This window comes from Vibrio coralliilyticus ATCC BAA-450, assembly GCF_000176135.1.
In the GTDB taxonomy this organism is placed as follows: Bacteria; Pseudomonadota; Gammaproteobacteria; order Enterobacterales; family Vibrionaceae; genus Vibrio; species Vibrio coralliilyticus.
The window spans coordinates 1-57,671 of sequence record NZ_ACZN01000012.1 but is presented as its reverse complement, the minus strand read 5'-3'; the positions used below and the strand labels follow the sequence as shown (position 1 = coordinate 57,671).

The 57,671-nt window shown below is 46.5% G+C and carries 45 protein-coding genes, 2 tRNA genes, 3 rRNA genes and 1 other annotated feature (1 of these 51 running past the window's edge); of the genes, 29 read left to right on the top strand and 21 right to left on the bottom strand.

Features of this window, described 5'->3' with window-relative positions:
• Window positions 1-428, bottom strand: the 5' end (the start) of a protein-coding gene (locus VIC_RS03020; RefSeq protein WP_006957740.1) for an NADP(H)-dependent aldo-keto reductase. The gene continues 607 nt to the left of window position 1, outside the view; 428 of the gene's 1,035 nt are visible here — the first part of the coding sequence; the start codon lies at window positions 426-428; its stop codon lies off the left edge, out of view.
• A gap of 128 nt (window positions 429-556) precedes the next feature.
• Between VIC_RS03020 and VIC_RS03015 the strand changes: the two genes are divergently transcribed.
• A complete protein-coding gene (locus VIC_RS03015) occupies window positions 557-868 on the top strand; it encodes a DUF6482 family protein (RefSeq protein WP_006957738.1) in 312 nt (103 codons plus the stop codon).
• Window position 869: 1 nt separating this feature from the next.
• Here the strand turns inward: VIC_RS03015 and mutH are convergent, their stop codons facing one another.
• Complete coding sequence (gene mutH / locus VIC_RS03010) at window positions 870-1,535, bottom strand: DNA mismatch repair endonuclease MutH (protein ID WP_006957736.1); 666 nt, start codon at window positions 1,533-1,535, stop codon at window positions 870-872.
• Between the two features lie 621 nt (window positions 1,536-2,156).
• On the opposite strand from mutH, the gene rppH reads away from it, so the two are divergent.
• The 5 genes from rppH to VIC_RS02985 are packed head-to-tail and all read left to right on the top strand — an operon-like array spanning window position 2,157 to window position 7,452.
• Window positions 2,157-2,675 (top strand): RNA pyrophosphohydrolase, encoded by a 519-nt coding sequence (rppH, locus tag VIC_RS03005; RefSeq protein WP_006957734.1) that lies wholly within the window; start codon window positions 2,157-2,159, stop codon window positions 2,673-2,675.
• Between the two features lie 2 nt (window positions 2,676-2,677).
• Window positions 2,678-4,924 (top strand): phosphoenolpyruvate--protein phosphotransferase, encoded by a 2,247-nt coding sequence (ptsP, locus tag VIC_RS03000; RefSeq protein WP_006957732.1) that lies wholly within the window; start codon window positions 2,678-2,680, stop codon window positions 4,922-4,924.
• An 8-nt stretch (window positions 4,925-4,932) separates the two neighbouring features.
• Complete coding sequence (locus VIC_RS02995) at window positions 4,933-5,724, top strand: sulfite exporter TauE/SafE family protein (protein WP_006957730.1); 792 nt, start codon at window positions 4,933-4,935, stop codon at window positions 5,722-5,724.
• Window positions 5,725-5,769: 45 nt separating this feature from the next.
• On the top strand, window positions 5,770-6,591 hold the full coding sequence (gene lgt, locus VIC_RS02990) for a prolipoprotein diacylglyceryl transferase (protein WP_006957728.1): 822 nt from the start codon (window positions 5,770-5,772) through the stop codon (window positions 6,589-6,591).
• Window positions 6,592-6,600: 9 nt separating this feature from the next.
• Entirely contained in the window at window positions 6,601-7,452 is an 852-nt protein-coding gene (locus VIC_RS02985; RefSeq protein WP_006957726.1) for a thymidylate synthase, read from the top strand.
• A 268-nt stretch (window positions 7,453-7,720) separates the two neighbouring features.
• Here the strand turns inward: VIC_RS02985 and VIC_RS02980 are convergent, their stop codons facing one another.
• Window positions 7,721-8,866 carry a Na/Pi symporter gene (locus tag VIC_RS02980; RefSeq protein WP_006957724.1) on the bottom strand — a complete coding sequence of 382 codons (1,146 nt, stop codon included), beginning with the start codon at window positions 8,864-8,866 and terminating at the stop codon, window positions 7,721-7,723.
• 408 nt (window positions 8,867-9,274) lie between these two features.
• Between VIC_RS02980 and nhaR the strand changes: the two genes are divergently transcribed.
• Both nhaR and VIC_RS02965 read left to right on the top strand, forming a co-directional pair.
• On the top strand, window positions 9,275-10,165 hold the full coding sequence (gene nhaR, locus VIC_RS02970; RefSeq protein ID WP_019275515.1) for a transcriptional activator NhaR: 891 nt from the start codon (window positions 9,275-9,277) through the stop codon (window positions 10,163-10,165).
• Window positions 10,166-10,292: 127 nt separating this feature from the next.
• Window positions 10,293-10,598, top strand: a complete 306-nt coding sequence (locus VIC_RS02965; protein ID WP_006957719.1) for an ArsR/SmtB family transcription factor — start codon at window positions 10,293-10,295, stop codon at window positions 10,596-10,598.
• A gap of 95 nt (window positions 10,599-10,693) precedes the next feature.
• On the opposite strand, the gene rpsT is transcribed toward VIC_RS02965, so the two are convergent.
• The gene (gene rpsT / locus VIC_RS02960; RefSeq protein ID WP_006957718.1) at window positions 10,694-10,954 is read right to left on the bottom strand and encodes a 30S ribosomal protein S20; all 261 of its coding nucleotides are present in this window, start codon (window positions 10,952-10,954) and stop codon (window positions 10,694-10,696) included.
• Between the two features lie 260 nt (window positions 10,955-11,214).
• Between rpsT and murJ the strand changes: the two genes are divergently transcribed.
• From murJ to ispH, 6 genes are all read left to right on the top strand, one after another.
• A complete protein-coding gene (gene murJ, locus VIC_RS02955) occupies window positions 11,215-12,777 on the top strand; it encodes a murein biosynthesis integral membrane protein MurJ (protein WP_006957715.1) in 1,563 nt (520 codons plus the stop codon).
• A gap of 72 nt (window positions 12,778-12,849) precedes the next feature.
• Window positions 12,850-13,785, top strand: coding sequence for a bifunctional riboflavin kinase/FAD synthetase (gene ribF / locus VIC_RS02950; protein WP_006957714.1), 936 nt, complete (start codon window positions 12,850-12,852; stop codon window positions 13,783-13,785).
• 64 nt (window positions 13,786-13,849) lie between these two features.
• On the top strand, window positions 13,850-16,678 hold the full coding sequence (gene ileS, locus VIC_RS02945; RefSeq protein WP_006957712.1) for an isoleucine--tRNA ligase: 2,829 nt from the start codon (window positions 13,850-13,852) through the stop codon (window positions 16,676-16,678).
• 76 nt (window positions 16,679-16,754) lie between these two features.
• Window positions 16,755-17,267, top strand: a complete 513-nt coding sequence (gene lspA, locus VIC_RS02940; protein WP_006957711.1) for a signal peptidase II — start codon at window positions 16,755-16,757, stop codon at window positions 17,265-17,267.
• Between the two features lie 116 nt (window positions 17,268-17,383).
• A complete protein-coding gene (gene fkpB / locus VIC_RS02935; protein WP_006957709.1) occupies window positions 17,384-17,815 on the top strand; it encodes an FKBP-type peptidyl-prolyl cis-trans isomerase in 432 nt (143 codons plus the stop codon).
• Between the two features lie 26 nt (window positions 17,816-17,841).
• Window positions 17,842-18,807 (top strand): 4-hydroxy-3-methylbut-2-enyl diphosphate reductase, encoded by a 966-nt coding sequence (gene ispH / locus VIC_RS02930; RefSeq protein WP_006957707.1) that lies wholly within the window; start codon window positions 17,842-17,844, stop codon window positions 18,805-18,807.
• Between the two features lie 184 nt (window positions 18,808-18,991).
• Here ispH and VIC_RS02925 read toward each other — a convergent pair whose 3' ends face one another.
• Window positions 18,992-20,476 carry a carbon starvation CstA family protein gene (locus VIC_RS02925; protein ID WP_006957705.1) on the bottom strand — a complete coding sequence of 495 codons (1,485 nt, stop codon included), beginning with the start codon at window positions 20,474-20,476 and terminating at the stop codon, window positions 18,992-18,994.
• A gap of 207 nt (window positions 20,477-20,683) precedes the next feature.
• Here VIC_RS02925 and VIC_RS02920 point away from each other — a divergent pair, with 207 nt between their 5' ends.
• Window positions 20,684-21,034 (top strand): DUF2799 domain-containing protein, encoded by a 351-nt coding sequence (locus VIC_RS02920; protein WP_006957703.1) that lies wholly within the window; start codon window positions 20,684-20,686, stop codon window positions 21,032-21,034.
• Window positions 21,035-21,069: 35 nt separating this feature from the next.
• On the opposite strand, the gene murQ is transcribed toward VIC_RS02920, so the two are convergent.
• The 4 genes from murQ to VIC_RS02900 are packed head-to-tail and all read right to left on the bottom strand — an operon-like array spanning window position 21,070 to window position 25,575.
• Window positions 21,070-21,993: an N-acetylmuramic acid 6-phosphate etherase gene (gene murQ, locus VIC_RS02915; protein WP_006957700.1), complete on the bottom strand. Its 924-nt coding sequence runs from the start codon at window positions 21,991-21,993 to the stop codon at window positions 21,070-21,072.
• Window positions 21,994-22,005: 12 nt separating this feature from the next.
• Window positions 22,006-23,115: an anhydro-N-acetylmuramic acid kinase gene (locus VIC_RS02910; RefSeq protein ID WP_006957698.1), complete on the bottom strand. Its 1,110-nt coding sequence runs from the start codon at window positions 23,113-23,115 to the stop codon at window positions 22,006-22,008.
• Window positions 23,108-23,986, bottom strand: a complete 879-nt coding sequence (locus tag VIC_RS02905; RefSeq protein ID WP_006957696.1) for a glucosamine kinase nucleotide-binding domain-containing protein — start codon at window positions 23,984-23,986, stop codon at window positions 23,108-23,110. Before VIC_RS02905 ends, VIC_RS02910 begins: the two co-directional genes overlap by 8 nt.
• The gene (locus tag VIC_RS02900) at window positions 23,983-25,575 is read right to left on the bottom strand and encodes a sodium:solute symporter (protein ID WP_039951229.1); all 1,593 of its coding nucleotides are present in this window, start codon (window positions 25,573-25,575) and stop codon (window positions 23,983-23,985) included. The genes VIC_RS02905 and VIC_RS02900 overlap by 4 nt, the downstream gene beginning before the upstream one ends.
• Window positions 25,576-25,809: 234 nt before the next feature.
• On the opposite strand from VIC_RS02900, the gene VIC_RS02895 reads away from it, so the two are divergent.
• Window positions 25,810-26,658, top strand: a complete 849-nt coding sequence (locus VIC_RS02895) for a MurR/RpiR family transcriptional regulator (RefSeq protein WP_006957693.1) — start codon at window positions 25,810-25,812, stop codon at window positions 26,656-26,658.
• Between the two features lie 9 nt (window positions 26,659-26,667).
• A complete protein-coding gene (nagZ, locus tag VIC_RS02890) occupies window positions 26,668-27,651 on the top strand; it encodes a beta-N-acetylhexosaminidase (protein WP_006957691.1) in 984 nt (327 codons plus the stop codon).
• A gap of 43 nt (window positions 27,652-27,694) precedes the next feature.
• Here the strand turns inward: nagZ and btsR are convergent, their stop codons facing one another.
• Window positions 27,695-28,417 (bottom strand): two-component system response regulator BtsR, encoded by a 723-nt coding sequence (btsR, locus tag VIC_RS02885; protein WP_006957689.1) that lies wholly within the window; start codon window positions 28,415-28,417, stop codon window positions 27,695-27,697.
• A 9-nt stretch (window positions 28,418-28,426) separates the two neighbouring features.
• Window positions 28,427-30,103: a sensor histidine kinase gene (locus tag VIC_RS02880; protein WP_006957687.1), complete on the bottom strand. Its 1,677-nt coding sequence runs from the start codon at window positions 30,101-30,103 to the stop codon at window positions 28,427-28,429.
• A gap of 239 nt (window positions 30,104-30,342) precedes the next feature.
• Here VIC_RS02880 and VIC_RS02875 point away from each other — a divergent pair, with 239 nt between their 5' ends.
• Complete coding sequence (locus VIC_RS02875; protein ID WP_006957686.1) at window positions 30,343-31,416, top strand: 3-deoxy-7-phosphoheptulonate synthase; 1,074 nt, start codon at window positions 30,343-30,345, stop codon at window positions 31,414-31,416.
• A 22-nt stretch (window positions 31,417-31,438) separates the two neighbouring features.
• Window positions 31,439-32,566 carry a bifunctional chorismate mutase/prephenate dehydrogenase gene (tyrA, locus tag VIC_RS02870; protein WP_006957684.1) on the top strand — a complete coding sequence of 376 codons (1,128 nt, stop codon included), beginning with the start codon at window positions 31,439-31,441 and terminating at the stop codon, window positions 32,564-32,566.
• 50 nt (window positions 32,567-32,616) lie between these two features.
• Here tyrA and VIC_RS02865 read toward each other — a convergent pair whose 3' ends face one another.
• The 3 genes from VIC_RS02865 to ettA all read right to left on the bottom strand — a co-directional run bounded on the left by VIC_RS02865 (window position 32,617) and on the right by ettA (window position 35,823).
• On the bottom strand, window positions 32,617-33,606 hold the full coding sequence (locus VIC_RS02865; RefSeq protein ID WP_006957681.1) for a M23 family metallopeptidase: 990 nt from the start codon (window positions 33,604-33,606) through the stop codon (window positions 32,617-32,619).
• Between the two features lie 9 nt (window positions 33,607-33,615).
• Window positions 33,616-33,987 (bottom strand): PilZ domain-containing protein, encoded by a 372-nt coding sequence (locus tag VIC_RS02860; RefSeq protein WP_006957680.1) that lies wholly within the window; start codon window positions 33,985-33,987, stop codon window positions 33,616-33,618.
• A 168-nt stretch (window positions 33,988-34,155) separates the two neighbouring features.
• Entirely contained in the window at window positions 34,156-35,823 is a 1,668-nt protein-coding gene (gene ettA, locus VIC_RS02855; protein WP_006957678.1) for an energy-dependent translational throttle protein EttA, read from the bottom strand.
• A gap of 259 nt (window positions 35,824-36,082) precedes the next feature.
• Here ettA and sltY point away from each other — a divergent pair, with 259 nt between their 5' ends.
• Window positions 36,083-38,038 carry a murein transglycosylase gene (sltY, locus tag VIC_RS02850; RefSeq protein WP_006957676.1) on the top strand — a complete coding sequence of 652 codons (1,956 nt, stop codon included), beginning with the start codon at window positions 36,083-36,085 and terminating at the stop codon, window positions 38,036-38,038.
• Window positions 38,039-38,067: 29 nt separating this feature from the next.
• A complete protein-coding gene (gene trpR, locus VIC_RS02845) occupies window positions 38,068-38,364 on the top strand; it encodes a trp operon repressor (RefSeq protein WP_006957674.1) in 297 nt (98 codons plus the stop codon).
• 292 nt (window positions 38,365-38,656) lie between these two features.
• Here the strand turns inward: trpR and yjjX are convergent, their stop codons facing one another.
• The 7 genes from yjjX to VIC_RS02810 all read right to left on the bottom strand — a co-directional run bounded on the left by yjjX (window position 38,657) and on the right by VIC_RS02810 (window position 47,090).
• Window positions 38,657-39,190, bottom strand: coding sequence for an inosine/xanthosine triphosphatase (gene yjjX, locus VIC_RS02840; RefSeq protein ID WP_006957672.1), 534 nt, complete (start codon window positions 39,188-39,190; stop codon window positions 38,657-38,659).
• Window positions 39,156-41,501: a putative bifunctional diguanylate cyclase/phosphodiesterase gene (locus tag VIC_RS02835; protein WP_039951227.1), complete on the bottom strand. Its 2,346-nt coding sequence runs from the start codon at window positions 41,499-41,501 to the stop codon at window positions 39,156-39,158. The genes yjjX and VIC_RS02835 overlap by 35 nt, the downstream gene beginning before the upstream one ends.
• Window positions 41,485-42,528 (bottom strand): polyamine ABC transporter substrate-binding protein, encoded by a 1,044-nt coding sequence (locus VIC_RS02830; protein WP_006957668.1) that lies wholly within the window; start codon window positions 42,526-42,528, stop codon window positions 41,485-41,487. Before VIC_RS02830 ends, VIC_RS02835 begins: the two co-directional genes overlap by 17 nt.
• A 166-nt stretch (window positions 42,529-42,694) precedes the next feature.
• On the bottom strand, window positions 42,695-43,873 hold the full coding sequence (gene pheA / locus VIC_RS02825) for a prephenate dehydratase (protein WP_006957666.1): 1,179 nt from the start codon (window positions 43,871-43,873) through the stop codon (window positions 42,695-42,697).
• A gap of 13 nt (window positions 43,874-43,886) precedes the next feature.
• Window positions 43,887-44,008, bottom strand: a sequence feature (Phe leader region).
• 129 nt (window positions 44,009-44,137) lie between these two features.
• Entirely contained in the window at window positions 44,138-44,467 is a 330-nt protein-coding gene (hpf, locus tag VIC_RS02820) for a ribosome hibernation-promoting factor, HPF/YfiA family (RefSeq protein ID WP_006957664.1), read from the bottom strand.
• Window positions 44,468-44,808: 341 nt separating this feature from the next.
• A complete protein-coding gene (locus VIC_RS02815; protein ID WP_006957662.1) occupies window positions 44,809-46,251 on the bottom strand; it encodes an MltF family protein in 1,443 nt (480 codons plus the stop codon).
• 113 nt (window positions 46,252-46,364) lie between these two features.
• The gene (locus tag VIC_RS02810) at window positions 46,365-47,090 is read right to left on the bottom strand and encodes an outer membrane protein assembly factor BamD (RefSeq protein ID WP_006957661.1); all 726 of its coding nucleotides are present in this window, start codon (window positions 47,088-47,090) and stop codon (window positions 46,365-46,367) included.
• Between the two features lie 130 nt (window positions 47,091-47,220).
• On the opposite strand from VIC_RS02810, the gene rluD reads away from it, so the two are divergent.
• The 8 genes from rluD (at window position 47,221) to rrf (ending at window position 57,369) form a co-directional block, all read left to right on the top strand.
• Entirely contained in the window at window positions 47,221-48,198 is a 978-nt protein-coding gene (rluD, locus tag VIC_RS02805) for a 23S rRNA pseudouridine(1911/1915/1917) synthase RluD (RefSeq protein WP_006957659.1), read from the top strand.
• Between the two features lies 1 nt (window position 48,199).
• Entirely contained in the window at window positions 48,200-48,928 is a 729-nt protein-coding gene (gene pgeF, locus VIC_RS02800) for a peptidoglycan editing factor PgeF (protein WP_006957657.1), read from the top strand.
• A gap of 112 nt (window positions 48,929-49,040) precedes the next feature.
• Window positions 49,041-51,614, top strand: a complete 2,574-nt coding sequence (clpB, locus tag VIC_RS02795; RefSeq protein WP_006957654.1) for an ATP-dependent chaperone ClpB — start codon at window positions 49,041-49,043, stop codon at window positions 51,612-51,614.
• A 476-nt stretch (window positions 51,615-52,090) separates the two neighbouring features.
• Window positions 52,091-53,643, top strand: a 16S ribosomal RNA gene (locus VIC_RS02790).
• Between the two features lie 66 nt (window positions 53,644-53,709).
• A tRNA-Ile gene (locus VIC_RS02785) sits at window positions 53,710-53,786 on the top strand.
• A gap of 42 nt (window positions 53,787-53,828) precedes the next feature.
• Window positions 53,829-53,904: transfer RNA gene (locus VIC_RS02780), tRNA-Ala, on the top strand.
• Between the two features lie 299 nt (window positions 53,905-54,203).
• Window positions 54,204-57,092, top strand: a 23S ribosomal RNA gene (locus VIC_RS02775).
• A gap of 161 nt (window positions 57,093-57,253) precedes the next feature.
• A 5S ribosomal RNA gene (gene rrf, locus VIC_RS02770) occupies window positions 57,254-57,369 on the top strand.
• Together the 16S, 23S and 5S rRNA genes with 2 tRNA genes alongside form the textbook arrangement of a ribosomal RNA operon.
• The last annotated feature ends 302 nt before the right edge of the window (window positions 57,370-57,671 follow it).

The following is a 57,671-nucleotide window of genomic DNA, read 5'->3' as shown; positions in this document are numbered from 1 at the left end:
TTGAGTTGACCAAAGCAATTGGTCCGGCGCTGTGGCCAATGTAGCTGATAAAGGTCGACATAGTCGGTTTGCAGACGTTGTAAACTGTCATCAATCGCCTGATGAATATTACGCCGATCCAGACTCATGTTATCTCGAATGTAAGGGACGTTTCTTGGCCCTGCAATCTTCGTCGCCAGTACGACTTTCTCTCTCTTACCTGATTTTTTCAGCCAGTTGCCAATATATTGCTCAGTGGAACCTTGGGTATTCGCTTTAGGGGGGACGGGGTACATTTCGGCGGTATCGATGAAGTTCACACCACGTTCGAGTGCATAATCCAGCTGACTGAAAGCGTCTTGTTCCGTGTTTTGTTCACCAAAGGTCATGGTGCCCAGACAGATTTTACTAATTTCAAGAGTGGAATGAGGTAACTTGTTGTATTGCATTGAACTTCCTTACTCAATTTCTCTTTGTTATCCCAATATAGGGCATCGTCACATTAGAAGAAACGGTAATCGATAACAATTTCGCAAAATTTGTATAGTTAACTAGAATTTAAAAGTGGAGGTGAGCTATGCAAAAAAGCCAATTAGATAAATGGATTCATGGACATCACAAAGACAGTTATCAGCCACCTAAGGTGTTTGTTATTGGTTGTTCGGATCTCTCACATTACCTTCTTGCAGTGGAATACAAGCATAAACTGGAACCGATTAAACAAGATGATGAGCCGATTCACTTTGAGTCTCTCGACTCTGTCAAAGAAGAGCTATTACGTTTGGGAGTTGAAAGGGCTTATCTAAGGTTACATAACGCTTATGATGAATGTGGTGCTGGAGATGGCCCGCTTTATCATGATGTTGAACTGTCATTGACCACGCATTAGATCAAACAAAGTTTTGTTCAAGGATCTGAGCCGTAAATTGAGTTCGAAGATAGAACCCTCGCGGCAAAGTCATTATAGGCTTGCCGCTCGATCCATACGCTTCGGTCAATACTCTGCTATTCGCGGCTTTTGGTCGCAGTTGCAGGACTTCACCATGTCGAGCGGTAATTTGTTCTACATGTCCCAGTACGATCAGTTCCATTAATTCTTCCCAATCCGTTTTGAGCTGTAACTCTTCGCTTTCACTTGGTGACCATATTAAAGGTGACCCTACCCGGCGCTCAGCAAGTGGGATCTCTCGCTCCCCTTCGACAGGAACCCAAAGCACTCGTGATAGCTTGTTACGTACGTGACTGGTTTCCCAAGTCAGTCCTTGTACTCCCATCAATGGTGCGACACAGACAAAGGTGGTTTCCAAAGGTTTGCCCGTATAGCTGATCGGGATCGTTTTCAGCTCGATCCCGAGCTGTTCAAAATCTTGTTGGGGTTTGCTTCCCGCAATTGCGCCCAGATGCCATTCCAATAGTTGACCCACCCAGCCTTTATCTCTTCTGAGATCTGGTGGAACTGTTAGGTTCGCCTCATCCGCCAGTTCCTTAAAACTCACGCCAGCAATATCTCTCGCTCGATCGAGCAGTTCGGTTTCTGATTTAGGTTCGGGCTTCATGTGGATCATCGGGGTGGTCAAACGTGGCCGTTATTGTAACGGAAATCGATCCAAATGTGGCTGATTGAAAGTTGATCTTAGTGTCTAAAAGATCATCAGTTAAGGGGTTATCCACAGGTGTTGTTGAGATTGGAGGGGTTTTTATCAGGAGTGTATGAATTAACAGTGTTTTAGGGGCAATAATTTGCTTGAGTTTTTGGTCATAAGTTGCCTTGCTGAGTTGGTGGTGTGGATAAAAGTCTCGGTGGTGGATCTTTGACCGATCTGAGTGAGTGTTGTTTTATCGATCGGTATCTTGGTGATTACTTTGATTGTTTTTATTTATCTTTATGATTTATATGTATTTTATTTTTGATGTTTGAAAACTTGTATTAAACCTGATGTGATCATGGATAAAGAATGATCACTTTCTCTAAGATTCTTCACATGGTTATGCACAGAAAAGGTGAATAAATGTGGACTATGTCTCACCTTTATGTGAATAACCGTGTTTCGGGTTAAAAGTTATCCATAAAGACTAAGTTACGCCATATTTTACGTATCAGTCACACTAGTAAGTTTGCTACATCTGGGGATATGTGGAAAAATCACTGTAATTAAGAATTTATTAGAGGTTGGCCAGTGATAGATGGCGATGGTTACCGCTTAAATGTGGGAATTGTAATCTGTAACAACCATGGTCAGGTCTTCTGGGCTAAACGATACGGGCAACATTCTTGGCAATTTCCTCAAGGGGGAATTGATGACGGCGAAACACCTGAACAGGCAATGTTTCGCGAGCTATATGAAGAGGTTGGTCTTACTAAAAAAGACGTAAAAATTGTGGCAACTAGCCGTCATTGGTTAAGGTACAAACTACCAAAGCGATTAGTGCGCTGGGATTCAAAACCTGTCTGTATCGGACAAAAACAGAAATGGTTCCTTCTTCGTCTGGATTGTGATGAATCACGAATTAATATGCAGCGAGGAAATTCCCCTGAATTTGATGGTTGGCGTTGGGTAAGTTATTGGTATCCAGTCAGGCAAGTGGTGTCTTTTAAGCGCGATGTATACCGTCGAGCAATGAAAGAATTCGCCTCTGTAGCGATGCCGTTTAAAGAGCGCAGAGCTAAGGGTAAGCGTAAACACAGAAGAGGATAGGCATGCTTTCTCAACTAAGGGACATAGTTGAACAGGTATCTAAAATCGAAGATGTGCATCAGGCATTGAAGGTTTTAGTTAAGCAAACTTGCAGCGCGATGAATACAGAGTGTTGCACTGTCTATCTCGCTAACGAAGAGATGCAGCGCCTTGAGTTGATGGCGACTCAAGGCTTGCGTTTCAAAGGCAATAAAATCCACATCAACTTCAGCGAAGGTTTGGTCGGCTTGGTCAAACGCAGCGCTGAACCTCTCAATCTTGCTGAAGCTTCTCGGCATCCTAATTTCAAATACTTCTCTCAACTTGGCGAAGAGGTCTACCAAAGCTTTTTGGGCACCCCGATCATCTATCGCAAGCAGGTGCTTGGTGTACTGGTGGTCCAACAAAAGCAACCGCGCCAGTTTGATGAGATGGAAGAGTCTTTTCTGGTCACATTAGCTGCTCAGCTAGCGGTGATCATTGCTCATGCTCAAACTCAGGGGCATTGGCGTCTCGAGAAGAAACTTCATACCATCAAAGGTATTCCCGCATCCTCCGGTGTGGCTATCGGCGAGTTTTGGTGGGATGACACACAACCAGATTTAGCGGATGTGTATCCGGCTTCGACCTTGGACATTGACCGTGAGCAAGAGTGGTTACTGCTGGCGATTGAAGATGCGTTGAGTGATTTTCGTCGTATGCGTAAAAAGCTCGATAGCGAAATTAACAAAGATACCTTAGCGATATTCGATCTGTTTACGCACTTGTTGAATGATCCAATGTTGCGAAAGGACCTCAAAACGCAGATTCAAAAGGGGGATCGCGCTGATTGGGCGTTGAGGCAAGTGGTTGAGAGCTACTCTAACCGTTTTGCTCGTATGTCAGATGTGTATCTCAGAGAGCGTGCACAGGACATAAAAGAGCTAGGTCAACGTTTACTTTTCTTCCTCCACAATACCGAGAAAGATCAGCCTTCTATTGAAAAGCCCGTTATATTGGTTGTACGCGAGTTAACAGCAACCTTGCTGGCTTCGATTCCTAAGGAAAAGCTCCTTGCGGTAGTCTCCCTCGAAGGGGCGGCAAACTCTCACGCGGCAATTCTATCTCGTGCGCTGGGTATTCCTGCAGTGATGGGGGTGACACTTAATCCTAAGCCGATTAATGGCAAGCGTGGCATCGTCGATGGTTACAGCGGTAAGATTTTTGTCTCTCCAGGTAAGCAGCTACTCAAAGAGTATCGCGAGCTGGCTCATGAAGAGAGCGAGCTGGCGACCATGGTCAACCAGCGAATTCTTGAACCGGCATGCACCAGCGATGATGTGCGTATTGAAGTCATGCTCAACGCTGGTTTGAGCGCAGATGCGAACATTGCCGTGAACCAAGGGGTCGATGGGGTCGGCCTATATCGAACCGAAATTTCTTTTTTGCTTCAACATCGTTTTCCTTCTGAAGACGAACAAACTCTTCAGTATCAGTCAGTCCTGAATACATACCCCGACAAGCGCGTGGTCATGCGTACGCTAGATGTTGGTGGAGATAAAGCGCTACCTTACCTGCCAATTGAAGAAGATAACCCTTTCCTTGGTTGGCGTGGCATTCGTTTTACGCTTGATCATCCAGATATCTTCCTGATGCAAATTCGCGCCATGATGCGAGCCAGTGCGGAGCACGATAATTTGAGCATCTTGTTGCCAATGGTATCAGGGGCTCAAGAATTGGATGATGCGATTGATTTGATAGAGCGTGCTCATCAAGAAGTCGCTGAATTGGATGAACGAGTTAAAATGCCAGCTATTGGTGTGATGATCGAAGTACCATCAATGATTTATCTGTTGCCGCTGATTGCGGAAAAAGTGGATTTTGTTTCTATTGGTACGAACGATCTGACGCAATACTTACTTGCCGTGGATCGCAACAATGCGCGAGTCTCGGATGTGTATGAGTCGATGCATCCTGCTGTGATCATGGCACTGAATCATATCCAACAGACTTGTCAGCAACTTCAACTGCCGGTGTGTATTTGTGGTGAATTAGCGGGTGACCCTATCGGCGCGCTTCTCATGGTGGGGCTGGGTTACCGTAGCTTGAGTATGAACACGTCGAATGTTGCTAAGGTGAAGTACTTACTGCGTCATATCGATAGTACGGAATTACGCGAACTTGCTGACAAAGCTCTGATGCAGCCTTATGGCAATGACATTTATACTATGATGCAAACTTTCTTTGAGGAGAAAGGCTTTGCAGGCTTTATCCGTGCTGGTAAACGATAAGGAAAAACGTGAATATTGAATTTTTAGTCTTGCTGCTCCTTCTTGGTGGTATTGTTGGAGTGATGGCAGGACTGCTTGGCATCGGTGGTGGTTTGATTGTGGTGCCAGCGTTGCTCTTCTTGCTTCCTATGGCTGGGATTGATCCCGCGATTAGTATGCAAATCGCTTTGGCGACCTCTCTGGCTTCCATTATTGTCACTTCAGGTTCTTCGGCATTTAATCACTTCAAACTCGGTAATGTGGATATGTATGTGGTGAAATGGCTGATGCCCGGCGTGGTCGTGGGCGGTTTTCTCGGCGCGAATGTTGCGGAGTGGATTCCTTCCCAGTACCTACCGAAAGTGTTTGGCGTGATAGTGCTGTGCTTAGCGGTGCAAATGCTGTTTTCGATAAAGCGCAAGAGCCAGAAAATCATGCCTGGCAACAGTGCCACTGTAGCGATTGGCACTGGGATTGGGATGGTGTCGAGCTTAGCAGGTATCGGGGGCGGGTCGTTGTCTGTGCCATTTCTTAATCGACACGGTATTGAAATGCGTAAAGCGGTCGGCTCTTCTTCTGTGTGCGGTTGCTTTATCGCCATCTCAGGTATGATAGGTTTCATCTTGCATGGTTATCAGGCACAATCATTACCAGCTTACAGTTTGGGATATGTTTATGTGCCAGCACTGATTGCCATTGCTTCGACATCCATGTTGACGACTCGCATCGGCGCTAAATTGGCGACATCCTTACCGACGGCAACATTGAAAAAAATCTTTGCGGTCTTTTTAGTCTTTGTTGCCGGAACTATGTTGCTGTAACGGACTCTCATCTAATTATCTGAATACCAAAAGAGTAATTATTCTATGTCTCAGGGATACCTTGAATTTCCTAATATCGATCCTGTTCTGGTTTCGATCGGTCCACTGTCAATTCGCTGGTATGGGCTGATGTATCTGGTCGGTTTTGCGTTTGCTTTATGGCTAGCCAATCGACGAGCAGATAAGCCAGACAGTGGATGGACGAGAGAGCAAGTCTCCGATCTGCTGTTTGCTGGTTTCCTTGGGGTGGTGATCGGCGGACGAGTCGGTTACGTTATTTTCTACAACTTTGATTTGTTCCTCCAAGACCCTCTGTACCTGTTCAAAGTGTGGACCGGAGGCATGTCATTCCACGGTGGACTGCTTGGGGTCATCACGGCAATGTTCTGGTATGCCAAGAAGAATGGTCGTACTTTCTTCGGTGTTGCTGACTTTATCGCGCCATTAGTACCTTTTGGCCTCGGAATGGGGCGCTTAGGTAACTTCATGAACAGCGAATTATGGGGCCGAGTGACGGATGTGCCATGGGCGATTGTCTTCCCTAATGGCGGCCCTTTACCTCGCCACCCATCTCAGTTGTATGAAATGCTTCTTGAAGGCATTGTGTTGTTCTTCATCCTTAATTGGTTCATCAAAAAGCCACGCCCTCTCGGTGCGGTCTCAGGGCTATTTTTAGCAGGATATGGTACATTCCGTTTCCTTGTTGAATACGTTCGTGAGCCTGATGCCCATCTTGGTTTGTTCGGTGGATTTATCTCTATGGGACAGATCCTATCTCTACCTATGGTTATCGTTGGTATCCTGATGATGGTATGGGCTTACAAGCGTGGTCATTATAAAGATGAAATTCCACAACAAACGAAGTAAGGAACGGGTGTGAAACAGTATTTAGATCTCTGTCAGCGAATTGTTGAGCAAGGTGAGTGGATTGAAAACGAACGTACAGGCAAACGCTGCCTGACGGTTATCAACGCTGATCTGACTTATGATGTTGGCCACAACCAGTTCCCATTAGTGACAACGCGTAAAAGCTTTTGGAAAGCCGCGGTGGCTGAGCTACTCGGTTATATTCGTGGTTACGACAGTGCGGAAGATTTTCGCAAGCTCGGTACCAAAACTTGGGACGCTAATGCAAACCTAAACCAAGCTTGGCTCAATAACCCTTATCGAAAAGGTGAGGATGACATGGGCCGCGTTTATGGTGTTCAGGGGCGTGCTTGGGCTAAGCCTGACGGTGGTCATATCGACCAGCTACGTAAGATTGTTGATGATTTAACGCGTGGGGTTGATGACCGCGGCGAAATCCTCAACTTCTACAACCCAGGTGAGTTCCATATGGGGTGTTTACGCCCTTGCATGTATAGCCATCACTTCTCGTTGTTAGGTGATACGCTTTACCTCAATAGTACTCAGCGCTCATGTGATGTGCCTCTTGGCCTGAATTTCAACATGGTTCAGGTGTACGTGTTCTTGGCTATTATGGCTCAGATTACAGGTAAAAAACCGGGGCTGGCTTACCACAAGATAGTGAATGCTCACATCTATGAAGATCAGCTTGAGTTGATGCGTGACGTTCAGTTGAAGCGAGAGCCTTTGGCATCACCTAGGTTCCATATCAACCCGGATATCAAGTCTCTAGAAGATTTGGAAACTTGGGTCACGCTGGATGATTTCTGGGTTGAGGGCTACGAGTACCATGATCCGATCCAATACCCATTCTCAGTGTAATCAGCACGAGTTGTTAAAGAGCCGCCTATCGCAGGGCGGCTTTTTTAAGCGAGAAAGAACGGGCGGCACCTTATGGAGCGTTTTGTTACTGGAAAGTGGGATCGAGCGTCGCCTCGTTGAAAACTAGTATTGTTCACTTAACCACAACTTAGCTCTTTAGCTCATCCGCAGGATGAAACCCCGTTCCCTTCTTCATCAGCTAAGCGTAGACAAACAAAAAAGCCCGCAACCTAGGTTGCGGGCTTTGAATAAGCGATGGTGCTTTGAATTAAGCAGTCAGTGCTAGGATGCTACCTGGCAGTACAAGGAATACCGCAATAAGGTAACCAGCCACTACAGCCTTGTTCTTCACTGCCATATCAGAGATGATGTCAGCGGCTTTAACTGGTAGTTCACGTAGGAACGGAATACCAAAGATAAAGACTGTGGCTAGGATGTTGAACGCTAGGTGTACCAAAGCAATTTGTAGAGCGAATACTGCGAACTCACCTGATGCTGCTGTTGCCGCCAATAGTGCGGTAATACATGTACCGATGTTGGCACCTAGAGTGAATGGGTATACGTCACGAACTTTCAATACACCTGAGCCAACCAGTGGAACCATTAGGCTGGTTGTTGTTGATGAAGACTGAACCAGTACAGTAACCACAGAGCCAGAGAAAATACCGTGAATCGGGCCACGACCAATAGCGCTCTTTAGAATTTCACGAGCACGGCCAACCATTAGGCTCTTCATCAGTTTACCCATCACAGTGATAGCAACGAAGATGGTTGCGATACCAATAACGATAAGTAGTACGCCACCAACAGTATCACCAAATGTAGCAAGAGGCTCTTTCACTGCGCTTACAACAGGCTTAGTGATTGGCTTGATGAAGTTCAGGCCTTTCATACTCATGTCGCCAGTCGCTAGGAATGGTGACACTAACCAGTGAGAAATTTTCTCCAGAATGCCAAACATCATTTCCAATGGTAGGAAAATAGCAACGGCCAGAAGGTTAAAGAAGTCGTGAATTGTTGCACTTGCAAAAGCACGTTTGAACTCTTCTTTATCACGAATGTGACCAAGGGAAACTAATGTGTTGGTTACTGTAGTACCAATGTTTGCACCCATAATCATTGGGATTGCGGTTTCTACTGGAAGGCCGCCAGCCACTAGACCAACGATAATCGATGTCACTGTGCTAGAAGATTGAATAAGAGCTGTTGCGACAAGACCGATCATCAGGCCTGCTACTGGGTGAGATGCGAATTCGAACAAGACTTTAGCTTGATCGCCTGTTGCCCATTTAAAGCCACTGCCTACCATAGATACTGCTAGAAGCAGTAGATATAACATGAATGCCAAGTTAGCCCAGCGTAACCAGCGAGTAGTGCTCGATATAGGCGCCGCTGTAGTAGTAGCTTGGTTCATAATTTTTCTCCGTGGACCGTATTAAGTTTGTATTGGTCGGTTGTTGAAACTGTGGGCGATACTAGATGGGAAATATTTCATTAATATTACAGTTGTGTGTAATAGAAAATTATTTATCTGGACACGGGTTTAGTGCATGTATTTTTAAATTTACATGCACTTTAAGGCTTTGATAAATAATGAAATTTTTGTTTGTTTTTGAAGTCTTAAGATTTGTGTTTAAAGAGGGCTTATTTCACAAAATCGCAATTTTTAGCCAGCGATTCTGACACAAGGCTGTCATATAACTTTTTTGTGTTTTCGGTAAAACTATCTACTTTTAAATAAAAGAAAGGTTTTTTCGAGTTATTGTTGTCATCTGAAGGTTCTGCTATAACCATAGCCATATGTAATACAGAGAGATTTTTCATGTCGCACTTAAATTACAACCATCTCTATTACTTTTGGATGGTATGTAAACAGGGTTCAGTGACCAAGGCGGCCGATGCTTTGTTCCTTACTCCTCAAACGGTAACAGGGCAAATTAAAGCTCTAGAAGAGCGCATGGATGGCAAACTGACCAAAAGAAATGGCAGAAGTATTGAGCCCACGGAGCTGGGACAGCTAGTGTTTAAATACGCTGATCGTATGTTCGGTCTGAGTTACGAGATGCTGGATATCGTCAACTATAGCCAACGCTCTAATATTCTGTTTGATGTGGGGGTGGCGGATGCCTTATCTAAACGATTGGTCAGTAAGATTTTAATGACTACAGTGCCACCCGATAACAGCATTCATCTGCGTTGTTTTGAATCAACGCATGAAATGCTGCTTGAGCAGCTTGCTCAACACAAATTGGATATGATTTTGTCTGATTGCCCGGTCGACTCTAGTCAAAGCCCTGGTTTGTACAGTAAAAAACTGGGGGAGTGCAATATGAGCTTTTTTTCTAGTAGCACTGTGGATCAGGCGCGTTTCCCGGCAGTATTGGAGCAAAGAAAGCTGTTGATACCGGGTAGCCGCACGGCAATGGGACGTAAGGTCTTACAATGGTTTGATCGACAAGGTCTTCAGCCGAATATTCTGGGAGAGTTTGATGACGTTGCATTAATGAAGTCATTCGCTCGTTACCATCATGATGTCATCTTTCTTGCACCTTCTTTATATGTATCAGAGGTAGAAAGTGATTTACCTTTGCAGTTGATTGGACACATCGATGAACTCAAAGAGGAATATTACGTTATTTTTGCTGAGCGAATGATTCAACACCCAGCGGTGAAGAATGTCTGTGATGCAGACTTCACGAATCTCTTCCAGTGAGGTTCTTTTTCATTTCTACAAATAGATTACTGGATGTAAATAGATTAGTATCAGCTATAAATGTATCAATTTATAAATTGCAGGCTGAGATTTGTTGATGTTTTGTTGTTTCAAGGGGTACTAGCCGATGAATTTACAAGAAATGGAAAAGAATTCTGCCAAAGCGGTGGTACTACTGAAAGCGATGGCGAATGAGAGGCGCTTGCAGATTTTATGCTTATTGCATAACCAAGAATTGTCAGTTGGGGAATTGTGTAGCAAGCTTGAGCTGAGTCAGTCTGCGTTGTCGCAACATTTAGCCTGGCTGCGCCGTGATGGCTTAGTGAATACACGTAAAGAAGCACAAACTGTGTTTTATACATTGAGTAGTGAAGAAGTGAAGTCGATGATCCATCTATTGCACAGTTTATACTGCAGCGAAGCTATGGATTAGGTGTGACATGAGAGCTGGGCGGCTCAGTACTGAATTTGAGATATAAAAAAACCGGCGCTAGCCGGTTTTTTCTTCACTGGGGAATCAGAGTTCTATTAAAGAGCTTTGATTGCAGCAGCGAAACGAGACTTATGACGAGCTGCTTTATTCTTGTGAATAAGGCCTTTTGTTGCCATACGGTCTAGGATAGGTGTAACTACAGCGAATGCAGCAGTTGCAGCTTCTTTGTCGCCTGCTTCAATAGCAGCAACAGTTTTCTTCATGTAAGTGCGCATCATAGAACGACGGCTAGCGTTGTGCTGGCGACGTTTCTCAGCTTGGATAGCGCGCTTCTTAGCAGATTTACTATTTGCCAAGGGTCTAACTCCCAAAAACTTAAGTTCGGTGACAATTTAAGGGCGAGGAATATCCCTCATTTGCGCTTAAATGTCAAATGATTTGTGTAAAAACCAATCGGAGCCAAACAAATTTTGGATTAGATAGGTCTTCACGGTTAAGATGGCGGGGATTCTATCAGTATTTTTTTTTCATTGCTAATACTAATCTGCTCTAGCCCCGACATTCCTGTCATAGAGTGGAGCCTTATTGAAAGTATTGCAGGATTCCCGAGGTAGCTGTGAGTAAACGTCTGCTCAAGTCAGGCATGATTGTTAGTGCTATGACTTTGATTTCTCGTGTGCTTGGTTTAGTGCGCGATGTAGTAGTGGCGAATTTGATGGGGGCGGGCGCCAGCGCTGACGTCTTCTTCTTTGCCAATAAAATTCCGAATTTCTTACGTCGCCTGTTTGCTGAAGGGGCGTTTTCTCAGGCATTTGTACCAGTATTGACGGAGTACCATGCCGCAGGTGATATGGATAAAACCCGTCAGTTGATTGCCAGAGCTGCGGGTACTTTAGGTGTACTTGTCTCTATCGTTACAGTGCTGGGAGTTTTAGGCTCTGGTGTGGTCACGGCACTATTTGGCTTTGGCTGGTTCCTGGACTGGATGAACGGCGGGCCATCGGCTGAAAAGTTTGAGTTAGCGAGCTTCATCCTCAAGATCACCTTTCCTTATTTATGGTTCATTACTTTTGTCGCGTTATCTGGTGCGATTCTTAATACCATGGGTAAGTTTGCGGTATCGTCTTTTACGCCAGTGTTTCTCAATGTCATGATCATCCTCTCGGCGTGGTTTATTTCGCCGAATATGGCGCAGCCTGAAATCGGTCTTGCTATTGGGGTATTCCTTGGTGGCTTGGTTCAGTTTTTGTTCCAGATCCCTTTCCTTATTAAAGCAGGCGTCATGGTTAAGCCTCAATGGGGATGGCGTGATCCTGGAGTAGTGAAAATCCGCACTCTAATGATCCCTGCTTTATTTGGTGTATCGGTCAGTCAGATCAATTTGCTGTTTGATACCTTTATTGCCAGTTTCCTTCAGACAGGCTCTATCAGCTGGCTCTACTATTCTGATCGCCTGTTAGAATTCCCGCTTGGATTGTTTGGCATTGCCATCGCAACGGTCATTTTGCCGGCACTATCACGCAAGCATGTCGATTCCCACAGTGACGGTTTCTCACATACGATGGATTGGGGAGTCCGCATGGTGACACTGCTTGGTATTCCAGCGATGCTAGGTTTGATGGTATTAGCGAAACCTATGCTGATGGTGCTGTTTATGCGTGGTGAGTTCAGCCCTCAGGATGTTCAGTTTGCTTCGATGTCTCTGGTGGCCTATGCCTCTGGCTTGCTCAACTTTATGCTGATCAAAGTGCTAGCGCCGGGGTATTACTCTCGCCAAGACACTAAAACACCGGTCAAATATGGCATCATTGCTATGGTGACCAATATGGTCTTTAACGCCATTTTTGCTTGGTTCTATGGCTATGTTGGTTTGGCAATCGCAACGGCATTGTCTGCGTTTGTTAACATGTCTCTATTGTATAGAGGCTTACACGTGGCAGGTGTTTACAAGCTGACGAGCCGCACGGTCGCTTTTGTTGCTAAGCTGGCTTTGGCTGGAGGGCTGATGGTTGCAGCGATTCTCTGGCAATTAGAAGACATGTCAGTGTGGCTGACGTGGAGCCTGTTTGAGCGAGTGATGTCACTGACCATTTTGATTGGATTAGGTGCGGGTGTTTACCTGGTATCGCTCCTCATAATGGGTGTGCGTTTAAAAGATTTAAAAGCAGCGACAGAATAAGTAGGATTAGTATATAATCCGTCAGTTTCACGCTTTGCTAATAATAAAAGAGACAGGAATTAGAAGCTTCCAATGGAATTGATCCGAGGTATTCACAATATCAAAGCACACCATTCTGGGTGTGTCCTGACGATAGGAAACTTCGACGGTGTGCATTTGGGTCACCAAGCAGTACTGCGTCAAGTATCTGAACAGGCAGCCAAATTAGGTTTACCTGCTACGGTCATGACTTTTGAACCTCAACCTTTGGAATTGTTTGCAAAAGAGAAAGCACCAGCACGATTAACTCGGCTGAGAGACAAATTTGTTCAACTGAGCAAATTGAACATACAACGCTTACTTTGTGTGAATTTCAACAAGCGCTTTGCTAATCAGACTCCGGACGAGTTTATTAGCGACTTGTTGGTGAAGCGATTGGGTGTTAAGTTTCTCGTCGTTGGTGATGATTTCTGCTTTGGCAAAGGCCGAAAAGGCAACTTCAAGATGCTCAAAGAAGCCGGTGAAAAACATGGTTTTGAAGTGGTGAGCACACAAAGTTTCTGTCTTGAGCAATTGCGTGTCAGCAGTACTGCGATACGCGAAGCATTGGCAAGCGATGAGTTGAACTCAGCAGCAGAAATGCTGGGTCGAGATTACAGCATCAGTGGTCGAGTATCACACGGTCGCAAGTTAGGAAGAACCATTGGTTTTCCAACCGCGAATATCCCACTGAAGCGTTGCGTGTCACCTGTATCGGGCGTTTATGTCGTTGAGGCCTTAGGCCTTGGAGGCAAACCAATTGGGGGCGTAGCAAATATTGGCAACCGACCAACCGTGAACGGGGTTCGCCAGCAACTAGAAGTGCATTTATTTGACTTTCAAGCCAATTTATATGGCAAGCAGCTAGAAATTGTACTTTTACATAAGCTTCGCGATGAGCATAAATTTGACTCATTTGAAGCATTGAAACAACAAATTGAATTGGATGCTGAAGCAGCAAGGGTGTGGCTGCGTCAGCGTAATCGCTAAACGGTCTAGTCCACCGCTTGGCATAATGTCTAACATTCGCCCAACACAACGGAATTAAGAATCGATGAGTGAGTATAAAGATACCCTGAACCTTCCTGAAACAGGGTTTCCGATGCGCGGCAATCTGGCGAACCGCGAGCCAGAAATGCTTAAGCGTTGGTATAAAGAAGACCTTTACGGCGAAATCCGTAAAGCGAAGAAAGGCAAAAAATCTTTCGTTCTACACGATGGCCCTCCATACGCCAACGGTGACATTCATATTGGTCACGCACTAAACAAGATTCTTAAAGACATTATTATTAAATCCAAAACACTTTCAGGTTTTGACGCTCCTTACATTCCTGGCTGGGACTGCCACGGTCTACCTATTGAATTAATGGTAGAGAAAAAGGTTGGTAAGCCAGGTCAAAAAGTGACAGCGGCTGAGTTCCGTCAGAAATGTCGTGACTATGCTGCGGGTCAGGTAGAAGGTCAAAAAGAGAGCTTCAAACGCCTAGGTATCATGGGTGAGTGGGATAAGCCATACCGCACTATGGATTTCGCAACAGAAGCGAACATCATCCGTGCGCTAGGTAAAATCGCAGATAACGGCCACCTACTAAAAGGCTTCAAGCCAGTTCACTGGTGTACTGACTGTGGTTCTGCTCTTGCAGAAGCGGAAGTAGAGTACAAAGACAAAGTATCTCCATCTATCGACGTACGCTTTAAAGCGGCAGATGAAGCTGCGCTTCTCTCTAAGTTCTCATTGAACGAAGGTCACGAAGGTGAAGGCGAGATCTCGATCGTTATCTGGACAACTACACCATGGACACTGCCAGCAAACCGCGCAGTCTGTCTACGTGATGATCTAGAGTACGTATTGATTCAAGTCGAAGGCGATTCTAAAGAGCGAATCATCGTTGCTTCTGAGCTAGCGAAAGACGTGATGGATCGTGCGGGTATCGAGCACTTCCATAACCTTGGTTTTGCCAAAGGTAGCGATCTTGAACTATCTCAGTTTAACCACCCGTTCTACGATTTCACCGTTCCTGCGATCCTTGGCGATCACGTAACAACGGATTCTGGTACTGGTGTGGTTCACACAGCACCTGGCCACGGCCAAGAAGACTTTGCAGTCGGTAACAAGTACAACCTAGAAGTCGCTAACCCAGTAGGTTCAAACGGCGTTTACCTGCCGGATACTGAGCTGTTTGCTGGTCAACACGTGTTCAAAGCGAACGATGCAGTTGTTGAGACGCTAAAAGAGAAAGGCGCGCTTCTACATCACCACGCTTACGAGCACAGCTACCCGCATTGTTGGAGACACAAAACGCCAATCATCTTCCGTGCAACGCCACAATGGTTCGTCTCTATGGACCAAGCTGGCCTACGTGCAAAAGCACTAGAGTCAATCAAAGGTGTTGAGTGGATGCCAGAGTGGGGCCAAAGCCGCATCGAAGGTATGATTGAAGGTCGCCCAGAGTGGTGTATCTCTCGTCAACGTACTTGGGGTGTACCAATCGCTCTATTCGTTCATAAAGAAACGGCAGAGCTTCATCCAAATACGATCGAATTAGTAGAGAAAGTCGCTCTGCTGGTTGAAGAAAAAGGCATCCAAGCTTGGTGGGATCTAGAGATCTCTGACCTACTAGGTGAAGAAGCGGATAAGTACGAGAAAGTACTGGATACGCTAGACGTATGGTTCGATTCAGGTGTGACTCACTACTCAGTGGTTGATGCTCGTGAAGAGTACAACGGCGCGTCGGCAGACCTATATTTAGAAGGCTCTGACCAACACCGTGGTTGGTTCCAGTCTTCGCTCATTTCATCTATCGCGATGAAAGACGAAGCGCCATACAAGCAAGTGCTTACTCATGGTTTCGTGGTTGACGGTCAAGGCCGTAAGATGTCGAAATCTATCGGTAACGTGGTTGCGCCAAAAGATGTAACTAACAAGCTAGGTGCTGACATTCTGCGTCTATGGGTTGCTTCAACGGACTACACGGGTGAAGTGGCGGTTTCTGATGAAATCCTAAAACGCTCTGCAGATGCGTATCGTCGTATCCGTAACACTGCGCGTTTCTTCCTTGCCAACCTAAGCGGCTTTAACCCAGCCACGGACCTTGTTCCTGCTGAAGAAATGGTGGCGCTAGACCGTTGGGCTGTAGGTCGTGCACTGGCTGCTCAAGAAGAGATCGTGAAAGCGTACGGTGAGTACAACACTCACGCAGTAACACAGCGTTTAATGCAGTTCTGTTCTATCGAAATGGGCTCATTCTACCTAGACGTAATTAAAGATCGTCAGTACACAGCGAAACTTGGCGGCCACGCTCAACGTAGCTGTCAGACTGCGCTTTACTACATCGTAGAAGCGCTTGTTCGTTGGATGGCGCCAATCATGTCGTTCACTGCAGACGAGATCTGGAACGAGATGCCGGGCGAACGCGATAAGTTTGTATTCACAGGCGAGTGGTACGAAGGTCTGTTTGGTCTAGTTAAAGGTGAAGAGCTTAACAACGAATTCTGGGCTGAAATCCAAGCGGTTCGTGGCGGTGTGAACAAACTGCTAGAAGATGCTCGTAAAGAGAAGACCATTGGTGGTTCTCTGCAAGCAGAAGTGACCCTTTATGCTGATGATGCACTAGCGGCGAAACTAAACAAGCTTGAAGATGAACTGCGTTTTGCGTTACTGACATCAGCGGCGGTTGTGAAACCTCTAAGCGAGAAGTCAGAGGCTGCACAAGCAACTGATGTTGAAGGTCTGTTTGTTGAAGTGAAAGCAACGGAAAACGAGAAGTGTGACCGTTGTTGGCACCACACTCCAGACGTAGGCACAATCGAAGGTCATGAGAAGATTTGTGGTCGTTGTGTGTCTAACGTTGATGGTGAAGGTGAAACACGTCGCTTCGCGTAATTTATAGCAACTAGAAGTTGAACTTTATTGAGATAATATAGCCCCAGTACTGACTGGGGCTACTTTTAGGAATTGTATGAGCGAACAAGCACTCACTTTGAAGCAATCAGGCGTGCGCTGGTTGTGGCTAGCATTGGTTATCTTTCTAGCAGATATCGGTATTAAGCTGTTTGTGATGGATAACATGGGTTATGGCTGGGCGAATCGTATTGAGGTACTGCCTTTCTTTAATCTGCTTTACGTACATAACTACGGTGCTGCATTTAGCTTCCTTAGCGATCAGGCTGGCTGGCAACGTTGGTTGTTTACGGGTATCGCTTTTGCGGTAACCGCTATGCTGACTTACTGGATGAGTAAACTGCCAGCAAAAGAGAAATGGAATAATGTAGCTTATGCCATGATCATCGGTGGTGCGGTGGGTAACGTGTTTGATCGTGTGGTACACGGTTATGTTGTCGATTACCTAGACTTTTTCTGGGGTGACTACCACTGGCCAGCGTTTAATTTGGCAGACAGTACGATTTGTATTGGTGCTGCAATGATTATCCTTGATGGATTTCGTAAAAAAGACGCTGAAAAAAAAGCGTAAGCTGATAATGTTCGAATAACCCTAAGCGCTGTCTGTTGATTCAGAGAGCGCTTTTTACTATAACGAAGCCTCTATTGAATAGAAGCCAATATCTCCAATAACAAGGAAACAGTATTGTGACCACTATTGTCCAGGAATCCGCAGTAACGCTGCATTTTACAATCAAACTTAAAGATGGCTCGGTTGCGGATAGCACGCACAACATGGGTAAGCCTGCCAAGCTCGTTATCGGTGATGGCAGCCTAAGTGAAAACTTTGAGCAATGCTTGCTAGGACTTGAAGTGGGTGAGCAAAAGGCGATTGAGCTGAAAGCGGAAGATGCCTTTGGTGCGCCGAACCCAGACAATGTACATCATATGGATCGTGCAAGATTTGTTGGTGATGCAGAAGTTGAAGTGGGCACAATCATGGCTTTCTCTGGCCCTGATGGTATGGAAATCCCTGGAATCATTACCGAAATTGCGGGTGACTCAGTGACGGTTGATTTCAACCACCCGCTAGCAGGGCAAGATGTGACTTTTGAAGTTGAAATTTTGTCAGTAGAATAGCGGCCTGAAGCGATAAAATAATCACTATGAGCAATGAAATGAAAATTCTTTTAGCCAACCCACGTGGCTTTTGTGCAGGTGTTGATCGCGCGATCAGCATTGTTGAGCGTGCATTAGAAATGTATCAACCGCCGATTTATGTTCGTCATGAAGTTGTGCACAATCGATTTGTGGTCGAAGGTCTTAAGCAAAGAGGCGCTATCTTTGTGGAAGAGCTTCATGAAGTGCCAGATGACAATATTGTGATTTTCTCTGCTCATGGTGTGTCTCAGGCTGTTCGTAAAGAAGCGAAAGAGCGTGATCTGACCGTCTTTGATGCGACTTGCCCACTGGTAACCAAAGTTCATATGGAAGTGGCTCGTGCAAGCCGTCGTCATATGGAAGTGGTCTTGATCGGTCATGCTGGACACCCAGAAGTCGAAGGTACAATGGGCCAGTATGCCAGTGAACAAGGTGGTATGTACTTAGTTGAGACGCCAGCGGATGTGGCCGCTCTCAAAGCAAAAGTCAAAGACCAGAGTAATCTGCATTACGTAAGTCAGACGACATTGTCTGTAGATGAAACCGCTGATGTTATAACTGAGCTGCGTCGCGTCTTCCCAGAGATTCAGGGGCCACGCAAAGACGATATCTGTTACGCCACACAGAATCGTCAGGATGCAGTACGAGAAATGGCAACAGACGTTGATGTAGTGATTGTTGTCGGTTCTAAAAACTCATCTAACTCGACTCGTCTGAAAGAGCTGGCTGAAAAGCTGGGTACTCCAGGGTATCTGACAGACTGCCCGGAAGATATCGAGCCCGAATGGTTTAACGATAAAGTGAAAGTAGGTGTAACGGCGGGGGCGTCAGCGCCAGAAGAGTTGGTTAATCAGATTCTGGAACGCATCAAAGAGCTTGTTGGCACACGTTCGGTAGAAGAAGTACTCGGCCGTGAAGAAAACATGTTCTTTGAAGTACCAAAAGAGCTACAGATTAAACAGGTCGACTAGAGACTTGAAAGGATAACAAGGCGACACTAAGTCGCCTTTTTTACATCTGATTTAAATGCAGAAAACTGGCTTTAATCTGATTTTTCGCTATCGTGAGCATTTTGCTCATCGACGCTTGTTTAGCAGTTTCAGACAAAAGAAAAGGCTCCCTAAGGAGCCTTAATCAATATGCCAATCTATAGACTTAAGCGGTTTCAGTCGCTACTTTTGGCTTGTCTTCATCCGCTAGGTCAGTTTCCCCTTTGCCTTTAGACTTTTTGATGACGTAGGCCGTTGTCGCAAGTGAGAACAAGATACCAGCGATGGTAGAAACGTTCATTGGTAGACCAAACCCTAGCGTGCTGTTGTTTAGGATAAAGGTCACCACGACAGTCGTCATAAAGATTGCTGGAATCGTAGTGATCCAGTGCAGCTTGTTGTGACGAAGTAGGTAAGCTGAAGCCGTCCACAGCATCATAACTGCTGTTGTCTGGTTAGCGAAGCCGAAGTAACGCCAGATAACACCGAAGTCTACCTGAGTTAGGATGCCACCAATCACGAAAAGAGGGACAGCCATCAGTAGGCGGTTACGTAGCGTTTTCTGTTCCATGTTGAAGTATTCAGCCAAGATCAAACGGCTAGAGCGGAACGCAGTATCACCGGATGTAATTGGTAGAATCACGACACCTAAGAAGGCAATCACACCACCAAATACACCAAGCAGGCCAAATGAAGAACTGTATACTACGTTACCTGGGCCGCCGTTTTTCACAGCTTCAGAAAGCGCATCAAGGTTACCGAAGAAAGATAGAGCAATCGCACACCAGATAAGCGCAATCACACCTTCACCAATCATGGCACCGTAGAAAACGAATCGACCATTTTTCTCATTCTCCATACAACGAGCCATCAAAGGTGACTGAGTAGCGTGGAAACCAGAGATAGCACCACATGCGATGGTGATAAATAGCGCTGGCCACAGTGGCATGTCGTTCGGGTTGAGGTTAGTGAACATATCCGTTACTTGGAAATCGCCCATTACGGTGTGCTCGCTAGATATCGCCACTGCTGTCATCAAGCCAACCGACATAAAGATCAAAAGAGCGCCAAACAGTGGGTAAAAGCGACCGATGATTTTGTCGACAGGAACGATAGTGGCGATGATGTAGTAAGCAAAAATGGCAATGACCATGGTCGTCATGCTGACAGACAGGCTTGTCTGATCGTTGATCAGGTTAGTGATCATCCCTGCTGGTGCTGAAACGAATACCACACCGACCAGAAGCAATAGGACAATGGCAAAGATATTCATAAAGTGTTTTGCACCATTGCCTAGATAGCGGCCTGTGATTGTTGGTACAGAAGCGCCACCGTTACGTACCGACAGCATGCCGGAGAAGTAGTCGTGCACGGCACCTGCGAAAATACAGCCAATGACAATCCACAGCATAGCAGCTGGGCCGTAAAGCGCGCCCATGATAGGACCGAAGATAGGGCCAACACCAGCGATGTTCAGAAGCTGAACCAGATAGACTTTCTTAGTCGACATTGGAACATAGTCGACGCCATCAGCTTGTGTGTGGGCTGGAGTTTGGCGTTTTTCATTGATGCCGAAAACTTTCTCAACAAATGCCCCATAAATGAAGTATCCACCTATCAAGGCTGCAACACAGGTTAAAAACCACAACATAGCACTCGTTCCTTAGTGATAATTTAATAAGTTCAGCCTGGATATTACGCTGACTCGAAACAATCCACATTCGGATCTCAATTGAGTGGTCGTATACCCAATTGAGTGGTATTTGGCACCATTAAGTGGTTTTTCCTCTTTGTGAGTGGCAATGTTGAGGATTTAGTGGTTTCATTAATAGAGTTTCTATAAAAACAAGGAAAAACAATGAGAAAACTCATTTTTCTGATGTTGGTATCGACCTTGATGGCTTGCGCCGCCAGTACTGAACAACTGGCCAAGGAAGGGGACTGGTATGAGATTGGGTACCAAGACGGCGTACGTGGTCAAGCTCAGCGTCCGTTTAAAGAGCTGGCCAGCTTGGGCAGTGTCAAACAGGGCGACTATGATCAGGGTTACCTGAGCGGAATTAAAGAGTACTGCAACCCGAATGTTGCCTATCAGATTGGCTTAACGGGGCAATATTATGAGGGCGTGTGTGAAGGCACGGCAGATGCGCAGAAGTTTCGTATGGAATGGAAGCGTGGTTGGGATGAGCACGCTAACGAGTATTACTAAATAAAAAGGCTTGGTGTTTACCAAGCCTTTTTACGTTAATGATTGTGATTTTCTACTGCTCGTCTCAGGAAGCCTTCCTGATGTTGGAGCTGGTTTCTGGCACTGTCGACGTCCATTCCGGTCAGGATCATTAAGATGGCAAGCTTTACGTCATATTCCGTTTGCTCTAAAACCGTGACTGCTTGCTGCTTATCACACTCAGTCGCCTGCATGACGATACGAGCGGCACGTGCGACCAGCTTCTTGTTGGTCGCTTTCACATCAACCATCAAGTTTTGATAGCTTTTGCCCAGTCGAATCATACTGGCTGTAGTCAGCATGTTGAGAACCAGCTTCTGCGCCGTTCCCGACTTTAATCGTGTTGAGCCTGTTAAAGCTTCAGGGCCTACTACTGGGCTAATCGCGATTTGTGCGACTTCTGCAATGATGGAATCCGGGTTACATGATAGTGCCACTGTAGTCGCTCCAAGGTCGTTGGCGTATTCCAGCGCACCAATGACGTAAGGCGTTCGGCCGCTGGCGGCAATTCCTACCACGACGTCTTTGTCGCTGAACTCAATCGACTTCAAATCAGCAACGCCAAGCTCCGGCGAATCTTCCGCGCCTTCTTTGGCTTTGAGGATAGCATCTGGGCCTCCTGCAATCAGGCCGATGACCATTTGATCGGAGACGCCAAACGTAGGTGGGCACTCCGAGGCATCAAGGATCCCCAAACGTCCGCTGGTACCAGCGCCCATATACACTAAGCGACCACCCGATTTGAATGCTTGAGTGATTTTGTCCACCGCCTGAGCAATTTCAGGTAGCACTTTTTCTACCGCGAGTGGAACGAGTTTATCCTGCTGGTTAATTCTTTTAACGATTTCCAGAGAAGGCAGCAGGTCAATATCCATCGTTTCTGGGTTACGACCTTCAGAAACCAAATGGGAAAGCGCTGCGATTAGTGCATCGTTGGTCATAATCGTCCTTATTTAATCGGCAAAGTACATCACACCAAGAGAAGCAGGATGGCTCGCTCCGGTGACTTCTGGCAAATTGCTTGGCAGGTTGTGAATGCGGCGATAGGCAAGCCAAGCAAATGCCATCGCTTCCATATTCTGACTGTCGACACCTTGTGAGTCTGTAGAATCGACAGACCAAGCAGGTAGTAGTGCTTTCAGGCGATTCATCAACAGTGGATTACAGGCGCCACCGCCACAAACCAATAGTTGTGGCTGCTCTCCCAGCGAGTATTTCTCTACCTCGGAGCTAATGGTTCGCGCGGTGTATTCACACAATGTTCGCTGAACATCTTCAGCGGAGCAGTTATGGTTGCTCAGAATAGCCTCTAACCAAGGTAAATTAAACAGCTCTCGCCCCGTGCTCTTTGGTGCTTTTTGCGAAAGATACGGCTCCTGAAGTAGGGTGTTGAGCAGTGCTGTATCGACATGACCTTTCTGTGCAAATAAGGCGTCTTTGTCGTAAGGCTGGCCTTGGTGCTGGTGACACCAAGCGTCCATCAACATGTTGCCCGGCCCGGTATCATAACCAATGACAGGGTGATCAGGGCGAAGCACGGAGATGTTGGCAATTCCGCCAATATTGAGCACGACTGTGCTCGATGTATTTGATTGAAACAGCGACTGATGGAAGGCTGGAACCAGTGGTGCGCCTTGCCCACCCAGAGCTATGTCTTTACGTCTGAAATCGGCAATTGTTGTAATGCCGGTTCGTGTTGCAATGATATTGGCATCACCGATCTGAGTCGTGAACGGCGCGTCACCTGTTGGCTGGTGGAAAACCGTCTGACCGTGGTTACCGATCGCGGTAATTTGCTCTTTACTGTGACCTGTTTTTTCAAGTAAAGCTAACACTGCATCGGCATACAAATGGCCCAGTTGGTGATCCAGGGTGCCTACCTGTTTTAAATTGGTTTGTTGGCCGAGACAGATATCGAGCACTTGCTCTTTGACCGCCAAAGGTATTGGGTAATCGGCATGGTCGATTAACTGAATGTGTCCGTCACTTACTTCTACTAGTGCGACATCAATACCGTCCAGACTGGTGCCGGACATGATGCCAATATAAAGCTCTTTATCCATTACGAATTTCCACCTGTTGTCTGGCTAACAGAGTTGCACCATCAAGTGCATCTCCTTTTGAAGTGATGAGGCGTGAGCGCCATTTATCACTGATATGTTGCTGATAGTATGCGCCCAAACTTCCTAAAAAAGCGATATCTAACTCATTATTTTCACAGCACTTTGTCACAAGCTCATCAATATGATTCTGCCCACGTCTAAGAATCACATGGCTTACTGGGCAGCCTTGATGCGCGTGGTCCAAAAGGGCAGGGACCAATTGCGCAAAGCGTGAAGCATTCGCTGTGGTCAGCCATTGCAAAATATCACCGCGCTGGCTTCCCAGATGCTGAGATAGATAGTCGGTCAACGGGCTAGTAGTTTGCTGTTCAATGGCTTCAATTAATGCCTGTACGGCCTGTTGCCCTAGCCAAGCGCCACCACCTTGATCGCCAATTGGAAAGCCCCAACCGCCATACATGTGAGTTGAGCCATCGGTCTCTAGCCGGGTAGCTACACTGCCTGTACCAATGGCGAGGCAGTTCACGGCTTGACCTTGATTGACACCCAATAAAGAAATATGAGCATCGGTTGTAACTAAGCGGTTAGGGTATTTGAGTAGCGACTGCTCAAGTGCTTGTCTTGCATTGACGTTGCCAGCGCCGGCAACGCCAATGACAATGAATACCTGCTGAGGCGTCAGTTTTACTTGTGCTAGGCAAGTTTCAATTGCCTCCCGTATTTGATGATGCGCTTGCTCTTTTTGTTGAGTTAGAGAAGACGGGCCCACAGTCAAGATGAAAGCCGGGTTAGTCGCTAGCGAGTCTAAAGCTGTCAGACGTAAGGCGGTTTTGGTTCCGCCTCCGTCGATTGCAAGTAAATGCGTAATCATAGTCGAGCCGTTTGCAACTGCTCTTGTGGCTGTGTTTTACCACACAAGCAGACACCAAATGAAACTAAGGTACCGATACAAAGCTGATAAGGGAACGCTAAGCTCAGCCCTGCCCAATCTGGATTGATGAGCCCGAGCGTGTTGTCCCAAACGTAAGCCTGCAGCAACAGTGTGGTCAGGAAGCCAGCGACCAGTGCCATCGCAACCGAACGCTCACTGCCTCGGTCCGTAAACAGAGCGGTGAAATAGACACCAAGGAGACCCGTGTAGGCAAATACCATCACACTGAGTGCGAACGCGAGCAGTGGCATGTCCGTGTATTGCTGCCAGTAGAAACACAAGATTCCCATGCTACCCAGTGCAACTGCCGCAATTGCCATTCCAAATCGACCGACTTTGACATAGTGGACGTCATCTTGCTGGCCATCACGAGCTTCTTTCCATGGCTTGTACAAGTCTTGAGTGGCCACGGAAGACATTGAGTTAAGACCAGAGTTCAGCGTCGATAGCGCCGCAGCGACAACTCCCACCGTCACGAGGCCACGTAAGCCTGCTGGCATTTCGTTCAGCACGTAGTACATAAAGATAGTGACATTTTCGCCATTGAAGCTTTGTACGACATCTTGCCCTTCGACTCCCATCAGATCAGGACGCTGGTAGAACACATACAATAGCAAGCCAATGGTCATAAAAATCAGAACAATCGGCAGTGAAAAGATAATTGAATTAACCATTGCCTGTGAGCCTTGTTTGGCGGTCTTACAGGTTAAAACGCGTTGAGTCATATCTTGATCGAGGCCAAACGCACCGATATTCAGTAGCACGAAGCCAGTAATACAAGCCCAGAAGCTAAAGGTTCCTGCTGGTGAGAAATCAAGGCTAAAGTCGAGCAAGGTAAGCTTTGAGTCTTGTTCTGGCCCTGGGTTCTCTAACACGTGCATGATTTGGCTAAAGTCTGCTGGAAATTGACCCAGCAGGTAAATAATTACAGCCAGCGCCGCGCCGACGTAAACAATTAACTGGATCAGGTCACTCCAGATTACAGAGCGAATCCCACCCATGTAAGTGTAAGCAAGGCCAACAACGACCAAAATAACAACCGAAGCGATAACGCTGGTTGGGTTGATGTTGGTAAACAGAATCATCGAGACCGCAATCGCTGCCATATACAGTCGTGAGCCAGAAGCAAAAACGCGTCCAACCAGATACATCAGCCCGGCACGCTGTTTGGTTTTCTCGCCAAAACGTACTTTGAGTAATTCATAAACAGTCGACACTTTATTCTGGTAGAAGCGTGGGATCAGAATCCAAGCAACGAACAGAGCGCCGAGAATACCGCCTATATTGGTGGCTAGGTAAGTTAAGTCACCACGGTAACTGGAATCTGGGCCGCCCAGAAATGTTGCCGCTGACTGAGATGTTGCCAGAACGGAAACGGCCACTACCCACATTGGCATACTATTCCCACCAAGGAAGTAATCCTTAGTGGAAGTAATTTTGACTCGGCTGAAATGCCAGCCAGTATAGGCAATGATCGCAAAGTATAAGGCGAACACAGCCCAGTCGAGAGAGGTAAATAAAGAATTCATCGCAGCTCCATAGCCTGAATCATGTAGGGAATCTATTTATCGTTTTTTAGCAGTATGCTGATATGAATAGTTCATTCCTAAGTCTATTCTTTGATGGAATAATGACCGCTTTGATTCTATGATCCTGTTCTCAGTTCACGCGTTAGTTTATTCCAAATTTCTGTTTGGACTGGAATAACTATTCCCCAGTTTAACGCGGCTGAGTACACTGAAAATCAAATAGAGGAGGGGAAGATGAAAGGTTTAGCTCGAATTCGTGCACTGTTACCTCAGCTTTCACCAGCAGATAACAAGATAGCTCGATATTTACTCGAATACCCTCAACAGGTAAAACAGTTCTCTTCTCCTGAGCTGGCAAAAGCCATCGGTGTCAGCCAATCGACAATCGTGAAATTTAGTCAGAAGATCGGCTACAGTGGCTTCTCCGATTTGAAAATTCGCTTATATGAGAGTGAATTGGCGTATCAACCCAGTTCAAAGAAAGCGATTCACGGCACCATCTCACGCAGCGATAACATGGCTCTGGTGATGGCTAAGTTATTATCGAGTAAACAGCAGTCACTTGACCGAACTGTAGCACTCAATGATGCAGACACGATTCAGCAAGCGGCAGGCTACCTGCACTTAGCCGGAAAAATTCAGATTGCGGGCGTTGGCGCTTCTTCGCTGGTCGCCAAAGATTTGAGCTACAAGCTGACCAAAATTGGCCATGCGGTGCACTGCGAGTACGATGCACATATTCAGATAGCCAATGCCGCAGCGCTGAGTGAGAACGATGTGCTGGTTGCGTTGTCGTATTCCGGGCGAAGTCGAGAGGTGCTGAGCATTGCTCAACTGGCACGCAGTAAAGGCGCTAAGGTGATCATCATCAGTCAGCTGGCTCCGACACCATTGGATAGATACGCCGACATCAAACTGATGACGGCGGCAGATGAGGAGCAGATAAGAAGCTCTTCCATTACAGCACGAGACAGTCAGCTGCTGATGACAGACTTGCTCTTCATTGCGTTAACTCAGCAGGAAGAGAGCGCTGACCAATTAATTGAACAAAGTAAATCCGCTGTTGCGGTTTTAAAACAGTAAGGAATGATTATGGGACCTTTATGGGTTGATGTAGAAGGTTGCGAACTGACCGCAGAAGACAGAGAAATTCTTGAGCACCCAACCGTCGGTGGCGTCATTCTGTTTGCCCGCAACTATCACGATAATGAGCAGTTGCTGGCCCTGAACAAGTCGATTCGTCAGGCTGCGAAACGTCCGATTCTTATTGGCGTCGATCAGGAAGGCGGCCGAGTTCAACGTTTCAAGGAAGGCTTTTCCCTTATCCCTGCGGCGGAATCCTATGCCAAGCAAGCGAATGGCGAAAAGCTGGCTGAACAAGGCGGTTGGTTAATGGCGGCAGAACTGATTGCTCATGACATCGATCTAAGCTTTGCTCCGGTACTGGATAAAGGTCATGAGTGTAAGGCGATTGGTAGCCGCTCATTTGGTGAAGATGTCGATACCATCATCCGCCACAGCAATGCTTACATGCGCGGCATGAAAGCGGTGGGTATGGCAACGACAGGCAAACACTTTCCCGGCCACGGCGGTGTGATTGCGGACTCGCATCTGGAAACCCCTTATGATCAGCGAGATACCATTCTCGAACAGGATATGGCGATTTTTAAAGCTCAGATTGAGGCGGGGCTATTGGATGCGATGATGCCTGCGCATGTGGTGTTCCCTCATTATGACGACCAGCCTGCCAGTGGCTCTGAGTTCTGGCTCAAGAATGTGCTGAGAAAACAATTGGGCTTCAATGGCATTATTTTCTCTGATGATCTGACGATGGAAGGCGCATCTGTAATGGGTGGCCCAGCTGAGCGTGCTCATCAGTCTCTGGCATCGGGCTGCGACATGGTGTTGGTGTGCAATAAGCGTGATGCGCAGATTGAAGTGTTGGACAATCTGCCTGTGATGGAAACGCCACAAGCAACTGAGCTATTGAAGAAACAATCTTTCACTTTGTCTGAGCTGCGTAGCAGTAATGAGTGGAAGCAGGCTTCCGAAGCCATGAAACGCGTTATTGGATAAGTTAAAAGTAACGAGAGAACTAGAGCCGCAATAGCGGCTCTTTTTAGTGGAAGCCGAGCATTTCTTTTAACGTTTTCAGGTAGCGACGGCTGACGGGAATCGGGTGATCACTGACAGTGATGATCTCTGCCAATCCGTTCTCTAACAATTTGATTTCTTTGATCGCTTTGATGTTAACCAGAAACTGCCGATGACAGCGTACCAGAGGCGTTTTTTCTTCGAGCACTTTGAGCGTCAGCTGTGAAGTGGCTTTTTGTTCTTCTGTCTGGACATGAACGCCGCTGATATCACTGTAAGCAAACTCCACATCTTGAGTCGGAATGATGACAATCCGATTCAGGCCAATACAAGGCACCTGATCTAGGCTAGATGGGGTGATCGCTGAGACTTGTTCCTGAGTATTACTGCTGACTGACCTAAGAAGGCGTTTAATGGTTTTGTCCAACCGACAGGTATCTACCGGTTTCAATAAGTAATCGAACGCATTGTCTTCAAACGCCTGAATAGCGAACTCATCGTAGGCGGTGACAAACACAACTTTTGGCATGGTTTCAGGATCAAGCATCCCAAGTAGCTCAATGCCTGTGATTTGCGGCATCTGAATATCGAGAAAGACCACATCGGGTTTAAGCTGGTTAATCTTTTTCAGACCTTCAATCGCATTACTGGCCTGATCTATGACAGTGATTTGGCCCGACTCTTCAAGCAGCTCAGTCAGCTCTTCACGCGCAAACAGTTCGTCATCTATGACTAAAGCAGAAAGCATATCCGTGTCCTAATTCATTTTCTTTTCGGGAATGAGGAAGCTCATTCTCGTCAGTTGGTCTGGCGTCACATCAATATTGAGTGATGCCGCCTGACCAAACTTGTTGGTCAAACGCTTATCGACGATTTGCATCCCCAGCCCCTGATGATTGTCGGCTGGTGGTGTGTAACTGCCTGCATTGTCTTCCACACATAGCTGATAACCCTGCGCAAGTTTTTGGCTGTAAATGCGGATCTTTCCTCCTTCCAGTAGGTTTGATATGCCGTGCTTAATGGCGTTCTCGACTAAAGGTTGTAGGGTAAAGGTCGGCAGTTTGCGCTCCAGCAATGCGGAATCAATATCAATATCCACTTCTAATCGGTCGGTAAAACGCGCTTTTTCGACGGTGAGATAAGCGTTAACGTGCGCCAATTCTTCTTTAAGAGTAACCGTTTCTACATCTTGTTTGAGGTTACTCCGGAAGAAATGTGACAAGTGCTGAATCAACTCACGAGCTTTAGGAGGGTCGCGACGAATGACGGCACTGATGGTGTTTAGAGCGTTAAACAGAAAGTGTGGGTTTACTTGCGCATGGAGCAATTTTATCTCTGCTTGAGAGAGTAAAGTGCGTTTCTGTTGGTAGTCACCAAATAGGATCTGACTGGAAAGCAACTGTGCTATCCCTTCGGCCATCGACATATTGATGGTCGAAAACAGCTTACGTTTCGGCTCGTACAGCTTAATGGTGCCAATTACTTTATCTCCTGAGTGCAGAGGAATAATCAGCGCAGAGCCCAGTTTGCAACTTTTAGAGATTGAACACTGATATGGCTTGTCTTTGCCATCGAGGTAGATGATGTCGTTACGTGAGATTGCATCGAGTGTACTTTGCGAAGAGATCGGCGTTTCTGGTTTATGGTGATCGTCACCAATGCCCACAAACGCGAGGATCTTCTCATTGTCAGTGATCGACACGGCGCCCACATTGGTTTCTTCGTAAACGATTCGAGCAATCTTTTCCGCATTTTTCGTGTTGAAACCAGAAGCGAGAATACCAACCGACCGTTCGGCGATATTCAATGCCCGGCGCGAGAAGGTGGCGGAGTACTCTTCAAAGATAGTTTTTCGATCCTGCAGTATGCTCATAAATAGCGCTGCGCCGACTGAGTTTGCGATGATCATTGGGGCGGCAATCGCAGAGACTAATGAATATGCCTGATCAAATGGTTTAGCGACGATCAAAATGATCGCCATTTGGGCGATCTCTGCCACTAAGGTGACCGCAAACACCACGCTTGGGTTAAACAGTTGGGCACCTTTGCCCCGCCTGAGCAGGTAGGTGTGTAACAAGCCACCAATCAAACCTTCCGCGGTGGTCGAGATAGCACAAGCAAGGTCGGTAAACCCGCCAAGCGAGTAACGATGCAAACCGCCAGTTAACCCGACAAAGAAGCCAACCACAGGCCCACCAAATAAACCACCCATCACGGCTCCGATCGCACGCGTGTTGGCAATCGCATCATTGATCTGCAAACCAAAGTACGTCCCCATGACACAAAACAGAGAGAACAGTACATAGACGCTGAGTTTGTGTGTCAGGCGGTTAGAGATACTCAGCAATGGCAGGAAAATCGGGGTCTTACTTAGCATATAAGCAAGGACTAAGTAGACACACATCTGCTGAAGTAAGGAAAGAATGAGATCCATGAGTGAAGTAATATGCTGGGCTATAGGCTTATTTTAGAAAAGATAAGTTGAAGAAAACATGCATGAGTCGAAGTTTTTCAACTAACTAGCTCAAATTACAGTTGTGTAAATAAATAATTACACTGTGTTTTTTTATATGTACACCTTGAAATTTGTTTCTAGGCTGTTACTTTATGCTTAATCCAGCCCAATAGAGATGCTTTAAATTGGGTGTAAAAAAATATATACAGGTTTGAGTTATGCAAAAAAGTGAATTGAGCAACATTAATATTAGTGAAGAACAAGTTCTGATTACACCTGAAGAGCTGAAAGCCAAGATACCACTGAGTGATAACGCTCGTCGCTTTATTCAGGAGTCTCGTCAGACTATCGCTAACATTATTCATAAGAAAGATCATCGACTACTAGTGGTTTGTGGTCCTTGTTCAATTCACGATCTGGACGCTGCGAAAGAATACGCTAAGCGTCTTAAAGCATTGTCTGAGCAGCTCAGCGACCAGCTTTACATTGTTATGCGCGTCTACTTCGAGAAACCACGTACCACAGTGGGTTGGAAAGGTTTGATCAACGACCCGCATCTAGACGGTTCTTTCGATATCGAGCACGGCCTGCACGTAGGGCGCAAACTGCTGGTTGAACTAGCAGAGATGGAGATTCCACTGGCGACCGAAGCGCTGGATCCGATCAGTCCTCAATACCTAGCTGACACATTCAGCTGGGCAGCAATTGGTGCACGTACGACTGAATCTCAGACTCACCGTGAGATGGCAAGTGGTCTATCTATGCCAATCGGCTTCAAGAACGGTACTGATGGTAGCTTGGCAACAGCCATTAATGCGATGCAGGCTGCGTCTTCAAGCCACCGCTTCATGGGGATTAGCCGTGAAGGTCAGGTTGCGTTACTGACAACTCAAGGTAACCCAAATGGTCATGTGATTCTGCGTGGTGGTAAACAAACCAATTACGATTCAGTGTCTGTTACCGAGTGTGAGCAGGATATGGCGAAAGCGGGTCTGGATGCTTCTCTGATGGTGGATTGTAGCCACGCTAACTCGCGTAAAGATTTCCGTCGCCAGCCTTTGGTTGCTGAAGATGTGATTCACCAAATTCGTGAAGGTAACAAATCGATTATTGGCCTGATGATTGAGAGTCATATTAATGAAGGTAATCAGTCATCCGATATTCCTCTCAACGAAATGCAATATGGCGTTTCAATTACCGATGCCTGTATCAATTGGGATACAACTGAGGCACTATTGCGTCATGCACACACAGAACTGGTCCCATTCTTGGAAGATCGTCTGAAAGGTTAAGAGAAGAATAACAAGGAACATCATGGCCGTTGAATTGAATGAATTGCGTGATCAAATTGACGCAGTAGACAAACAAATTCTGGATTTATTGGCACAGCGACTGTCTCTGGTGGAGAAAGTCGGTGAAGTGAAAAGTGAACACGGTCTGCCGATTTATGCGCCAGATCGCGAAGCGGCCATGTTAGCTTCACGTCGCGAAGAAGCGGAAAAGAAAGGCGTACCGCCTCAGCTGATTGAAGACATTCTTCGCCGTACTATGCGTGAGTCTTACGCGAGTGAGAAAGATTCTGGCTTTAAGTGTTTGAATCCAGAATTGCGCTCCGTGGTGATTGTCGGTGGTAACGGCCAACTGGGTGGTCTGTTTGGTCGTATGTTCAAGCTGTCTGGTTATGATGTCAAAGTACTTGGCAGCAAAGACTGGGATAAAGCGGATGAAATGCTGGTGGACGCAGGCCTAGTGGTCGTTACTGTTCCGATTCATCTGACCCAGGGCGTGATTGAGAAGCTAGGCAAACTGCCAAAAGATTGCATCTTGTGTGACTTAACCTCGATCAAGTCTAAACCGTTGCAAGGTATGCTCAATGTGCATCAAGGTCCTGTTGTTGGATTACATCCAATGTTTGGCCCTGATGTACCGAGTTTAGCTAAGCAGGTGATTGTTTACTGTGATGGTCGTGGTGAAGAACACTACCAATGGCTACTGAAACAGTTCTCTATTTGGGGGGCGAGTTTATGTCAGATTGATGCCTCAGAGCACGATCATGGTATGACTTTGATTCAGGCGTTGCGTCACTTTACGTCTTTTGCCTACGGCCTACACTTGAGCCGTGAAAACCCGAACATTGATAAGCTGTTGAAGCTAAGCTCACCAATCTACCGCTTGGAGCTGGCGATGGTTGGGCGTCTTTTCGGTCAGGATCCAAACCTATACGGCGATATTATCCTTTCTTCAGACGAAAACATCGAGATGATCAAACGTTTCCATCAATGCTTTGGCGAAGCACTGAAAGTGCTGGATGGCAAAGATAAGCAGGCGTTTGTCACAAGCTTCAATAAAGTAAGCGAGTGGTTTGGTGATTACTCTCAGCAGTTTATGCATGAAAGCCAGAATCTACTGAAGCAAGCGAATGATTCCATTCATCGTGGCTAATCTATAACTCCTAACCAGATATCGTAAGAGCTGCCCTCGGCAGCTCTTTTTTATTGTATGGTAAGAGTATCGGCTAGGTTCTCGTCACGCTTTACCGTACTTACCGGGGCATCCTGATAAGGATGGTTGGTGAGGTTGACTTGTAATCTGACCGTATTGTCTATCAACTCAACCAGCGGTGCCCATTTCACTTTCTTTTCTTTTTCAAACAGATAGTTAAAGTTCTCTGGCGTCCAATCCATGGTGTATTGAGGGTTCAGCGCTCGGCCAAGAAAACGGATCTCATAATGCAGGTGAGGGCCGGTCGAGTTTCCTGAGTTACCACACGTCGCAATTAACTCTCCCTTACTCACAAATTGACCACTGCGTACTTTAAATTTCGCAAGGTGGGCGTATGAGCTCATAAAGCCAAACGAATGCCTCAGCGTCAGGAAGTTTCCAAAGCCTTTTGAGCTTGGGCGAACTGTCTCCACCACACCATCGGCTGGAGCGTAAATCGCCTCGCCACGCTTACAGGTCAGATCGATTCCCGTATGGGTATGACGTTTACCAGTGATTGGATTAATGCGTCGACCATAAGATGAAGAGATGCGCAGATAGTCCATCGGTGTATCGTTCGGGATCATGCGGAACATGGTGGCGCGTACGGCAGAATCGATTGCTGCAGCGTCAATACGATTCGCCAAGTTGTACTCTTCAGCCTGCGTATCGTCAGCAAGGCCAAGCACTGACTCCACATCATAAACTCGCTTGCCTAGGGTATGGATTTGATCGCGCTTTTCTTCCAGCTCTTGAGACAAAGTATGAGTTTCATTGACCTGCTGTTGGTATTGTTGCTCGGCTTGCTCAAGTTGGTTGCGCAGTTGAACGACTTGAGATTGAGAAGAGTTCTGCTGCTGCCAGCTGTAATAGACGACAGTCGCGCTGGAGGCAATCGCACTGATTGAACCAGCAATAGTCAGAAGAAGGGCTTTTCTTGAAACGTGAAAGTGTTGCTCCCCAGATGAAGAGGGGATAGAAATTATTATCTTTTTGGACATACTGCTTAGTTAGGTGTATTCACCTAAGTCTGACAGGTGCTCAATGTCTCTGTGTAGGAGTTCATCGTCACCGACATTCAATTCAATTAACCGCTTCAGATGTCCGATACTTTCAATGTCAATATGATCAATACTCAGACGGATCACATTGTTATTGAGGCCCACAATTTTGCCGACCAGCTCAATCGTGATATCGCTGTCTTGAAGCGAAAACTCTACATCTACCATACTGTCGACATCAAGCGAGTCTGCGTCATCTGACGTCAGCAGCAGTCCATGCAGGGATAAATCACACAAAGAGGATTTCACCACTTTGTTTTCTTGAGATAGCAACGCTTGTGTCTGGTAAACAATGCGCGAAAAGCGACGGCGTTCAATCATAGTTGTCTCTCTTAATGGTATCCAGTAAGGCTATCAAATCAGAAGTGACTGCTATACGCGTCGGTTCGCATTATTGATTCAAAACACGGTAACAGCCGTAAGTATTGTGAACCAATATACAATAAAGGCCGCTAATATTAGCGGCCTTTGCACAAATTTCAAGCAAGATTACTTAGTAATGCGCTTGTATTTGATTCGGTGCGGTTCCGCTGCTTCCGGACCTAAGGTCTTCTTCAGCCACTCCATATACTCAGTATAGTTACCTTCGTAGAAGTTCACCTGACCTTCATCACGGTAGTCGATGATGTGCGTTGCGATACGGTCTAGGAACCAACGGTCGTGCGAGATAACCATGGCACAACCTGGGAACTCCAGTAGTGCTTCTTCTAGTGCACGCAACGTTTCAACATCAAGGTCGTTGGTTGGTTCATCGAGTAGCAGTACGTTGCCGCCAGCTTTAAGCAGTTTAGCAAGGTGCACACGGTTGCGCTCACCACCTGATAGTTCACCGATGATCTTTTGCTGGTCTGAGCCTTTGAAGTTAAAGCGAGAACAGTATGCACGCGCAGGAATTTCAAAGTTGTTGATCTTGATGATATCTGCGCCTTCAGAGATTTCCTGGAAGACAGTCTTGCTGTCATCCATGCTGTCACGGAACTGGTCGACAGACGCCAGCTTGACCGTATCACCCATATCAATGGAGCCTGAATCTGGCTGTTCTGTGCCACTCAGCATCTTGAAGAGGGTAGATTTACCTGCACCGTTGGCACCAATGATACCGACGATGGCACCTTTTGGCATACTGAATGAAAGATCATCAATAAGAACACGGCCGTCGAACGATTTAGTCAGGTTATTCACTTCAATAACCTTATCACCTAGGCGCTCACCTGGCGGGATGAACAGCTCGTTAGTCTCATTACGTTTCTGGTGATCACCGCTTTGAAGCTCTTCAAAACGTGCCATACGTGCTTTGGATTTCGCCTGACGACCTTTTGGATTCTGGCGAACCCATTCCAGTTCTTTCTCAATGGTTTTCTGACGAGCTTTTTCCTGAGACGCTTCTTGTTGTAGACGCGCGTCTTTTTGCTCTAGCCATGAGGTGTAGTTACCTTGCCATGGGATACCTTCACCACGGTCAAGCTCTAGAATCCAACCTGCAGCATTGTCTAGGAAGTAACGGTCGTGCGTGATAGCAACGACAGTACCAGTATAGTCAACCAGGAATCGCTCAAGCCAAGCGACTGATTCCGCATCCAAGTGGTTGGTTGGCTCGTCGAGAAGCAACATATCTGGCTTCTCAAGTAGCAGACGACAGATAGCCACACGGCGACGCTCACCACCAGACAGGTGCTCGATCTTTTGATCCCACTCAGGAAGACGCAGTGCATCTGCCGCACGCTCAAGCGCGTTATCTAGGTTGTGGCCATCTTTAGCTTGAATCAGTGCTTCCAGCTCGCCTTGCTCTTTTGCAAGCACATCGAAATCAGCATCTGGTTCTGCGTACGCAGCGTATACTTCGTCAAGACGCTTCATTGCACCCGCAACATCGGATACCGCTTCTTCAACGATTTCACGTACGGTCTTAGACTCGTCTAATACAGGCTCCTGCGGTAGGTAACCGACATTCAGACCTGGTTGTGGACGAGCTTCACCATCGATATCAGTGTCAATACCCGCCATGATACGCAGTAGGGTCGATTTACCCGCACCGTTCAGACCAAGAACACCGATCTTGGCACCAGGGAAAAAGCTTAGCGAGATGTCTTTCAGAATTTGACGCTTAGGTGGCACGATTTTGCTCACCCGCGACATGGTATATACGTATTCAGCCATTGCCGATCGTTCCTAAAATTTCAATTCACGTAGAGAGGCATTTTATACCAAGATGGGGGGCTTTGTTACCTTCGAAATGAGGATGATGAGGAACTAATCGGCCTTATTGATGGATAAGTGAACAATTCATTTATAGCGATGCCACTTATGTCACAGTTGTGTGAATTTATTATTATTTACATCTATACGCTTTACATGGCTGCTTACAATAAGCATAAATTAATAAACACACTAATTATTCTCAACAGGACGAGAATTTATGATGCTGACGTTTTCAAAGTCGCTGCATCGCATTCCTTCATCGATTCTGACCTGGGTCTCGATGGTTTGCAGCGCAAGCTTAGCCACTTCAGCAATGGCAAGTGATCTCCAGCAACAACGGAAAATTTATGACCAGGCGCAAGAATACCTCGACAATAATCAGGTAACTCAATATCAAGAAATCCGTAATAAAATCAAAGATTACCCTCTAACACCTTATACGGATTACCGTGCTTTTTTAGTTGATATCGGGCAACACTCACCGGCGGAAGTAGAAGCGTTTATTGATACTTATAGTACGTTGCCATTTTCAGCTCGCATTCGAGCTCCATACATCGACAGTCTTGCCAGACAAAAACAATGGCAAAAGCTGGCAGAATTTCAGACCGTAGAACCACGCGGTGAAACGTATCAATGTCACTACTATCATGCGCTTTATCGAACAGGTCATAAGGACCAAGCTTTTGAAGGTGCAGAGAAACTTTGGCACTCCGGGCAGAGTATTGCTGATGCTTGTGACCCGCTGTTTGAGGTTTGGGACAAAGCGGGGTTAAGAACCGATCAGCAAATTCTTGAGCGTATGCTGCTAGCGTTTGAAGCACGTAATGGCTCGCTAATGAACTACCTCAAAAAGCAGCTCAACTCTGACAAAGCACGTAAGCAAGCCTCTGATATGAAGGCGTTGTTTAATCGACCAGAAAATGTCGTTAACTTTGCTCGCCAGCACAGCGATAGTGATTTCAACCGTTTTCAGACAGGGCTTGCGTTGAAAAAGCTGGCGCGAAAAGACGTTAGAATGGCGCAGCAAGCGTTTGATCAAGCCACCTCTGCGCAGAAAATGCCTTTAGACGAGGCGCAGAAGCTGGCTGATTATATTGCCTTCCGATTGATTAACACCGATTCCGAGTCTTTGGCGCAATGGCGCGATAAAAAGATAGAAACGTCCAGTAATAATGATTTGATTGAGCGCAGGGTTCGCTTAGCGATTCAAGAAGCAGACTGGCATGGTGTGGAAGATTGGATAGGACACCTGCCAGATAAAAAGCAGCAAAGCCTGCGCTGGCAATATTGGTTAGGACGCAGTGAAGTCGCGTTGGGGGATATCACCAAAGGCAGCCAGCGTCTTGAAAATCTGGTGGGTCAGCGAAACTTCTATAGCGTTGCGGCCGCGAAAGAGATCAAGCGATCGATCAATTACCCAGTTTCCACCATCTCTTTTGAGCAGCAAGCGGTCAAACCGTTTATGACAGCCTTAGTGCGCATCGAAGAGCTGATTGAACGGGATAAAATTGCCGCAGCGAAAAGCGAATGGCGTTGGTTGCTCAATCGAGCTAATGCTGAGCAAAAAGAGATGCTAGCGGCGTACGCCTCCTATAAAGACTGGTCTCATTTGACCGTTACGGCGAGTATCAAAGCCAAAATGTGGGACAACCTAGAGCTGCGTTTCCCGGTGGCTCATCGCTGGTGGTTTAACTTCTATGGCGAAAAGCACAGCATTGATCCAATCACTCTGATGTCATTGGCGAGACAAGAGAGTGGTTTGGATGTTGAAGCGCGTTCTCCTGTTGGTGCGCGCGGTATCATGCAAATTATGCCATCAACGGCTAAGTACACTGCGCGTAAATATCAGCTGTCGTATCGCAGTAGCAATGACTTATATGAGGTTGGCAAAAACATAGAGATAGGCAGCCACTACCTGAAAGGCTTACTCGAGCGATACGATAATAATCGAATTTTCGCGCTTGCTGCGTATAATGCTGGACCACACCGAGTGAAAACCTGGCGTGAACGTACCCAAGGCAAACTGGATGCTTACGCATTTATTGAAGCCATTCCATTTAAGGAAACCCGTGGTTATGTGCAGAACATTCTGATGTTTGAAACATACTACCGTAACCTGTTGGGGGTCGATGGGGCGTTTCTCAATCAGAATGAGATTGATACCAGATACTAGTTTTATGACGTCCTAGGCAGCGAGAGCAAATGGCAACACAACCTGAGTACACCGACTGGCAACAGATCTTAGATTTGATTAAAACGAGCAGCGAATCCGACCAACACGAGATGTTGCTGACCATGCTGCTCACACCCGATGAGCGCGAATCTTTAATCGCAAGGGTCAATATATGTCGCGAATTGCTTAAAGGTGAATTGTCTCAGCGCCAAATCAGTCAGATGCTAGGGGTAGGTGTCGCCACCATTACTCGCGGCTCCAATGAGCTGAAGTCGAAGAGCGAAGCAGAAAAGGCTGAAATCTCAGCCTTACTTGAACCCAAATAAAGGTGCCATCGGCACCTTTGTTTTTATTAGGGTCTGTTGACCTTTTGAGCTGATTTTTGCAGCAGTTTGTGGGTTCTTTATACAAGGCAGAGGATTTGAAACGTAGTTGCCCTACCTGATAAGCCGATAACGCAGTAGAAAGGAACCACAAACGCTGCCCAGAGGGTTCGGCTAAAAGCGTTTTACTCTTTGTTGAGAGGTGTTTTGCTTAGGTCACTAGGCGACAAACCTCTCGCCGCGACTAAAACGCTTTTATCTCGAACAAAATTTAACCGCAAAAGGTCAACAGACCCTAGAGATTAGCGGGGAAGTGCTCTGGATTGGTAAATGGAATTAATGCCAATATCAACGCCTGATGATACACACTGCTACGCGTCAACTGGTCTTGCGTCAGTAGGCTAATGGCGCCACCTTTCTGTTTAATGTTGTCAGTGCCAAACACTTCGTCCATTACATCACCTAGCTCATTAGCCTTAGCCAGTTTTTCAATCACAACCGGTGGTAGCATCAAGCTAGCAGAGCGAGACTCACCACGATGTGTTTCTGACTCAATCACCATCCAAGCAAAGGTCACATTACCTTCAATACCAGCCTCGAGGCCAACATAATAGTCGCCATTGGGTTGAGACATTTTAGCGTTGCGGACTCGGTTGAGCGCACCTGTGTGCGTTTCTTCATTGCTCATTGGTTGATCGGCCACTTCACTAGCGACACTCACACCGACAAACTCGAACGTTTGTGAGTCAAAAGCTGCCTGAAATGCGCTTTTGACCGCGTTAATTTTGGCTGGGTTAAGCGAAGCGACAATAACTTTCTTCACCGACATGCTGGTTTCCTTGTGTGGATGAGTCGAGGAATTTCAGCTCAGACAATGAAACCGGAGGGGAAAGGAAATAACCTTGCATGTAGTCACACTGATTCTCCGCCAGCCATTGATGCATTTCCTGTGATTCAATGCCTTCAGCAGTCACTATCATTGACTGTGAATGACACAAATCCACCAGTGGCTTCACCACCTTCTGATTATTGGTTTTGATCAGAGCGGTAAGAAATTCACGGTCGAGCTTAATTTTCTGTACCGGGTATTCTACAAGCTGAGTGATAGATGTATAGCCGGAACCAAAATCATCAATCGCTAACTTAAAGCCCATCAATGACAGTTCATGTAGCAGAGAGTAGCTCTGGGAGTCTGTGGCAAAAGTTTCTGTGATTTCAAAATCCACCAAGCCGGGAATTACGTGATATTGATTGGCGGCGTGCTGTATGTCTCGCGCCAGTTGCAAGGAGTCCAGTTCTGCAGAAGAGAGATTGATTGACAGTTGAATCGGATGATCAAAACAGTTTTGCAGGGCGACAAAGTCTTTAAACGCCTGAAGTATGACCCAGCGATCAATCTTACCAAATAACCCCGTTTTCTCTGAGATAGGGATAAACTCGCCCGGATTGACCTTGCCCATTTTGGGTGACTCCCAACGCAACAGAGCTTCCACGCCGACAATGGTCTTACCCGAGCGATCAAAGTAAGGCTGATACATCAAATGGAACTCATCGTCGAACTCGCCATTTCTCAAGGCGCGCTCAATCTGAGTTCGGCGACGAACAATCTGATCCAGCTCTTCTGAATAACGTGCGACCTGGTTTTTCCCTGCACGTTTGGCCTGATACATCGCAGTGTCCGCATTAGACAGCAGTTTGGCTAAATCCTGCCCGTCTTGAGGGTAGCTCGCCACGCCGATACTGGCGGTAATCGGAAAGCTGCCTAGCGGTGAACTCTGAGGGTTTTGAATCGGTTCTAAAACCGCTTGGGCCACCTTGTCTGGGTAATTGTTGTCGTGTGCGGAAGCTATGAAAATAGCAAACTCGTCACCAGACAACCTTGAAGCGATGCACTTCACGCCATAAGACAGTTCATACTGATGACAGATTTCACGAATATGGTCGGCAAAGTTCACCAGCAACGAATCCCCCAAATGATGCCCGTATTTGTCATTGACGTACTTAAAGTTGTCCAAGTCGATATACAGAATCCAAGCGTGGGTGTGGAGCAGTTTGTTGGCAATTGTACGCTCGACATAGACTTGAAACTGGTAGCGATTGGCCAGTTGTGTCAGGTGGTCGTTCTCCGCCATTGCTTTGGTTTTCTGGTAACTTGAATTGAGCTCTTTGTACATATCATAAAAACGAACCGACAAACGGCCGATTTCATCGTCGCTGCTGAGCCGTTCAATGTTATGGCGCTTACGTTGTTCGACTTCTTGAAGTTGGTGTTCAAGACGGGTAATTGGACTGATGACGCGGCGATGGAGCAGAAACAGTAGGATCAGGATCGTTGCCGCAGTGGAGGCGCCAAAGAACAACAGCAGCCTTTGTTCGATCTTATGGAGCTTTTCAGCCAGTAGGTATTGCGCAGGATCTAACACCGCATAAAGGTTGGGCTTAAGCTCGACCGACTGAGTCAACCCTGATTTTATGACTGGTTGGTCAGCGAAGAATATGCTGCTGTCATTATCAAATTCGATGATGTGTTTTAGTTGGTCAAACTTATCCAATGACAGATAAACAACGATAAAAAATACCTGCTCGGTATTGTAACTAAGCGGAGAAATTAGCGTATTGGTATCGAGGACGTCGTAGCGCACTAAAATGCTCTGCCCTTGGTGGTTTTGCGTGAAACCTGTGTAGGATGTGTTACCCGTGCGGCGGTATGTTCGATCCACAAAGCGGAACACATTCTGATCGAGCTTAGAAAAAGGGTCGGACTGATTATCCGCATAGAACTGCGGGGCGCGATTATGATTCAGAATCGCGACGGCAATATCGTTCTGCTTATTGGCCTGCAGATTCTCTATCGTCGTCTGCAGGTTATCGATCAGCTCCATCTCCCGATACGGATTATCCTGTTGACCGAAGTAATGACGGATAATGTCACTCTTGGTTAAGGTCAGGGAATAGCTGTTCAGCAGTGCCACTGATTGGCGAAAGTGACCTGCGAGCTTTTCCATCGTTAACTGGAGATAACTGTTTTCGCGTTTAATTAACGCATCTTTTTGGTTGTTGTATATGCCGTAGCTAGAAAACGCAGCACTGATTAGGATGACTGGGGAAACTAGCAACAGAACTCTAGTACTGAGCTTCATGACGTTTCAGAATGCGATTTATTATTTTTGCTCGTAAGCTGATATTTGATGCCGAGAGTTCGCTATCTACGCGCCCTTGCTCGACTCGCTGTTGTTCTGGAAACAATGATGCATCATCTAGATACCAATCCGGCATCTGTTTTAACGCCGTTAAGTTTGGCGTTGCAGCTTTGATGTCTGTTGCATTTGTTGCAGCAATAGTGGGATCCATAAGGTACTCAAGGAAGGCTTTAGCCTTCTCCTTATTGGTTGAATGGCTACTGACGGCCAAACAGTCAACCCACAAAAATAACTCACCTTCAGGAACGATGAAATCCCACTGATTACCAGTGTAGTAGCGATTTAATGAGTATTGGTCACCACTGTAAGCCAGAGCCATTGCCAGCTTCGCAGCATTTCTGTTACTACGGATGTAGCTGAGAATGTATTCGTAGGTGAGGACTTTATCGCTGAAAGATTGCAATTCAGGGTAGGCTTGCTGGAAGAGCGATTCTTGTTCTTCTGTTGGAGAGATCCCCAAGCTGTAAAATACTGGTAGAAAGCTTTCGACGCTGTCATTGATCATACCAATTCGCCCTTCCAGAGCTTTCGGTGGATGGACAAATTCTTGCCAGCTGGTTGGAGGCTTTTTCACTATGTCTTTTCGATAAGCTATTCCCACTGTTCCCCAAAAGTAAGGAACAGCGTATTTTCCACAGGCTTGAAGCCATTTGTCGTCGTTATGGTGACGATTTTTCAGTTGGGTAAGATCTTCAAACGATCCCAAACGCCCATATATTTGAGCCGAAACATTATCCAAAACCACGAGATCAAAAGGTAGCTGAATACCTTTCATCATCAACAGGCTACGTTCATCATCATTATCAAAATGGGACAGCTTCAGCGGTGTGCCTGTGCTCGATTGCCAGCTTTCGATGACATTCGGTGAGAGCGTATCTTCCCACATGTAGACGTTGAGTGGAGAGTTTGCGTGAGTAGAAAAACTGGGCACGGAAAGTGCGACGGTAAGTAGAAATAGTGATCTCATATCAGCTAGGAAGTGGCCTTCTGACCCATGAATGGATAACGCCTATCAGAGTGATATGTTGAAAGGACTGACACACACCTAATATGCAACTAAGAAGCGGAATATTAGGTTCATTTATGAATAGTGTCAGTCCTTGTAAGTAATTTATTTGATCTGCATTGTTTAATTACTGAAGTTTCACTGTCGTTGGCTTGACATTCTCACTTGGGTAACAACCCAAAACTTTTAAATGTTTAGTCAGCTGCGTTAGCTCATTCAGGGCTTGCTGCATCTCTTCGGATTCAAGGTGAGATTCGAGATCAACATAAAACATCTCTTCCCAAGGGTTCCCCATAATTGGACGTGACTCCAATTTGTTCATGTTGATTCCGTACTTTTGTAGTACCAGCAAGGTCGCGACCAATGAACCGGCGTCTTGGGAGGTTGACATGATGAGTGTCGTTTTTGCTGGTATCTGGCTGGACACTTCGACAGGTTTACGTGCCACTATAATGAAACGGGTGTGATTCTCTGTTTGGTTGGCAATGTTGCCTTGGATCGGTTGTAGGCCGTAGAGCTTGCCACTCGAAGCATTACCAATAGCGGCAACATCGCTGCGGCCCATTTCTTTAACCTTCTGCATCGCATCAGCTGTGCTAGCACAAGACTCCAACGTGACACCTTTCATTCGGCTCAGGAACTCACTGCATTGTTGATGAGGCTGTGGGTGTGAGTAGAGTGTTTTTATCTCTTCTAAACGAATGTCCGATGTTGCTACTAGGCAATGTTCAATCGGCAGGGTCATTTCACCAACGATATACAGCGTTGTATGTTGCAGCAGGTCGTAAACTTCATTAATGGAACCAGAACTGGTGTTTTCAATCGGCAGTACGCCATAATCGGCATGACCAGATTCAACCGTCTGTGTCACTTCTTTGAAGTGCTCACAATTGAGCTCGATTAGTTCTGTATTTTTACGGCTGAAATACTCACGGCTAGCAAGATGGGAGTATGAGCCTTTAGAGCCAAGAAACGCTACACGAGCCAGCGGTTTACGGCTCAATTCAGGGTTGGCTAGATTCTGCAGGTAAGATTGTTGCAGTAAAACGGAGTCTTCAATGATGGTGTGGAACAGCTTAGTAATGTACTGAGCATCAAGTTCGTACTTGTCACGACCTGCGTTGATCAGTTTCACCAACAGCTGCTGTTCTCGGCTTGCGTCACGAACCGGTTTGGATGTCTGAACTTTACTCTTAGCCACCTCAATGCTCATCTTTCTTCGTTCAGATAAGAGCTTCAACAGTTCGTCATCCAGCTCATTTAAACGTAAGCGAATTTCATCGAGTGAGTATTTTTGTTCGGTCATCCTGCATTCCTTCATAAAAAAAGCCTCCCGATTGGGAGGCTTCCTGTTCGTTTTTGACTTTTCTTTCGAAAACGAGAGAGCCTCCAAGCTTAGTGGAGAAAAAAGAAGTCAAAAAAGAACAGGGTGTTGTGAGTCATAAATCATTACTTTTGTTGTGATGCTGCCAACACAATAAGCAACCGCTTAGTGAGCGTCAAGCAAAAAAATAGCGCCTTTCGGCGCTATTTTTTAAATCCTCTGTAACTCATCAATATGAGTTAACAATTATTCGCTTTCTATCTCTTCAAGCTCTGGTTTCTCTGCGCGTCGCGCTTCAGGCTTGTGACGAAGTTTGTTGAGCTGACGTTCCAGTTTTTGTTCTACCTCATTGATAGCAACGTACAGATCTTCGTTGGTGGCAGATGCAACAAGTTGGCCTTTAGGGACAGTAATGACAGCTTCAAATTTCTTCTGTTTATTCGGCTCCTCACTGAAGCTTGCCTGACATCCGATGATGTCTACTTGCCATTTTTCCAACTTTTTAAATTTGCTCTCGATATGAGCTCGGATTGCAGAGGTGGTTTCGATATTTTTACCAGTGATGTTTACTTTCATAGATGTTTTCCTCTGTAGCATCCCTTATGGGTTAACTTCAGATTACTCGCCTAAGCTTAAAATAATGTGACTCAAGTCACCTTTTTGTTGGTGTGTTTTTAGATTGAAATTAAACGTGATCTATCTCAAATACTTGGTTTGTTTGACGCTGAAAAAGCTTGTGCCCCAAAAAAATATCGCTAGATTGGAGAAGGTAACATACTAAAAATCATCCGCTTTTTAGGGCTCTAATTCGACCTGATAAAAATGGCTGGTTAATTGTTGCTCAACTACCAATGTGACTCTCTTCGCATTCTCTTCTGTAGTTTCCTTTCCCTCTTTTTGATGTACTTTCCCCGGCGTTACTGATCGATATTAGGAACGAAGAGATCTGGTGTGCCTGCACTGCTAGATTGGTGCTGACGCTGCTCTTTCAGGGCATTGAGCTGCTTGTAAATGACAAAATAGCGATTGATGTTGGATACATAGTGAACCGGTTCACGGCCAATATTCCGTCTCGCCATGATCTCAACATTCCGGAACCATCGATTGGGATCATATCCATTCTGCTTGGCCAAACTGCGCATCTTACGAATATTGGCAGGCCCAGCGTTGTATGCTGCCAAGGAAAAATAAACCTGATTATCGGGCGTGATGTCATCATCACTAAAATAGCGATCTTTGAGAAAGCGCATGTATTTCACGCCAGCATGGATATTGTTATCAACTTGATAGATGTCAGGAATGGCGACATTGGGATCTCTAGCAGTGCTGGGTAATACCTGCATGACGCCTACTGCGCCTTTGTGTGACACCTTGCTCTGATCTAAACCGGACTCCTGAAACCCTTGGGCTGAGATCATCAATGGGTCAAAGTCATATTGTTCGGAGTAGTTGGCGAAGATGCCTGATAACGAGTCTAGGCGAGTAATATGATCAGGGTTTAGAATACGTTTCAGCCAGCCTGTTTTATCAAGATATTTGCCGTAAATGACGTTACCTAACAAGGTGCCTGAACGGGTTTTCTTTAGACATTGGTTAACGAACGACTGTAAATCGGGGCTATTTTTGCGCATCGCCCAAGCAATCTTGCCATCAACTCTGAGAGGAGCTTGGTCGTGCACCTCAATGTTTTCCATTACCTTCAGCCAAAGCTCAGTTTTGTGGCTGTCCAAAACTGTGGCATCGATGTGGCCTTGATTAACCAATTCAATAATTTCAATATCTTGTAGCGTTTCTTCTACAAAGCGAATTGTGACGGGTTGCAAGTCATGCTCATCGAGCAATTGATTCACTTTTTGTAAGCTTTCGAAGTAGCTGGAGCTGGCTCGAACCCAAATCTCTTTACCACTGAGTTGCGTCAAGTTAGTAATTGGTGGGGTGGTACTACGAGTGACGAGCAGCTCACTGACGCCTTGTAAAACTGGAATGCTAAAATCGATATGTTTTGAGCGATAGGAAGTGATAGTCAGGTTTGCAACGATCAGATCGCCATAACCTTTTTCTAATGAAGGTAGTAACTCGTCTCTTTGTACCGGAATAATCTGCAGATTGAAGTAAGAGGAACGTTGTCTGAGTTCTTTCTCAAAGTGATACAGCAGCTCAGCAAGAATGCCTTTAGGTTTGCCCCCTTCAATATAATAAAAGCCGAGATCGGCTGAAACCAATACCCGTATAGCCCCTTTCTTTTCGAGCTCAGTCAGGTCTCCAAAGTAAGGATCTTTTTGTAATGGTGACAAAGAAAGCGCTGCCGCTTGATGGGAGATGGCGGCGAATAAAACCAGAATTAAGACAACTCGACTCATGAAGTACCCTCGATAGATCATCTATTAAAGGTAGTTCTTAACAAGTCACTCAGCAAAATAGGCAATAAAAAACCGCCTCAGTGTGGAGGCGGTTTTCTTTAACTTCTAAGTAGTTACTGAGGGTTTAGCTCGATAAGTTGCCTGGTGCGCTTAGCGGCATCTTCTAGCCCAAGTTTTTCATAGGCTTCTAGTTGGATCTCGAGTGACTTACGAGCCGCTTCTGTATCCGGGTAAGTCTTTTGCAACTCTTGTGTTCGGTTTATGGCGGCGATCCAAGCTTCACGACGCAGGTAGAAGTCTGCCGTTGCCAGATCGTATTCCGCTAAACGATTTTTCAGGGCAAACATACGTTTTTGAGCGTCTTCTGCATAAGGGCTATTTGGATAACGTTCTAGCAGCTTTTTGAAATCAGCAAAGGCTTTTTTCACTGGTTCAGGGTCTCGATCACTACGGTCAACATTAAATAGATCGTGCATAAAGTTACGATCCTGTGCCATGTGAGTTAGACCACGCATGTACAAAACCCAATCAAGTTTTTCGTGAGTTGGATTGAGACGAGAGAAACGCTCAATCGTCGCAAGACCAAGCGCTAAATCGTCGTTTTTGTAGTAGGCATAAATTAGATCCAGCTGAACCTGCTCGGAGTATGCGCCAAACGGGTAGCGAGAATCCAGCGCTTCCAGTTTGTCGATGGCGGTTAACCAGTTGCCACTTTGCAGCGATATCTGTGCTTCTGAGTAGAGTTCCGATGGCGGTATATCCGGGACGATTTCTTCGCTGCTAGAACAGCCAACCAAAACGGATAATGCCAATAAGCCAGATAAAGTATGCTTTTTCATGTCAGGATTCGATTCCTTGAGATAAATATTTCTTGCGCTTCCGTTACTTTCTTGCCGGTAGCAGATACAATGGAGCGATATTCTTCCACACTAGTGACAATTAGTCTCACAGTTTTTAAAAAAGTTCGATATGGCTCAGCAGATTGAATTAACGCATACAGTAAAAGATAGTCAATTAGGTCAACGTCTTGACCAGGCGATCGCAGAACTATTCGCCGACTTTTCCCGCTCCCGTCTGAAAGAATGGTTGGTCGACGGCAAAGTTCAGGTCAATGGTGAGGTGATTACCAAACCCCGCACGAAAGTGATGGGCGGTGAAATCATTACGCTACAGGCCGAACTGGAAGACGAAGAGCGCTGGGAAGCGCAAGATATCCCATTGGATATCGTTTATGAAGATGACGATATTATGGTCATCAATAAACCAAGAGATTTTGTTGTTCACCCAGGTGCCGGTACTCCTGATGGGACGGTATTAAATGCTCTGCTGCATCATTACCCTGATATTGCCGAAGTGCCTCGAGCGGGTATTGTTCATCGTCTTGATAAGGACACTACAGGTTTGATGGTGGTAGCGAAAACAGTACCAGCACAGACTCGTCTCGTTCGAGCACTGCAAAAGCGTAACATTACTCGTGAGTATGAAGCGATTGCGATTGGCCGTATGACTGCGGGCGGACGAGTAGAGCAGCCGATTGGTCGTCACTCAACGAAGCGTACTTTGATGGCGGTTAGCCCAATGGGTAAGCCAGCGGTTACGCACTATCGAGTCGCAGAACATTTCCGTGAACACACCCGTATTCGCTTACGCCTTGAAACTGGTCGAACTCACCAGATCCGTGTGCACATGTCTTACCTTCAGCACCCATTGCTGGGTGATTCTGCTTATGGTGGCCGAGCGCGAATTCCTTCGGGGGCTTCAGAGGAACTGGCGGAAATGATCCGTAAGTTTGATCGTCAAGCGCTCCATGCTGTGATGCTAAAGTTTGATCATCCAGTGACTGGAGAAGAGCTGGAGTTCCACGCTCCAGTACCAGACGACATGGTCGAAATGGCCGAAGCGCTTCGCCAAGATACGCAGCACCACGGATTAGAAGACGAATTCTAAGATGGACATGATCATCCCTAACTGGCCTGCGCCGAGCAATGTTAAAGCTTTTGCCTCGACTCGACAGCAAGGCTTTTCTTCTGGTGTTTATCAGGGGTTAAACCTTGGCGATCATGTTGGGGATGAACTTGCGATTGTTGAAAAGAACCGCCAATGGTTAACACAGCAATCTCAGATGCCGACATCACCTATCTGGCTTAATCAGACACACTCTACGGTTGTTTTGGAAGCTGACAAACCAACACAAAATGTGCTGGATGCTGACGGCCTCTTTACCCAACAGGCAGGCGTAGTGTGTTCTGCTATGACCGCTGATTGCTTACCCGTTTTGTTGACGAATACTGCTGGTACGCAAGTGGCTGCGGTTCATGCAGGCTGGCGTGGTTTGGCTGATGGGATTGTTGAAAATGCTGTTTCGAAATTTGACGGACAGGTGATGGCCTGGATTGGTCCGGCAATCGGCGCTTCGGCGTTTGAGGTCGGTCAAGACGTACTGGATTCATTTGTCTCATTCGACTCTGCGGCTAAAAAGGCATTTGTACCACGCGAGAAGCCGGGAAAATGGCTGGCAGATATGAACATGCTTGTTACTCAACGCTTGAATAAAGTGGGTGTGACTGACGTTTATTACAGCGAACTGTGTACTTATCTCGATCAGGAGCGCTTCTTTTCCTATCGCCGAGATGGTTCCACTGGAAGGCAAGCAACATTTATCTGGCTGGAAAAGTAACTCTCAGAATTGCTAAGGAAACTTAGCTCTCTCCCCTTGAAAATCGATTCTTGCGTATCCATCTTTCATACTGTCTATAAGAGTATTCTCCGTTAAGGTTAGGAAGGTAGGTATGCGTCTCGACAGATTCACAAGCAAATTTCAAATCGCGATATCTGACGCACAATCGCTCGCGCTGGGGCGCGATCACCAGTACATAGAACCAGTGCACTTAATGGTTGCGCTGATGGATCAGAATGGCAGCCCTATTCGCCCATTACTGACTATGCTCGATGTCGATGTAACCCATTTACGCTCTAAGCTGAGTGAGATCCTTGATCGTTTACCTAAAGTAAGTGGTATAGGTGGGGATGTTCAGTTATCCAGTGCGATGGGCACGCTTTTCAATTTGTGTGACAAAGTCGCGCAAAAGCGTCAGGACGCCTACATTTCCTCAGAAGTTTTCCTCCTTGCTGCTATTGAAGATCGCGGACCACTCGGTGAGCTTTTAAAAGAGTTAGGTTTAACCGAAGCTAAGTTGAGTGATGCTATTGATAAGGTACGCGGTGGGCAAAAAGTTAATGATCAGAATGCTGAAGACCTACGCCAAGCCTTAGAAAAGTTCACCATCGATCTAACCGAACGAGCTGAGCAAGGTAAATTGGACCCGGTCATTGGTCGTGATGACGAGATTCGTCGTACGATTCAAGTACTGCAGCGTCGAACCAAAAATAACCCAGTGATTATCGGTGAACCGGGTGTCGGTAAAACCGCGATTGTTGAAGGGTTAGCACAGCGCATCATCAATAATGAAGTTCCAGAAGGGCTACGTAACAAGCGAGTCCTGTCGCTTGATATGGGCACTTTAGTTGCTGGCGCGAAATACCGTGGTGAATTTGAAGAGCGTTTGAAGTCGGTTCTTAATGAGCTGTCTAAAGAAGAGGGCAATGTCATCCTCTTTATCGACGAGATTCATACCATGGTTGGAGCTGGTAAAGGTGAAGGCTCTATGGATGCCGGCAACATGCTCAAACCTGCTTTAGCACGTGGAGAACTTCACTGTGTTGGTGCCACTACATTAGATGAATATCGCCAATATATTGAAAAAGATCCGGCATTAGAGCGCCGTTTCCAAAAAGTGCTGGTGGATGAGCCTTCGGTTGAAGATACGGTGGCTATTTTACGTGGACTGAAAGAGCGCTACGAGCTGCATCACCATGTAGAGATTACCGATCCTGCGATTGTTGCTGCGGCGAGTTTATCTCATCGCTACGTTTCCGATCGTCAATTGCCTGATAAAGCGATTGACTTGATTGATGAGGCTGCATCAAGCATCCGCATGCAGATCGACTCCAAGCCTGAATCACTCGATAAGCTGGAGCGTAAAATTATCCAGCTTAAAATTGAACAGCAGGCGTTGACCAATGAACATGACGAAGCAAGTGAAAAGCGCTTAAGTAACCTCAACGAAGAATTGGAAGACAAAGAGCGTGCATTTGCTGAGCTTGAAGAAGTGTGGAATGCAGAGAAAGCGGCATTATCAGGGACGCAACATATCAAGAGCGAATTAGAGCAGGCTCGAATGGATATGGAATTTGCTCGTAGAGCGGGTGATCTCAATCGAATGTCTGAACTTCAATATGGTCGTATTCCTGAATTAGAGAAGCAACTGGATCTTGCGACTCAAGCAGAGATGCAGGAAATGACCTTGTTACGTAACAAAGTCACAGACAACGAGATTGCTGACGTATTGTCGAAGCAGACTGGTATTCCTGTCTCCAAAATGTTGGAAGCAGAAAAAGAAAAGCTTCTGCGTATGGAAGAGGTATTACACGCTCGTGTCATTGGCCAAAGCGAAGCCGTAGAAGTGGTTTCAAATGCAATTCGCCGTAGCAGAGCAGGGTTGTCGGATCCAAATAAACCGATAGGCTCCTTCTTATTCTTAGGTCCGACAGGTGTTGGTAAAACAGAATTATGCAAAACGCTGGCAAGCTTTATGTTCGACAGTGAAGATGCCATGGTTCGAATTGATATGTCGGAGTTTATGGAGAAACACTCGGTTGCTCGCCTAGTGGGTGCACCTCCTGGATATGTTGGCTATGAAGAAGGTGGTTACCTGACGGAAGCCGTACGTAGAAAACCTTATTCAGTGATTCTGTTAGATGAAGTTGAAAAAGCGCATCCAGATGTGTTCAACATTTTATTGCAAGTGCTTGACGATGGCCGTTTAACTGATGGACAAGGTCGCACCGTCGATTTCCGCAATACGGTTGTCATCATGACATCCAACTTAGGTTCGGCGAGAATCCAGGAAAACTTTGGTTCTTTGGATTATCAAGGAATGAAAGAACAGGTGATGGAAGTCGTCAACAAACATTTCCGTCCAGAATTTCTCAACCGTGTCGATGAGAGTGTTGTTTTCCATCCACTTGGTCAGGAGCATATTAAGTCGATTGCGTCTATTCAATTGCAGAGACTGTCCAAACGTATGGAAGAAAGAGGTTATGCGTTAGAGGTTTCAGATAAAGCGTTGGATCTTATTGCCCAAGTTGGTTTTGATCCGGTATATGGTGCTCGACCTCTGAAAAGGGCAATTCAGCAAAGTGTTGAAAACCCACTGGCTAAAGCAATACTGGCTGGAAAAGTCGTGCCAGATAAACCAGTTAAGCTACTGGTCAGTAAAGATCAGATTATTGCCCATCAATGATGAGGTGTATAGAAAAGGGCTCTTGGGAGCCCTTTTTGCTTTCATTTACGCCGCTTTGATTAAATTGCGAGCGAACGAAGTAAAAACTACAAGTTTTTTCAATTTCCCTCTTGTACTGTCGAGTGAACTCCCTATAATGCGCCCTCGTTGTCACGGGATGCTAAACAAATCTCGCCGATGATAAGACGGCTTGAAGTTAATCATTTAACTTTAAGAGAAATAACAAAAAAGTGTTTGACACTATGAGTTATCTCGCTAAAATGGCCGTCCGTTTTGAGCAAAGCTTAAAACAAAGTTCTTTAACAATATAAACCTATCAATCTGTGTGGGCACTCGTTGATGATAATCCAATTAGAAGCTTCGGTTTCAAATTAGGTTTCAATGATACGAAGTGACCATTGAATCTTCGGATTCAGCACAGTCAATTCAAACATTACTTATGTAATGTTCAGTATTCATTGAGCCGACAAAATCTTAAATTGAAGAGTTTGATCATGGCTCAGATTGAACGCTGGCGGCAGGCCTAACACATGCAAGTCGAGCGGAAACGAGTTGTCTGAACCTTCGGGGAACGACAACGGCGTCGAGCGGCGGACGGGTGAGTAATGCCTGGGAAATTGCCCTGATGTGGGGGATAACCATTGGAAACGATGGCTAATACCGCATAATAGCTTCGGCTCAAAGAGGGGGACCTTCGGGCCTCTCGCGTCAGGATATGCCCAGGTGGGATTAGCTAGTTGGTGAGGTAATGGCTCACCAAGGCGACGATCCCTAGCTGGTCTGAGAGGATGATCAGCCACACTGGAACTGAGACACGGTCCAGACTCCTACGGGAGGCAGCAGTGGGGAATATTGCACAATGGGCGCAAGCCTGATGCAGCCATGCCGCGTGTATGAAGAAGGCCTTCGGGTTGTAAAGTACTTTCAGCAGTGAGGAAGGTGGTAGTGTTAATAGCACTATCATTTGACGTTAGCTGCAGAAGAAGCACCGGCTAACTCCGTGCCAGCAGCCGCGGTAATACGGAGGGTGCGAGCGTTAATCGGAATTACTGGGCGTAAAGCGCATGCAGGTGGTTTGTTAAGTCAGATGTGAAAGCCCGGGGCTCAACCTCGGAATTGCATTTGAAACTGGCAGACTAGAGTACTGTAGAGGGGGGTAGAATTTCAGGTGTAGCGGTGAAATGCGTAGAGATCTGAAGGAATACCGGTGGCGAAGGCGGCCCCCTGGACAGATACTGACACTCAGATGCGAAAGCGTGGGGAGCAAACAGGATTAGATACCCTGGTAGTCCACGCCGTAAACGATGTCTACTTGGAGGTTGTGGCCTTGAGCCGTGGCTTTCGGAGCTAACGCGTTAAGTAGACCGCCTGGGGAGTACGGTCGCAAGATTAAAACTCAAATGAATTGACGGGGGCCCGCACAAGCGGTGGAGCATGTGGTTTAATTCGATGCAACGCGAAGAACCTTACCTACTCTTGACATCCATAGAACTTTCCAGAGATGGATTGGTGCCTTCGGGAACTATGAGACAGGTGCTGCATGGCTGTCGTCAGCTCGTGTTGTGAAATGTTGGGTTAAGTCCCGCAACGAGCGCAACCCTTATCCTTGTTTGCCAGCGAGTCATGTCGGGAACTCCAGGGAGACTGCCGGTGATAAACCGGAGGAAGGTGGGGACGACGTCAAGTCATCATGGCCCTTACGAGTAGGGCTACACACGTGCTACAATGGCGCATACAGAGGGCGGCCAACTTGCGAAAGTGAGCGAATCCCAAAAAGTGCGTCGTAGTCCGGATTGGAGTCTGCAACTCGACTCCATGAAGTCGGAATCGCTAGTAATCGTAGATCAGAATGCTACGGTGAATACGTTCCCGGGCCTTGTACACACCGCCCGTCACACCATGGGAGTGGGCTGCAAAAGAAGTGGGTAGTTTAACCTTCGGGGGGACGCTCACCACTTTGTGGTTCATGACTGGGGTGAAGTCGTAACAAGGTAGCGCTAGGGGAACCTGGCGCTGGATCACCTCCTTATACGATGATTACTCACGATGAGTGTCCACACAGATTGATGGTTTATGTAGTTTAAGAGACGATACTGGGTCTGTAGCTCAGGTGGTTAGAGCGTTCGCCTGATAAGCGAGAGGTCGGTGGTTCAAGTCCACTCAGACCCACCAATCTTCCTCCCAGGAGATTGGCAACAGTATCGACACCTTGATGGGGCTATAGCTCAGCTGGGAGAGCGCCTGCCTTGCACGCAGGAGGTCAGCAGTTCGATCCTGCTTAGCTCCACCATCTTTAAGTGTTCTTGAAAAAGAATCTTTAAAAATGGTTCATTTATGAATCTAGCTCTTTAACAATTTGGAAAGCTGACGAATAACAACAATCCCCATCTCTATGAGATGCGTTGTTATTCATTGAAAAGTTCTCAAATCCTAATGACTTGTTCATTAGGTACCAACACACATTCAAGTGTTCTTGGAAACATCCTTGTGATGTTTAATATTTGAGTCCGGCAAAATCGAGTCTGCATCATGTTTAAATAATTGCAGACAACTTTGGTTGTTTGATTGTAAGACCCTTTGGGGTTGTATGGTTAAGTGACTAAGCGTACACGGTGGATGCCTTGGCAGTCAGAGGCGATGAAGGACGTATTAACTTGCGATAAGCCCAGATTAGACAGTAAAAGTCATTTGAGTCTGGGATTTCCGAATGGGGAAACCCACCTGCATAAGCAGGTATCATTATCTGAATACATAGGGTAATGAGGCGAACCGGGGGAACTGAAACATCTAAGTACCCCGAGGAAAAGAAATCAACCGAGATTCCGAAAGTAGCGGCGAGCGAAATTGGACTAGCCCTTAAGCCTTTAATGCGTCAGGTGAAAGTTCTGGAAAGTTCTGCGATACAGGGTGATAGCCCCGTAACCGACAGCGCATTTTAGGTGAAATCGAGTAGGGCGGGACACGTGATATCCTGTCTGAATATGGGGGGACCATCCTCCAAGGCTAAATACTACTGACTGACCGATAGTGAACCAGTACCGTGAGGGAAAGGCGAAAAGAACCCCTGTGAGGGGAGTGAAATAGAACCTGAAACCGTGTACGTACAAGCAGTAGGAGCACCTTCGTGGTGTGACTGCGTACCTTTTGTATAATGGGTCAGCGACTTATATTCAGTAGCAAGGTTAACCATCTAGGGGAGCCGTAGAGAAATCGAGTCTTAACTGGGCGTCGAGTTGCTGGATATAGACCCGAAACCAGGTGATCTAGCCATGGGCAGGTTGAAGGTTGAGTAACATCAACTGGAGGACCGAACCGACTAATGTTGAAAAATTAGCGGATGACTTGTGGCTAGGGGTGAAAGGCCAATCAAACCTGGAGATAGCTGGTTCTCCCCGAAATCTATTTAGGTAGAGCCTCGGACGAATACTACTGGGGGTAGAGCACTGTTAAGGCTAGGGGGTCATCCCGACTTACCAACCCTTTGCAAACTCCGAATACCAGTAAGTACTATCCGGGAGACACACGGCGGGTGCTAACGTCCGTCGTGGAGAGGGAAACAACCCAGACCGCCAGCTAAGGTCCCAAATTACAGCTAAGTGGGAAACGATGTGGGAAGGCTTAGACAGCTAGGATGTTGGCTTAGAAGCAGCCATCATTTAAAGAAAGCGTAATAGCTCACTAGTCGAGTCGGCCTGCGCGGAAGATGTAACGGGGCTAAGCTGTAAACCGAAGCTGCGGCAATGCATTTTATGTATTGGGTAGGGGAGCGTTCTGTAAGCCGTTGAAGGTGAGTTGTAAAGCTTGCTGGAGGTATCAGAAGTGCGAATGCTGACATGAGTAACGATAAAGGGGGTGAAAAACCTCCTCGCCGGAAGACCAAGGGTTCCTGTCCAACGTTAATCGGGGCAGGGTAAGTCGACCCCTAAGGCGAGGCCGAAAGGCGTAGTCGATGGGAAACGGGTTAATATTCCCGTACTTCTTACAATTGCGATGGGGGGACGGAGAAGGCTAGGTGGGCCTGGCGACGGTTGTCCAGGTTCAAGTGCGTAGGCTTGAGAGTTAGGTAAATCCGGCTCTCTTTAAGGCTGAGACACGACGTCGAGCACCTACGGGTGTGAAGTCATTGATGCCATGCTTCCAGGAAAAGCCTCTAAGCTTCAGATTGTAAGGAATCGTACCCCAAACCGACACAGGTGGTCGGGTAGAGAATACCAAGGCGCTTGAGAGAACTCGGGTGAAGGAACTAGGCAAAATGGTACCGTAACTTCGGGAGAAGGTACGCTCCTGTCGGTGAAGTCCCTTGCGGATGGAGCTAACGGGAGTCGCAGATACCAGGTGGCTGCAACTGTTTATTAAAAACACAGCACTGTGCAAAATCGTAAGATGACGTATACGGTGTGACGCCTGCCCGGTGCCGGAAGGTTAATTGATGGGGTTAGACGTAAGTCGAAGCTCTTGATCGAAGCCCCGGTAAACGGCGGCCGTAACTATAACGGTCCTAAGGTAGCGAAATTCCTTGTCGGGTAAGTTCCGACCTGCACGAATGGCGTAATGATGGCCACGCTGTCTCCACCCGAGACTCAGTGAAATTGAAATCGCTGTGAAGATGCAGTGTACCCGCGGCTAGACGGAAAGACCCCGTGAACCTTTACTACAGCTTGGCACTGAACATTGACCCTACATGTGTAGGATAGGTGGGAGGCTTTGAAACCGGTACGCCAGTATCGGTGGAGCCGTCCTTGAAATACCACCCTTGTAGTGTTGATGTTCTAACTTAGACCCGTCATCCGGGTTGAGGACAGTGCCTGGTGGGTAGTTTGACTGGGGCGGTCTCCTCCCAAAGAGTAACGGAGGAGCACGAAGGTGGGCTAATCACGGTTGGACATCGTGAGGTTAGTGCAATGGCATAAGCCCGCTTGACTGCGAGAATGACAATTCGAGCAGGTGCGAAAGCAGGTCATAGTGATCCGGTGGTTCTGTATGGAAGGGCCATCGCTCAACGGATAAAAGGTACTCCGGGGATAACAGGCTGATACCGCCCAAGAGTTCATATCGACGGCGGTGTTTGGCACCTCGATGTCGGCTCATCACATCCTGGGGCTGAAGTCGGTCCCAAGGGTATGGCTGTTCGCCATTTAAAGTGGTACGCGAGCTGGGTTTAGAACGTCGTGAGACAGTTCGGTCCCTATCTGCCGTGGGCGTTGGAAGATTGAAGGGGGCTGCTCCTAGTACGAGAGGACCGGAGTGGACGAACCTCTGGTGTTCGGGTTGTCATGCCAATGGCATTGCCCGGTAGCTAAGTTCGGAATCGATAACCGCTGAAAGCATCTAAGCGGGAAGCGAGCCCTGAGATGAGTCTTCCCTGACCCCTTGAGGGTCCTAAAGGGTTGTTCGAGACTAGAACGTTGATAGGCAGGGTGTGTAAGCGTTGTGAGGCGTTGAGCTAACCTGTACTAATTGCCCGTGAGGCTTAACCATACAACACCCAAAGGGTTTTGATGGACTCAAAGTAAGAACAGATTGAATGTGTAGAGAACACAATAACAGCTTTCCGAATTATTCGATTTGCAAGCAAATCTCACCCTAAAGGGCCGCACTAAAGTGCGTTTGAATTTGCGAGCAAATTGATAAAGAATTTGCTTGGCGACCATAGCGTTGTGGACCCACCTGATCCCATGCCGAACTCAGAAGTGAAACGCAATAGCGCCGATGGTAGTGTGGGGCTTCCCCATGTGAGAGTAGGACATCGCCAGGCTTTAATTTCGACTTTGCTTATCTATTAAGCAAGTCACCATAAAGTTCTAATCTTTTTTAGAGTTTTATGTTGACTTCAACAGTCAGTCGCGTAATATACGCGTCCTGCTTAGGTGCTAAGACACTGAAAGCACAGCTCTTTAACAATATAAACCTATCAATCTGTGTGGGCACTCGTTGATGATAATCCAATTCGATACTTCGGTATCAAATTAGGTTTCAATGATACGAAGTGACCATTGAATCTTCGGATTCAGCACAGTCAATTCAAACATTACTTATGTAATGTTCAGTATTCATTGA

What these genes read in the sequence shown, in the direction of transcription:
- nagZ (WP_006957691.1), top strand. Translation starts at nt 26,668, where the DNA reads ATGGGACCTTTATGGGTTGATGTAGAAGGTTGCGAACTGACCGCAGAA.
- lgt (WP_006957728.1), top strand. Translation starts at nt 5,770, where the DNA reads ATGTCTCAGGGATACCTTGAATTTCCTAATATCGATCCTGTTCTGGTT.
- tyrA (WP_006957684.1), top strand. Translation starts at nt 31,439, where the DNA reads ATGGCCGTTGAATTGAATGAATTGCGTGATCAAATTGACGCAGTAGAC.
- ispH (WP_006957707.1), top strand. Translation starts at nt 17,842, where the DNA reads ATGAGCAATGAAATGAAAATTCTTTTAGCCAACCCACGTGGCTTTTGT.
- VIC_RS02900 (WP_039951229.1), bottom strand. Translation starts at nt 25,575, where the DNA reads ATGAATTCTTTATTTACCTCTCTCGACTGGGCTGTGTTCGCCTTATAC.
- VIC_RS02865 (WP_006957681.1), bottom strand. Translation starts at nt 33,606, where the DNA reads ATGTCCAAAAAGATAATAATTTCTATCCCCTCTTCATCTGGGGAGCAA.
- VIC_RS03015 (WP_006957738.1), top strand. Translation starts at nt 557, where the DNA reads ATGCAAAAAAGCCAATTAGATAAATGGATTCATGGACATCACAAAGAC.
- ileS (WP_006957712.1), top strand. Translation starts at nt 13,850, where the DNA reads ATGAGTGAGTATAAAGATACCCTGAACCTTCCTGAAACAGGGTTTCCG.
- yjjX (WP_006957672.1), bottom strand. Translation starts at nt 39,190, where the DNA reads ATGTCGGTGAAGAAAGTTATTGTCGCTTCGCTTAACCCAGCCAAAATT.
- VIC_RS02895 (WP_006957693.1), top strand. Translation starts at nt 25,810, where the DNA reads ATGAAAGGTTTAGCTCGAATTCGTGCACTGTTACCTCAGCTTTCACCA.
- VIC_RS02860 (WP_006957680.1), bottom strand. Translation starts at nt 33,987, where the DNA reads ATGATTGAACGCCGTCGCTTTTCGCGCATTGTTTACCAGACACAAGCG.
- VIC_RS02980 (WP_006957724.1), bottom strand. Translation starts at nt 8,866, where the DNA reads ATGAACCAAGCTACTACTACAGCGGCGCCTATATCGAGCACTACTCGC.
- VIC_RS02810 (WP_006957661.1), bottom strand. Translation starts at nt 47,090, where the DNA reads ATGAAAAAGCATACTTTATCTGGCTTATTGGCATTATCCGTTTTGGTT.
- VIC_RS02910 (WP_006957698.1), bottom strand. Translation starts at nt 23,115, where the DNA reads ATGGATAAAGAGCTTTATATTGGCATCATGTCCGGCACCAGTCTGGAC.
- nhaR (WP_019275515.1), top strand. Translation starts at nt 9,275, where the DNA reads ATGTCGCACTTAAATTACAACCATCTCTATTACTTTTGGATGGTATGT.
- rluD (WP_006957659.1), top strand. Translation starts at nt 47,221, where the DNA reads ATGGCTCAGCAGATTGAATTAACGCATACAGTAAAAGATAGTCAATTA.
- VIC_RS02815 (WP_006957662.1), bottom strand. Translation starts at nt 46,251, where the DNA reads ATGAGTCGAGTTGTCTTAATTCTGGTTTTATTCGCCGCCATCTCCCAT.
- VIC_RS02920 (WP_006957703.1), top strand. Translation starts at nt 20,684, where the DNA reads ATGAGAAAACTCATTTTTCTGATGTTGGTATCGACCTTGATGGCTTGC.
- mutH (WP_006957736.1), bottom strand. Translation starts at nt 1,535, where the DNA reads ATGAAGCCCGAACCTAAATCAGAAACCGAACTGCTCGATCGAGCGAGA.
- VIC_RS02830 (WP_006957668.1), bottom strand. Translation starts at nt 42,528, where the DNA reads ATGAGATCACTATTTCTACTTACCGTCGCACTTTCCGTGCCCAGTTTT.
- VIC_RS02835 (WP_039951227.1), bottom strand. Translation starts at nt 41,501, where the DNA reads ATGAAGCTCAGTACTAGAGTTCTGTTGCTAGTTTCCCCAGTCATCCTA.
- clpB (WP_006957654.1), top strand. Translation starts at nt 49,041, where the DNA reads ATGCGTCTCGACAGATTCACAAGCAAATTTCAAATCGCGATATCTGAC.
- ettA (WP_006957678.1), bottom strand. Translation starts at nt 35,823, where the DNA reads ATGGCTGAATACGTATATACCATGTCGCGGGTGAGCAAAATCGTGCCA.
- btsR (WP_006957689.1), bottom strand. Translation starts at nt 28,417, where the DNA reads ATGCTTTCTGCTTTAGTCATAGATGACGAACTGTTTGCGCGTGAAGAG.
- VIC_RS02965 (WP_006957719.1), top strand. Translation starts at nt 10,293, where the DNA reads ATGAATTTACAAGAAATGGAAAAGAATTCTGCCAAAGCGGTGGTACTA.
- VIC_RS02905 (WP_006957696.1), bottom strand. Translation starts at nt 23,986, where the DNA reads ATGATTACGCATTTACTTGCAATCGACGGAGGCGGAACCAAAACCGCC.
- VIC_RS02880 (WP_006957687.1), bottom strand. Translation starts at nt 30,103, where the DNA reads ATGGATCTCATTCTTTCCTTACTTCAGCAGATGTGTGTCTACTTAGTC.
- lspA (WP_006957711.1), top strand. Translation starts at nt 16,755, where the DNA reads ATGAGCGAACAAGCACTCACTTTGAAGCAATCAGGCGTGCGCTGGTTG.
- murQ (WP_006957700.1), bottom strand. Translation starts at nt 21,993, where the DNA reads ATGACCAACGATGCACTAATCGCAGCGCTTTCCCATTTGGTTTCTGAA.
- trpR (WP_006957674.1), top strand. Translation starts at nt 38,068, where the DNA reads ATGGCAACACAACCTGAGTACACCGACTGGCAACAGATCTTAGATTTG.
- VIC_RS02875 (WP_006957686.1), top strand. Translation starts at nt 30,343, where the DNA reads ATGCAAAAAAGTGAATTGAGCAACATTAATATTAGTGAAGAACAAGTT.
- sltY (WP_006957676.1), top strand. Translation starts at nt 36,083, where the DNA reads ATGATGCTGACGTTTTCAAAGTCGCTGCATCGCATTCCTTCATCGATT.
- ptsP (WP_006957732.1), top strand. Translation starts at nt 2,678, where the DNA reads ATGCTTTCTCAACTAAGGGACATAGTTGAACAGGTATCTAAAATCGAA.
- VIC_RS02925 (WP_006957705.1), bottom strand. Translation starts at nt 20,476, where the DNA reads ATGTTGTGGTTTTTAACCTGTGTTGCAGCCTTGATAGGTGGATACTTC.
- pheA (WP_006957666.1), bottom strand. Translation starts at nt 43,873, where the DNA reads ATGACCGAACAAAAATACTCACTCGATGAAATTCGCTTACGTTTAAAT.
- pgeF (WP_006957657.1), top strand. Translation starts at nt 48,200, where the DNA reads ATGGACATGATCATCCCTAACTGGCCTGCGCCGAGCAATGTTAAAGCT.
- ribF (WP_006957714.1), top strand. Translation starts at nt 12,850, where the DNA reads ATGGAATTGATCCGAGGTATTCACAATATCAAAGCACACCATTCTGGG.
- hpf (WP_006957664.1), bottom strand. Translation starts at nt 44,467, where the DNA reads ATGAAAGTAAACATCACTGGTAAAAATATCGAAACCACCTCTGCAATC.